Source organism: Paenibacillus sp. NPDC056579, assembly GCF_042793215.1.
Taxonomy (GTDB): Bacteria; Bacillota; Bacilli; order Paenibacillales; family NBRC-103111; genus Paenibacillus_S.
This window is the reverse complement of the sequence record NZ_JBHTVD010000003.1, coordinates 230033-286923: the sequence shown is the minus strand read 5'-3', so window position 1 is coordinate 286923 and position 56891 is coordinate 230033. Positions and strand designations below refer to the sequence as shown.

Genomic DNA, 56891 nt, shown 5'->3' with positions numbered 1-56891 from the left:
TCGTGTTCTCCGGCATTTTGCTGTACAACATATTGGGGAGCTTTCAGCAGAAAGGACAGCTGGTCATTCAATACAACGACACGCTGCTGGTGCAGCCATTCATGGCGGTCTTTTTGATGCTGTCTGTGCTGGCCATGAGTATTGCCGCAATTGCTCTTGGCGAGAAGGAGAGCTTAAAGTCACAGAGGCTGTTCAGCTTCCTGGGCAAGCATTCCTATGGAGCGTATTTGGCCCATGCGCTGATGCTTACCTTCGGGACATGGATCACAGACATGCTGCTCCCGGGCTGGAACGTGACGGTCAAAACGGTGGTCGCGTTCGTGCTTTGTTCCGCTTTTTCCGTGGCGACAGCGTGGCTGCTGGATAAATGGAGCATCGGCCGATTCCTCGTGGGCACCGCAAAACAGCGCAAGCCGGCAGTGCAGCCAAGCAAAGCTATGTAAAACATTCGTATAAGAAGTCGCATTCCTTCGGGGTGCGGCTTTTTTTGTACTCCAATCAAGGCTAGTTCTCAAACATTTCCACTTGAATAAAGAACGTGTGTTCGGTGTATAATGAATTTGAGACAACGGATAACTTCGAGGTGATAGTCATGCAGAAAGAGCTGCTTCGCTATGTAGGTCGTGAAGTTTATTTGATGTATATGGACCGGAACCACCGGATCACCAAACGCCGGATTCGTATCCGCTCGGTAGACGGGCCAAAGCTGAGCGCATACTGCTATGAACGACTTGCGCCTAGAGTTTTTGATGTGAGCCGGGTGCTGGCTGTTTTTCCTGTCCATCTGTCCACAGTCCAAGCATAAAAATATTCATTCGAAAGAGGGGACTGGGCACTCCTGATTCGGTTACAATCAGGCCTCTGTCAACATAGTATACAGCAACCTACGAGTTGAGGTGAGCACTATGAGTGGCAAAAAGGTCAAGAAAAAAACGCAGCCGTCCAACGTGGATAAAAACCGGTACAATATGAAGATGGTTACATCCGATGTGTGCGCTCGATGCCGAAAATGCGAACGAGGTTTGCGCTACTTGGAAAAGATGTCCCAGCCAGGTGCCGTAGGCAAAGGAGTGCCGTGCATCCTGACTAAAGGCAAAGCTTACGTGTAAACACTGGGGTAAAAAGGTCCGCGGGCAGCTTCGGGCCTTTTTTCTATTCCTGCTATTGACACTTTCCGGACGGCTGGATACAATACAGTTATAAATTATAAACGTTTATAATTTCGAATCACGGTTGATTTGGAAATAATATTGTAATTTAAAAAATTATTATCGATAGTTAGTTATTCTCAAAAGTATAAACGTTTTATTTATTAGAACGTTTATGGGGCTAATCCCTTCCCGGGTTCATCTGCAGGTGTTACATGGTATACTACGAATACAATGATTTGAGATCAGGGAGTGCCTGCAGATGAAAAAAATTAGTATTCTCGACGTCGTAGCCAAATCCGGTTTATCGTTAGCTACGGTTTCCAAGGTATTGAACAATTCTCCAACGGTTCGGGAGAGCAACCGCCAAAAGGTGCTGCAAGCGATAAAGGAGCTGGATTACCGGCCGAATCCCGCTGCTCGCAGCCTTGCCCGCGGAGCGACACGCTTGATTGGATTGACGCTGCCGGGATTAAACGATACGTTCTATGACAATATCGTACAATCCGTCAATCGCCACCTGGAGGAGAATGGCTATGTTCTTGCCTTGTCCGTTTTTTCTCAAGTTCAGGCCGCTGAGTCTGATGCGAACAGCAGCTTTTTATTTCAGGAGGATCGGGTGGATGGAGTGATTGTCATATCGCCGCTGGACGAAAACCCGTATTTGCTGGAGCTGAAAAGAAAACGAATTCCTTATGTCGTCGTGGACAATCAGGTCGATCCATTAAACGCTTTGACGGTCAATGTAGACAATTATGCCGGAGGATATGAAGCGACCAAGCATCTGCTTGATCTCGGTCATACCCGAATATCGTACGTCGGCGGCTCGGAGCGGTATCTCAGCGCCAGGGAGCGTAGAAGAGGGTTCGAGAGTGCGATGAGGGATGCCGGGTTGACTCCGGTTGCCGTAACCAACACGGAGTTCAATATCCGCAGCGGCTTTGATGCGGCCAAAGCATGGATCCGTTCGGATAAGGTGCCTACTGCGGTTTTCGCGGGGGAAGACGGCCTGGCGCTTGGGGTAACGCAGGCGTTTCAGGATGAAGGCTATCGCGTTCCCGATGAAGTGTCTATCGTCGGATTTGACGATCAAACCTTCTCGCAGTATATCCACCCGCGGCTTACTACAATCCGGCAGCCGATGGAGCAGATTGGCGAGCATGCGGTTCGATTGCTGCTGCAGATGATCCAAGGTACCGTCAAACGGCAGTCTTCCGTCATGCTGAAGCCTGAATTGATTGTGAGGGAGTCCACGTCATCTTATAACAAACGATAATAAAGTGAGGCTGATAGGATGGCATATTATTTGGGCGTAGACGCCGGAGGGAGCAAGACGTACGCCGTTATAACGGATGAAACCGGGAGATTGATAGCAGCGGGCAAAGGCGGTAACGGCAACCATCAAATCGATGCGTCCGCTGCTCAGCGAAATATCGAGCATGCCGTGATGCAAGCTATGCGAAAGGCCGGCTTGAAGCGGGAGGATATTGCTTTTGCCTGGTTCGGGATGGCTGGCGCGGATCGGGAAGCCGACTTCCTTGTTTTGAGACCGATGATTGCGCAGCTCGGCTTCCCTAGAACAGAAATCGTATGCGATACGATTATCGCTCTGCGGGCGGGCACGAATAAGCCGTATGGCGTCGTCAGTATTTGCGGGACAGGGACCAACTGTGCTGGAATCAGTCCAGGCGGCGACATGTGGCAGTGCGGCGGCTTCGGCTATCATTACGGCGATTACGGCGGAGGAAGCTGGCTGGCGCTCGAGGCATTTCGTGCAGCCGTGCGCGGCTGGGAAGGCCGGGGGGATCCGACATTATTGACGGAAGCGGTTCCCGGGGCACTCGGTTACCCTTCGGTCGAACGTATGTTCCATTCTTACTTGGATTCCAATCAACGGCCTCCGCTCGATGTTGTGAGGACTTTATTCGAAACGGCTGCACAAGGCGATCTTGTATCCTTGGAGCTGCTGCGCCGGCAAGGTGCCGAGCTTGGAATAGCCGCACGTGCGGTGGTGAACAGGCTTGGCCTTCACGACACCGTGTTCGATCTTGTTTTGGCGGGGAGCGTGCTGACTCGGGGAGACGGGCGTTATGTGCATCCGTACATTTTGGAGGAAGCTAGAAAAGCGGCTCCGAATTGTTCCTTGGCGGTGCTAACGGTCGAGCCTGTCGTAGGCGCTGTGCTGCTGGCGATGGAGAAGGACGGATTACAGGTAACGGAGCAAATGAGCAAGAAATTAGCCGAATTATCCAGCCTGGAAGGGGTTGCTGCAGATGAGTGAACATCTGAAGGTTGTCGTTATTGGCGGAGGGTCTTCTTACACGCCGGAGTTAATTGAAGGTCTTATTATGAACTACAATGAATTCCCTGTCACGGAGTTGTGTCTGGTCGATATTCCCGCGGGTGAGGAGAAGCTCACTATTGTCGGCCAGTTGGCTAGAAGAATGGTTGAAAAGGCGAAGCTGCCGATGGCCGTCCATTTGACGACCGACAGGCGCGAGGCGCTTGCAGGGGCGGACTTCGTAACGACGCAAATCCGTGTCGGCTTGCTGCAAGCCCGGATCTGGGACGAAACGATTCCGCTCCAATACGGGGTCATCGGTCAGGAGACGACAGGCCCCGGCGGCATGATGAAGGCACTCCGCACGATCCCGGCCTTGCTGGATATATGTAAGGATATGGAAGAGCTGTGTCCCGATGCATGGATGCTCAATTTCACCAATCCTGCAGGGATGGTCACGGAGGCGATTCTTAAATATACGAACATTAAGACGATCGGCCTGTGCAACTCCCCGATTTCCGTCTACAAATGGCTGCAGAAGCTGTATGATGTGCCGGTTGAGAAAATGTATGCGGAATTCGTTGGCCTTAACCATCTTCATTGGGTCACTCGTATTATCGTTGACGGCCAATCCAGATTGGAGGAGCTGCTGGGAAGCGGGGAAGCGTACACGGCAAGCAATGTGCCGCAGCTAGAATGGCATCCCGGGTTTATTCGTTCGCTCGGAGCGATTCCGTCCTATTACTTGAAATATTTTTATCTGCAAAAGGAAATGCTGAATAACCAGCAGTCCGCCTCTGCTCAGGAAGGAACAAGAGCAGAGGTGGTCAAGCGGCTGGAGGACGAGTTGTTCGAATTGTATAAAGATCCCGAGCTATCCGCTAAGCCTTCACAGCTTGAAAAGCGCGGGGGCGCATACTACTCCGAGGCCGCGGTCCGGCTGATGAAATCGCTGTATAACGATACAAGGGACATCCAGACAGTTAATGTCCGCAACCAGGGTATTCTTGATTTCCTGCCTGCCGAAGCCTGCATTGAAGTTAATTGCGTTGTAACGAAGCAGGGACCGATTCCGCTGCCGGTTTCCGTCATACCTGAGGCTGTCAAAGGCTTGATACATGCTGTGAAGTCGTACGAACGGCTGGCTATCGACGCAGCGGTTACAGGCGACCGGGGGCTGGCTCTACAGGCGTTGGCGCATCATCCGCTTGTTCCCTCCGTCAATGTAGCGGCTCCAATGCTGGATGAAATGCTGGATAAAAACAAGGCGTTCGTTCCCCGTTTTTTTGAAGCCTGAACTCATACGTACATGGAAGACCGTTCCCTTTGAATAGGGGGACGGTCTTTTTTTCTCCACATCACAAAGTTTTGGAGATTAATAGACTGTTAAATATTGACTACGAACAAATGTTTGGTATAATAGAAATAGAACAAGTGTTCCTATTAATGGAGAGGGGTGTATGCTATATGAATTCGACAAAAGTCAGATTTATTGAACGTGACTACTTCCGGGCGATGATGGTGAACAACAGCGACCATCTATCGGAGAGTCAAATCGAGAAAATATTAGACACGGCCGATACTTATTGGGCGGATTTAACCTTTAAATTTTTCGACAACGGATCGTTGCTGATTATCGACAATTATACGGAGCTGCACGTCCCTCTCAGCGACTTGAAGGGAGCTGCTTACGATTTTTATGTGAAACAAAGAATAAGAATGATTCGTTCCTCATTGGAAGCTAAGACGCTTCAGACGGCATAGAACGGGAGCTGCGCCTTTGCTCCGGGATTTATTTTAGGGCCGGAATACGCTATAGTAAATGGATCAAACTCATAGGGAGAACTATGCCAATGAACAATCCGTTTAGCGTAAAACTGAAACAATTGCGGCAGGAGAAGGATCTGTCTTTGCGTAAGCTTGGAGAGAAGGCGGGAGTGAGCTATTCCATCATCAATTCTATTGAGAACGGCCGGTTTCAGCCATCCAAAGACACTATCGTTTCTATTGCGAACGCCTTGCGTTATGACGATATTAACGAACTTCTAGTGCTTGCAGGCTATACATCCGAAAAGTAAATAGTCTTAAAATACTATAAAATTCGACAAAAAATTCCAAAATCTGATATAATGGAATTATAGATAAAGGAGGAGTGTTTTTATGATGATTATTTGGAATGGTATTGGTCTTATACTGTTATGTACAATCCTGTATCTTTCCGTTAAAACACTTCTTCAAAAGGCGGATTAACTGGGGAGAACATATATATGCACAAGATGATGAAGTCAGAAGATAAACTATCCGTCAGATCGCAACGGCTCATGGAAGAAATTAAATCGATTATGACCAAGAAACGGGAACAGAATGTAATGAAACGGCTCTTGCTGAACCGTAAGAAGCCTAAGACCAAGCCGCAGGGGTGGTAACGGCTTGGCTTTTATATTATCATGGCTTGTTGGCTTCGATGAAGGGCGTGGTTTAAGCCATATTTATTCAATGCGGAAGTTGGGTGGATACCATCGGCAGTCCTTGTTTTGTTATGCCTATTTATGACTAACCTTTCTTTGGCGTAGGCTGATCGATGGGTTTCTTGTCCGCAGATGGCTGCATGGAGAGGTTGTTGCGCTTCCAAAGCTCAAATAGTTCTGGTGCGATACTCAACTGAAGAATAATTTGCTCGCATTGTACCGTCCGCTTCATTTGTGTACCTCCTGAAATAGTTGGATTAGCTATAAAAAATAAAAACCACCTCCCGATATGGAAAGTGGTCCGGTTGCACTACTAGCTCCATCGAATCCAAGTGCCCACATACAGATTCGATCTCATTGCTTACCAGTACCAATAATAACAAATACTGTTATCGATTTCTGTTTCGTATCACACATAATGAGAAATTCTTCTTTCCAATAGGGCAACCGCTGGATGGATAAGATTTTTTTATGTCGATAAATGTTATTTTATGGTATAATTGTTATATGTTAATGTGCTGTGTAAGGGTGGACTTCGGCCTTGTACAAATAAGAATTGAAAACGTTTTATGACATCCTTTGTTCTTGGGTACATACCTTAGGGGGTGCTGAGCGTTGAAGGTGATGTTTACGGTTGATGTCGAGGATTGGTTCTGCAGTCCGGATGTACCTCTCTCCGAGTGGGAAGGGTACCCGATAAGAATCGAGGAGCCGATTCATCGAATTCTTGATTTGCTTAGCGAGCATGACTCGTACGGCACGTTTTTTATTCTGGGCTGGATCGCTGAGAAAAGACCCGATTTGGTTAAGGAAATTCATCGCAGAGGCCACGAGATAGCTTCTCACGGATACTCGCACCGTCTCGTGTACCGCCAAACCGCGAAGCAGTTCCGCGAAGACGTCAGGAAATCGAAAGCGATGCTGGAGCAGCTGAAAGGCTCGCAAGTTTACGGCTATAGGGCACCTTGCTTCTCAATTACAAGCTGGGCGTTCGATATATTGGCCGAGGAAGGCTTCATCTATGATTCGAGCATGGTTCCTAACACGTTACATACGGTATATTCCCGATTTAATTTATCCCCTTCGGTTCATTCCCCTTTTACAATAGCAGACGGCTTATGGGAAATACCGCTGCCTGTATATCGGGTAGGCCGGTTGAATATCCCGTGGGGCGGAGGCGGTTATTTTCGCATTTATCCATATCCTGTCTATCAATGGGGCGTCCAGAAAATACTAGAACAACGAGATTCCTTTGTATTCTATATCCATCCCTATGACTTGGACGAAGATCAGCCGCAAATGTATAGTGCCACATTGCCGAGCAGGTTCCGCAAATATTACGGATTAAAGCAATCAGCCGATAATCTCGACCGATTGCTTGCTGATTTTTCATGCACATCGATTCAGCACAATTACTCCCACTTGTTTGAAGGGAATTCTCAACGTGGATTTCAAAATTAGGATCGTTCGGACTCCGCGGCTGCTGCAAGCCGTTGCCGGTATTTTTATGAGGGAGAACGGGATTGACGGCGGACTTGCATCCATGTTGGAAATGGAGCCGGAGGTTAAGAAGCTGCTGATTTCGCACGGCATTATTACAGCAAGCTTGAAGCTGCTCGATCGTCCGTTCGGTTATACCTGCTACGAATATTATAGGCAGCTTTGCACTCCCGATGAATTCGACCAGCTGCTGCTGCAAGCTGCCCGCAACCGTCGAGTGATACTAGATCTATGCTGCGGAGCTGGCGCAACGATTCATGCGCTGCTGCCGCTTCAGCCACAAATCATCTACGGATTTGACAACAATGCTGACCAAATTCATCTTCTGAGATCTCTTATCGCTGAGATAGATGACTACAGAGGTACCCGAGTGGTAACCGAGATTGCGGATGCGCATCAAACCGGTCTGGAGGGCGCTAGTGTAGACTTGGTCGTGTGCAGAGTCTCATTGCATTATTTGAACGAAAAGAGAGCGTTGAAGGAGGCCGCTCGCGTGCTTCGTCCGAATGGCGCTGTATTTCTCTTAGTCCACGGTTCAGGTTATTTGTATGATTACGTCATTTCTCGAAGAGGCTTACTCTCCGGCAGCTTATGGAAATCCATGGTTGTGCATAGCGCTCGCTATAATCAAGAGCAACGTAGGGGACAGCGTTTCGGAGCACATTTTATTACGCAGCGCTTTTTGAGGCGTGCACTAGTGACGTCCGGCTTTCGCAATATTAGAATGGTGACTAGCGGCAAGTGGATGAGATTAGGGATACTGCCTGTATATTATGCCGCTATAGCCGAACGGGGAGAAGGCTAGGCTGCATTTGACTAGGGCTTCGGAGTCTAGTAACCGGCTTGAAAATAGCGTATCATGTTTTACTATACTTATTAATTTGAAATTACTATTCATCAGGAGTACACCTACATAATGAAAAAGATTTCCAGCTTGTTATCGATTGTTATTTTTATCATTTTATCTGTAACGATGTATTTGAACCAGGATGGGCTATTACCCCCAGATGAAGATTCAGCGGCTGCAGTAACGTTGACGTTTCCAACCGATCGTTATCCGGAAACGGCACAGCATATCCGGAATGCGCTTCAGCGAGGGAAATCTGCGATTTGTACCATAGACCGCAAAGGCGCCGAAGACAACCGGAAGGAGTCGCTGAAAGGGACGCCGTCGAAGCCGAATCTGGATCGTGACGAGTTTCCGATGGCGATGTGTGCTGAAGGCGGAGCCGGGGCGGATATTGCCTACATATCTCCTTCCGATAACCGTGGCGCCGGCTCGTGGATAAGCAACCAGCTGGAGAAGTATCCGGATGGGACCAAGGTGAAAATTGTCGTTAAGTAAGAACCGGAGGACGATTTATGTCAAATAATTGGCTAATTAGGGTAGCGAGTTATTCAACCGGCAACTTCTCTATGGTATAATAATCCAATCACAGTATGTGGCTTTACGGACGGCAGGCTGACCTCTCGGAAGGGAGGTGAGGATCCGTTGGAAGTATTTCAGGCAATGACGCTAATGATTTCATTCGCGACTTTGATTGTGTTAATACTTTCTTTCCATAAAAAGAAATAGACCGCCCTGGGCAGGCTACGGTCTATTTCCGGTCTCTAACCTATTCTTGGAGCCAACCGCCGCATAAGCGGCTGCTGTGATAAGAACGCAGATGTTACCAGCATCGGCGTTCTTTTTTTTCATTATACGCATGTGAAAAGATGTTGATACCTTTCTCTTAATGATACATGAGGTATTACGTATTGACAATATAGGAATCTATGATGAAAACCAGTTTCATAGAAAATGTTCAGATTCTATTTAGTACGATAATAAGTAAAACCATCTTATTTTCAATACATCAGTTGCCGATAATAATAATAATTTCAAATTCAAATAGGTGTCGAAAGGAATGGGTTGGTTGTTCAAAAAGTACAGGTATCTAATGTCAGTAAGCTTCATTTTATTAAGTCTATTAAGTTCTAATGCGGTACTAGCCGCTGATGACTCCACGGATCAGTTGAAAGCGCAAATCAAGGAAAGGCTAGAACAAAGAGCGAAAGAGATTGAAGACCAATTAACAGAGTTAGAAGAAAGAGAACGAGTTTTGGAAGAGGAGGCAAAGAATCGAGAGGAGCGGCTTCGTTACTTAGAAGAGAAAAAACGCGAGCTGGAAGAGAATGCGCGGAAAAAAGTTGAACAACAAATGGAAGAGCAGAAATTAGAGGAAAGCAAATTAAATGAGCAATTGAACACATCAGAATATCAGCTAACATTGGAGAAGTTGAGAAATTTTAAACCCATTGAGCAGCAAGTGGAGTATGCCTCTGCTAACGTGAAAGTGTATTATGGAGAGAACACTGTAGTATTTGATCAAGAGCCTGTCATTGTTAATAACAGCACTACGGTAGTTCCACTTAGAGTTATCGTTGAGTTGTTCGGGACGGCTGTAATTTGGGATGACAACGGAAAGATCATTGTATTGGAAAAAGACGGAAAAATTGTTGTGATGCAGATAGGAAACAAAACAACATATGTAAACAATATAGCTGGTAATTTAGAGACAGAACCACTACTTATTAACGGAGTTACTATGATTCCCGTAAGGTTTATTGCCGAAGCATTTGATACCAAAGTTCAATGGGTGGATGAAACTCGGACGATTCATATTACTCCTATAAAGTAACGTGATATGAACAAAAAGAAATAGACCGCCCTGGGCAGGCTACGGTCTATTTCCGGTCTCTAACCTATTCTTGGAGCCAACCGCCGCATAAGCGGCTGCTGTGATAAGAACGCAGATGTTACCAGCATCGGCGTTCTTTTTTTTCATTATACGCATGTGAAAAGATGTTGATACCTTTCTCTTATGACAATATAGGAATCTATGATGAAAACCAGTTTCATAGAGCCCCTTAAATTATTCAACTTCATTACCAGGGTAATTATTTATGAGATGGTGCTGCTTTGTGCTCTTTCTTGAATAAAAAAGACACATGATCCCGTTGATCGATTTGGGCTAATAAAACGTTCTCTAGTTGTATGTTTTTTTGTTTCAATAGATTTTCGAGCCATTGCCGGTTCTTGCGGATTTTATTCAAATTTTCCTCGATGATATTGCTGTCGATAATACAAGCATGAGGAATGCCGCGAGACATGCTTTGGATGTTGACATCTTCACGTAGGACAGATCTGTATTTAGTCTTTTTCAAGACAGATAAGCTTCCATCCGTTTCCAGAAATGCGAACTCTATTTCATCAATATAAAAAACATCCTTTTTCCTTAAAAGCATCTGAAGATCATTGATGGTTAAACGCGCTTTTTTCATGTTATCTAATAAAATCTGGCCGCTGGCAATAATAAGCTGCGGTTCACTGTCTAATATTTTTCTTCCCAGAAAGCTCTTGAGAGAAATGTAATCGGAAAGAAGCACCAGCACAGAAAATATCGTTAAACCTACTGCCCCGACGAGCAGAGAAATGCTTTTATTGAAAATGAGATTGCCACCAATGGATCCATAAGTCACGCCGGCAACAAAATCAAAAAAGGTCATATGAGAAATTAGCTTCTTCCCTAGGATCCGCGCCCAGATTAATAATCCAATAAAGGATATAACCGCGCGAAGTATAATTTCAAGACACGTCATGGCGTCACCTCCATTTTGTGTCATATTATGCCACCGGAATATTTTTTTTATTAATGTAAGGGAAACGGAAGGAAGGGTTTCGAGATAAATAGCATTGGAAATATTCTGGAAATAGGCAATGTGCTGCATCTAGGATCTATGAAGAGACTCTACTGAGCGATTTGGGGGAAAAACAGATCATTTCGGAAGAAGAGCATTTTTTGAGGCAGAACCAGGAAAGGCACTGACTCGAAGAGCGAAATAATCGCGCATACCATCGGGCACCAAATCATTGTGACGAGGGGAAACTACCAAATCTAAACTCCGAAAACAAGAAAAAAGCCCTTGATTCATCAAGGACTTCTTCATGTATGACCTGTGCTGGGTTCGAACCAGCGACCCCTACCTGTCAAGATTCAGGACCGTATCACTAACATTAACCACAAGTCACTTAAAGCCGCTTATTTACTGGAACTCTATATACTAGCTTTCACTCCATTTACCTTCTAAAATTCGCCTTTCTTTTTAATTTGGGCACCAACACGGGCACCAAAATCAAGATTGTTTAAGAATGAAAACAAGCGCCGAATCTGAAGTTTTCTGACGATAAGGATTTCCATATATATGAGAGCTGCAATATAACGACCTTTAAAAAGTAAACCCCAATACTATCCCATTTCGACCCAAACATAACCCAAAACGAGAATTGTTTCGCCCCACATTCCCCAGCAGCCGTGGTAAGATGTAGGAGTGACAATATATACAGCAACGTTATTGGTGTAGGGTGGGATAAGCGGAATAACAAGTGGCGAGTAAGTATGAATCGGACTACGATTGGTCGTTATGACGATTATTTAGATGCAGCGTGTATAGCGAAGGAAATGCGAGCCAATAATATGCCATACTCTCAAGAAGCACTCTTAAAAGAAGAGGCTTCTTTTATTTTCTAAATTGGCCGCGTGCGACGGTATTCGCCCCTCCTGCAGCTTAAAAAGACACTCTCATAACGAGGGTGTCTTTGTCATATATTCGTTTACTCCTCTTCTCCCTAAATGTAGCCTAGTGCATGACCAACCTGCCGGGGCAACGAAGCAACAAATCCGTTAGAGTCCGATAATCTCGCTCATCTGCTCAATGTTAAGCTCGGGCTGATTGCTAAGGTCCGTATCCAGATCGAGGATAGCGAGACGATCCAGTATTACATGAATCCGCTATATTTCTTTAGTGACCGTTATCTGCCGCTGAGCTTGTACCTGCTGTTTCAGGAACAGATCGACAAGCACATTCCGGATTGGGTGAAGCAGAAATACCGGGAGCTGCAGGATGAGACGGAAGACAAGAGCACCGAGGAGATCGAGTCATGAAAGTGTGGGCAAGGCGATTCTATAACTCGAAGGCGTGGCAGCAATGCCGTGACGCTTATTTTGTGATGAAGCATGGACTCTGTGAGCGATGTCCAGCACCGGGAAAGATCGTGCATCATACGGTCTTATCTCACACCTGAGAACATCAATGATCTAGCAGGTCCGGTCGGTCCGGTAGCACCGGTCAGTCCAGTGGCTCCTGTTAACCCGGTAGCGCCGGTAGCTCCAGTCAGCCCAGTTGCTCCTGTTAGACCGGTAGCTCCAGTGAGTCCAGTAACGCCAGGAGGTCCAGGAGGTCCTATCATATCAACCAAAGTCATCACCCCTTATATGAACTAGTTTAGAATATGTCCAAGGATTCAAAGGGTCACGGTACTTGTCTTACTAGATTGCTTGAATAGCACTGAACTTGAAGGTACGAAGACGGATAAAGCATAAAAAACACCCTCTGTCGTCTTGCCCTCCCGAATGAATGGGGGATCGGACTCTCGCAGCTTAACGCTTTTTGGAAAAGAAATTTTTATAGAACCACAATATTCCCATCTTTCGCCGCAAAATCCCTCTCTTTAATTGATCTTAAGGAGGTTTAACGCATTCAGCATTTCGTGTGTTCGTCTTTATTAATACGACAAATCGATGGTTTCAAACAATGTGCTACTAATTAGACAAGTACCGCGACAATAAGAATTCTTGAACATATCTTAAATTAGTTAATATAAAGGGGTGATTTAATTGGCAGATATGATAGGGCCTCCTGGACCTCCGGGGCCAACCGGACCCCCTGGACCGCCTGGCGCTACGGGGCTTACTGGCGCTACGGGACTTACTGGCGCTACGGGACTTACTGGCGCTACGGGACTTACTGGAGCTACGGGACTTACTGGAGCTACGGGGCTTACTGGAGCTACGGGGTTGACCGGCGCTACTGGTGCTACGGGACCGACTGGACCGACTGGACCAACTGGACTCACAGGACTGACAGGACTGACAGGTGCCCCAGGGCCTCAAGGGCCAGCTGAACCGGAGTCTGGGTTCAGGGCATTCAGTGGCAGTGGTCAAACTGTTGGTGTAGGCGCTACTGTTACAGTAAATTTTACTTCGGAAATATTCGATTTAGCGACCCCGGGAGAATATGATAATGTAACATCTACTTTTAGCCCTAATGTTAATGGTGTATACAATATCTCTACTACTGTAGCTGGAACGGGAACCGCGGGGGACAATGTTAACCTAACTATAGTAGTCAGCAGCTCTGCAATTCAGACTTCGACCAAGTCCGAACTGATTCCAGCAAACGGTCTATTTTCTATAGCGCTTAGTACAGTCGTACAATTGACTCCTGCAGATGATGTAACTGTTACAATTTTTATTTTAAATGGCGGATCAATCTTCTCAGGTAGTTCGAACACCCATTTTGAAGGGGCACGTTTCCCGTCTCCGTCAACCTAATAGAACCAGTTGTTATTGGCACCTTGAGCTCTTCAGAGCTTGAGGTGCCTTATTGTAGAAACGCCCAGTCGAACTGGGGGGGTTACTATACAAAAAAGCTAACCAGAACATTCTGACGGCCAAGCTGATAGGCTGAGCCACAACTGGAACACAAGTCGAGCTTGCCAGTCCGGACAAGCTGTTAACCGCTTGACAGGCTACATTCACTTGCTGGTTGATCGTATACGTTGCAAGATAGTTATCACAATAACCATTTAAAACCTCATCCATTTATTTAGGGATGAGGTTTTTGTTTACTCAAGGCTTGTTCATCCGGGCAATAAACGGGGTTACTCGGTCTCCTCCAGCCCGCAGTGCACATATTGCATGATAACGTTTTGTTGAAATGCCATCCTCCACGGTGAAAGGAGATATTTCTTCTTGGAGTTGCCGATAGGTCGCCTTGCTACTGCCATATAGGAAGTAGTGAGGCCTTGCAGCTTTAATGATCTCCCCCAACTGCCGGGGTATCTGCTCCCAACTGTGAAAGAGCCAGCTGTAAATATCGCCGCACCTAAGAAGGTTAAATTAGTAAAAAGAATCATACACGTTCTCTCTTCCTTTGGTGGATATCCTCCTCCTCCTCGACCATTGTAACCATCATCTTTAAAAACCAAACTGCTCAGGATACAAAATGAATATGGAGGAACTTGGTTGTGTGTAGACTTGCGTATCAGGATGAGCATCAATTGGCAATGTAGAGTTAATGAGGAGCGTACACTTTCTTAATTTTTTTAAAAAACCACAAATAGTACCAATACGAAATTAATAGAGTGATTGTTATAGTGATGAAACTCCAATACCATGTCCAATTTAAGTACTTAATCAACTCTGTGTACTTCTCCAGATAGAATTCAATTATTGTGATTATCATTGGAAAACTAAAGATGTATATGGTTTTAATAAACCATGGTTTCTCTTTAGGGAAATGAACATTAAAAATCGCACTTACAGAAGGAAAGACGAAAAACTCAAAAGTAAAGCTTGCTTTGTAAGCAATACTAAGAAACCCTACAGGGTATTCGATAAGTCTACCTTGAACGACTAAGGCACCAAACAACCAAGAAGGGACTTGCATGAATAAAAAACTAACTTGTGCTTTAATCAAGGTCTTCCGATTAACGAATATTACGAGAAGAATAGCAGTAATGAACCAAACTGCATAAAGAATGACTTTTTCCATAATTGTCCGCCCCACATATTAATATTTTAATACTTGAATTATTGTCAGAAGAACTGTGCTTTAATCTTGAGATAATAATTGTTTTTAAAAAAAGCTCTCCCTTACAGTTTAGTAAAGGAGAGTAAGCGATGAAACGTCCGTACAGTAATATATGGGAAGTTATTTGATCTGTGTTAGGCAAAGTACTCATATAGAACTCTTTTAAAAAATACCCCCTCTATGGGAGGGGGAGCCAGAGGAGATGTGTATGGGTTGCCCTATAGAGTACGCAGCGAAACTGTTCTGGGTTTAAGACCAAAACAGAATAGTCAAGAACACCGTGAATAATCAAATACATGGGAGGGCAAGTCATGCCGACATGGGTAAATGCACATCCTTTGCTAGCGGAGACTGTGAAGAAGGCAGGAGGTCAGGTGGTACGAATTAGCTCGAAGCCTTGGGCTCATTTTAACGGACCGGATGCAGCTGAGAGAGCGAAACCAGTTGAAAAGGTGTATGAACAAGTTCATGGGTGCTTTTGCAGGGGCATTCGTCCTTGGAGAGATGATCAAAAATTCGATTATGCTATCCGGTTGGACTAACGCTGTTATAAAGAGGTCTGGGAGAGTAAGTATTAATGAACCTGGAGGGTGTTATGTATGAATCAGAAAAAAATTGATGAGCTGCCGGAAATACTGGATGTCAAGGACATTAAAGATGTAATGAACATCGGGATAAATCAGGCATACGAACTAGTCAATTCCGGAAAGTTTCACGTTGTTAGGGTAGGGCCGCGGAGGATTAAGATTCCAAAGGAAGGGTTTGTAAATTGGTTAAATGGGGCAGTTTCATAGCCCCTCTTTTTCCCAAAACGAATCCCTGGTACTATGTAATCGAGGTAAGAGAGAATGGCAAACGTTCTAGGATAAAAAAACGTGGATTTCGCACACAAAAAGAAGCTAAAGCAGCATATGCGGAAGCGATAAATGCACAAGCAAAAGGGGATCTGCTCAAGCCTTCGAAGTTATTGTATCGTGAATATCTGAAACAATATTTGGAAACCAAAAAGACAACAGTGAAGAGTTCAACACTTAAGACATATGCTTGGCTTATCGAATATCATATCATTCCCTTATTGGGTGATCATGAGATTGGGAAGCTTTCGCCAGCACACATTCAAAAGTTCTACAACGGTCTGATCGAGCAGAATAAGCTTGCGTCCGAGAATGTTCAAAAAATCCATACGTTGATTAATGGTTCACTTAAACGTGCTGAGCGTTGGCAACTGGTCAATAAAAATGTTGCTGCTCTGGTAGACAGACCACGAATGACTAAAAATCAAATACAAGTATGGGATAAAGAGCAAAGTCAAACTTTTTTATGGGCAGCACGTGAAGATCGTTTGTACATCGCCTTTCTTCTAGCCTTAACAACGGGCATGCGCCAATCAGAAATATTGGGTTTACGCTGGGCAGATGTTGACCTTGAGAATAAGACCCTGCATATTGTACAGGCCTTGAGTCATGATGGAAAAGAACTGACTACGGAGCTTAAAACAAGAAATGCTGGAAGGAAAGTTGCAATTCCTGGGGAAGTGGCGACCGCACTAAAAAAGCACAAGTCCCGGCAGCGTGGAGAATTTTTGATCTTGGGACGGTCTGGGAACAATGACGATCTTGTCGTTTCAACGTCTCTCGGAACGCCGGTAATCCCGCGAAACCTAATGAGAACATTTTATAGGTTGATTGAGAAGGCAGATGTACCGAAGATCACATTTCACGAATTACGGCATACTCACGTTACGCTGCTGCTAAAAGAGAACATTCATCCGAAGATTGTTTCTGAGCGTCTAGGCCATGCGGACATGAGAATCACGCTTGAAAGATATTCGCATTTATTACCGGATATGCAGCGTGATGCCACGGATCAATTCGGAAGTGCCTTTTTTGAAGCTGAACCAGTTAGGAAGGCACCGACTCGTAGCGCAAACTAATCTACTAAAATCATCGGGCACCAAATGGGCACCAAATCCTGTCTGACGAGGGGAAACTACCAAATCTAAACTCCGAAAACAAAGAAAAAAGCCCTTGATTCATCAAGGACTTCTTCATGTATGACCTGTGCTGGGTTCGAACCAGCGACCCCTACCCTGTCAAGATAGTGCTCTCCCGCTGAGCTAACAAGTCATATTAATTATTGTTCCGTCGCTAGCGACAAGTAATAATATATCAAGGTTTGGGACAGATGTCAACAATATCTTCAAAAATAATTTACACGGGCTGCGCAGCTAGTCGTTAACTAACATGCATAGCAAAGTTTACAGCACGTATCGTACGGCCGTATGCTATAATACAAGCATACCACGATTGAAAGAGGGTCCATGATGAGGGAGTTTCAACGACCATTTCAACCTATTCAAATGCAATTACAGCAAGAGCCTTATGTCGAGGAGGATGCGATCGATTGGGGCTCTTCAGAATGGGCGACGCCCCGCTACCATATCCGCCAGCTGCTCGAACACTCTATCGAAAGGCTTTCTGTGAAAGATAAAGCCATCATCTTGGGTGCAGGCAATCATGGCGATGTAGATTTGCCAGCCATGGCGAATCGCTTTGTTGAGGTAACTGTCGTTGATTCCGAAGACAATGTCATAGATGAAGTGCTAAGTGCAGGCGGAGGCATGGCTGCAGGGAAAATTCGTTCCTTAACCAATATCGATTATACTTGCCTTAATCAGATCCAATTTTACGAAACATGGGAAGAAATGCTGTTGAATCAAGCACCGGCGGCGGAAGTCGCATCTTATATTAAAGACTGCGCGTTCCAAGTGAAGCGGCGTTCCGCACTTCCACAGTGGCAGCATCAGTGTACCCTGGTTGTATCGTCTTCTGTACATACGCAATTGTTCTATGTTCATGCCTTATCGCAATTTGCGGGCTACGCTTCACAATATAATGAACAAGAGATTCCGCAAATTATCGATGCTTTACGCACGCTTCGCAACAGTCTCATTGGAGATTATAATAGAATGCTTTCCTCCCTATTGAAGCCTGGAGGCCGTATCGTCATGTGGACCGAGATGATTCAAGTCCAGGAGCAAAATCGGCATCTGGTTGAGAAGCTGTATCAGCTGCAAACCGAAGAGGAGCGGGTTCGATTCTTGTTTCGTGCGTTCGGTGAGCATGGTATGGAGGCAGCGGTAGTAGGGCTTAAGGAGCTGCACGACCAGCTTAGTCCTGAGGATTGTTTGTTCAAGAGCTGGGTAGGGATAGCAGGGCAGGAGAAAGAGTATATATCCGCCGGTTTTTCCGGCAGGCTGCGGGGCTAACGACTTGCTCCGAGATGAACTAAGGAGACATTTCAATGACAGCAGGACTGGATTTGCTTATTCAAGAAATTGCAGGGAATTACTTCGACGATGACGAATGGCGCATAGAAGCCCAAGAGAGCGGAGTCAATAACACAACACGGTTTGTGTACCATCCAACCGGTACTTATGTGCTGCGGCTCTATGACAACCACAGGGACATGAGCAAAATTATTTACGAGGTTGCCGTCCTCCAACAGCTGCAGCTGGTGAAATTATCTTTTCAGATTCCGAAGCCGGTTGCTACGCTTAAAGGCGTGCCTTATGTGGAGTCTTCTACAGGTAAAATTGCAGTTATGTTTGAGTATATTGATGGCGAGCGAGCCGATCTTGCGAATGTGGAGCAGGTGAAAGCTATCGGGAAGGCGATGGGTGAGCTTACCGAAGCGCTGGCCGAAGTACAAACGGATGTAGACTCGGCCTACGAGCCGTACTACGAACTGTACGAGGTACACCCGAAGGTGACGAGAGAGAAGCTGGATTCATGGCTTCTGGAGCAGGCAGAAGGGCCGATGTATAAGGAAATACGTCTCGTCCGGGACGCTATAGACGTTTTATTGAACGATATCCCTTCCTTGTGCAGGCTCCCTATGCAGCTTACCCATTCCGACATCGTAGCCGGCAACGTGCTTGTGTCAGGGGATGAAGTGTCCGGAATCCTGGATTTCGAGTTTGTGACTCCGGATCTTCGTGCTATGGATGCGGCTGTATTTTTGTGTGAGCTTATTCGCCATGACCCGGAGGGCTGCTGGAGCCTTGTCGAAGCTTTTACCGAGGGATACAGCCAGACGACTCGCTTGCAAGAGGATGAAATTGCCGCTTTGCCCAAACTGATTTTGTTACGCAGCCTAGTGCTGTGTATTCATTTTCTGGGACGGCAGTGGGATGGCGTTGACCGTGATCATACGATAGATCCTTATTTGAAAAGCTATGCTGAAGTTCACAACTGGCTGGAGAGTCACGAAGAACAACTGGTGGCGGCATGGCTTGGTCAGTGGAGGTGAATACCAAATGAAGAAGCTGTACAGCCAAATGTCGGCAGAAGAACTGGAGACAGAGATGGCTGAGATTGAAGCGGCAATGAAACAAGTTGAGTTCCCGAGTCAAATGGAGCTGCTTCAGCGCAAGCTGTATACGGCCAAAGCATATACTTTGGATGCGGCTGATTTTCCTATTGGAACCTACAAAGTTGAGGGCTTCGACGAGCCTTTCGAAATGAAGTACATCAATGGGATCATGGGATGGGGAATAATGGGAAAAGACCCGGAGGCCAGCTTTCCGCTTTCGATGCTGACCAGGGTCTAAATCCGACACATATCTTTGGGGCAGTTCTCACATTGGCAAATATTTTTCAAATAATCGATATTTTCGATGACGAGATTGTTATTATCCATGGATATAACATTCAGCTTTTTAAATTCGCTTAGCATCCGGTTGACACTTTCGCGGGTTGCACCGATCATGTCGGCCAGCTCGCTGTTTGTCAGCTTTTTTGTAATGTGGATCCGGCTACCCTCTTGAGCCCCATAGGAGTTGCTTAGACGGATCAGGGTAGAGCACAGCGCACCCGGTTTACCGAACATCATCAAATCGCGAAACTTCGTTTGCGTCATCCGATGCATCAGTCCCATCCACTTCATGAACTCAATAGCCAGATCCCCGTGCTGCCATAGAACGGTTTCGAGATCTTTTTGCTGAATGACGCCGATTACGCTATCCTCGATGACTTCCGCGTTAAAATTGTGAAGGGAATTGTGGAACGGGTCAAGCTGACCGAATAAATCGCCTTCTCCGTAGATGTAAAGAATGAAGCTTTTTCCTTCATCACTCGATTTCGTTATTTTGACTCTTCCTTGCTTTATAAAGTACAGCTTATCCGCAGCGTCGCCTTCCCAGAACAAATAAGATCCCGCCGTAACCTTATGATCGTACATAATTTCCTTTAGCTTCAATAAATTCTCTTCCGAGAAGCAATCTGTATTATGAACACCTTCCACGTTTTGTCCGCAGTGCAGCATAGTTATTCCTCCTTAATTCTTGCCCGTTGTTTCTAACTAATACGATACTGGATCTGTAAAAGGTCCGATGTGATAAAAATCACGCTTTCCAGTAAAATAAGCCCGATTCTGTGACATTTCTAACATGAATCCGGACAACAAACCAGTATAGTTAAGTTATTCAAGGGCAGATTGGATGGAAAGGATGTGAGCGGCACATGCTGAGCGGAGTTATATTGGCAGGAGGAGAGCGCGGAATTACCGATTCCTTGCAGCGCATTGGAAGTGAAACCCTGATCGAGAGCCGAATTCGTGAAATGCAGACGGTGTGCCATGAGATTATAGTTGTAACTAATGAGCCTAGAGCTTTGCTGCCGGTTGTTCCTCGTTCGACTCGAATATTGACCGATTATTTACCGGGTTACGGCGTAATAAGCGGATTGCATGCAGCATTTACTTTGAGCAGATACAACCATTTATGGGTTCACTCAAGCTCAGGAGTCCCTCCGGCAGTATCCATCGCGAGGCTGGCATGGAAGCTGTATGAGATCAAGCTCACAAGCCTCAAAGAGGCCGTCATATTAAAAAGGGACAGCGCGCCGATCCCGCTATTCGGGGTGTATAGTCGAGCCTGTCTGAAGGTCATAACCGATTTAATAGAAGAGGGGGACAGCCGAATCACCGAGCTTCTCTCTCGAATAGCATGGGAAGGGGTGGACGGTGAAGCGATTGCAGACGAACTCCGGCTGCCGGCCTCCTCACCGATTCCATTATGGCAGCATAACCAGGCATTCTAAAATTCATTCAAGCAAGCGGCATTAGCGGCACTACATTCGGCAAATATCCGGAGGGCAGTTCGGGCACTGTACAATCGATCGCAGGTAATCCAGATCGGTGATAACCAGGTAACCATTCTCGTAGGTGATGGCACCGTTTGCCTGGTAAGCGCTCAGCATTCTGCTGACTCCCTCCCGTGTAGTGCCGCTCAAGTGAGCCAGCTCGGTTTTGGTCAGCTTTATATCGATAAGAATGCCATTCTCGGATGGTTTGCCGTACGTATTGCTCATCCGAATCAAAGTCGAAGCGATGGCACCGTTCTTGCCGAACATCATCAAATCACGAAATTTGGATTGCGTTGTCCGATGGAGCAGGCCCATCCATTTCATAAACTCGATGGCAAAATCGCCGCGGCTTGCAATCAGTTGCTCTAGTGCAGCGGTGGAGAACATTCCAATTACGCTGTCCTTCATCATTTCCGCACTGCAGCTGAATGGGGTATCTCCACTCCCCAGCTCCGCATAAAAATCACCGGGCTGCAGCAAATGCAGGATCAACTCCTGACCGTCCTCGGTTATTCTATAAATCTTGACAAGACCTTGCTCGATAAAAAAACACGTATGGGCCGGTTCCGACTCCCAAAACAAATGAGAGCCTGCCGCTTTGGCTTCAAAGGCCATTTGCTGCCGCATCAATGCAAAATTATCTGCAGACAAATAGGATGCAAGCTGAGTGCCTTGTGAAGGCTCCTTGGTCATGGGGATCCCGCCCTTCTAATCGAAGTGATACTTTCATTGTAATCGATAATTCTGGAAATATCATATAAAAACTTCATACTCCAATCGTACCTTTTTATGCTATGATAGTCCATAAGAACTATTGAAAGCGTTGTCATAAATGAATGAACAGAGGCAGGTGCTGCGATGGGAAAATGGGGAGCGATTATGGTCATGGTGATCGGAGCAGGGCTTCTTTGGTCCAGTCTAAGTAAGGCAGTCGATAGGGAACCGTCCGTCTATGTAAGCCCGGAAGGAATACGATTTGTCAGCTACAGCACGGAATGGAAGGAAGACAGGCTGAGCAGGCTTTATAATCTGTTGACGAGCTGCGAGCATGGCGAAGAGTTGAATAAGCTGAAGCAGGTGCTGCTGTATCCGGAGAGGAGCATTGGCAAAAGCGGCTTTCGCGTCGGTCACTACGATGCGGAAACTGCGACCATTCGTCTGTATGAAGTGGACGCGACACCGGTTGAGCGTACGTTTATTCATGAGTATGGACATCATTTTACATATTACTGGCTGCATCGAACGGAAGGCATTTACCCGGATGACATTAAACCGGCTTCAGCCTGGGCCGAGCTGAGGCAGCTGGACGGGTTCCCGGTCCGATGGGCGGGGAGTCCGCTCCCTTTTATCCATAAATGGGATCCAGGAGAAATTATGGCGGAGGATTATGTTCTCCTGTTCGGTGTAGGCTCTCGCCCCATGCCGGAAGAGCCGCAGCAGACGGTATATTTCCTGAGGCACGAGAATGATTACATCCCTGCAGTACAAACGCTTCCCGAGATACGAAGATATTGGGAGAAAGCCGCGGGCTTGACACCGAAGCAGCCTCTTCGGCAGCCGGTTATTCGTCAGTGGTCTGTCGATGGTGACAAAGAATCCGCAGATGCGCTGCATTTATCGTTCACTTCGTCAGCAACGGACAGCAATCAATCGATACAATATGGGATTCGTATTATCGGGTTCAGTGATCAAGGAGGCTTGCCAACAACCTCGACAACAGGAATGACAGCGGTGGGGCAAGAGGAGATTGAAGCGAGCCTGGATATTCGTTCCATACAGAGAGAGCTGAATTCGTTCTATGCTCAGATTCAAATTTGGGCATTGGACCAGGAAAGCAAACAATTAACCTACACGCCGTATTATATGAACTGGTTCTCCTACGATGCCGATACCGATGCACTAAAACCGATCCCGCTGCCTTTAGAAAAGCAGGGAGTTCCGCGCATGCTGAAGCATGAAGGAATGGATCGGTGGCCCATCGTTGTTATGTTTATGAACGGGATGCCGGTTACCGCGGTGCGTAAGTATGATGACAACGGTACGGTATACGTACCGCTCCGGCTGTTCACGGAAGGTACGCCAGGCAGCGAAACTATGGACGATGCGAATTTGGTCCGATTTCAGTTTTCCAACCATCTGGTTCAGGTTCAGCTCAATCAAGAGCAGGCATTTGTAGACGGTCAAAGCGTGAGGCTGAGACACGCGATCAAAAAGATCGGCAAGGAGCCGGTTGTGCCGGTCAGTGAGCTGCCTACGCTTCTTGGAGCCGCCGTTCAGCTCGATGAAGAAGGAGGCGGAATGTTCGTCAATACAGGAGCGCCTTGACATGTATAGAATGCCGGCATAGTAAGGATGCTATACGTTGAGGTGAGGTGATACGAATGAACCGTGCTTTTCTTACTGCGGTTACAACCATTGGCATAGCGCAATTGGCCAAAGTGCCTCTTGCCTGGCAACAGACCGGGCGTTGGGATTGGTCGAACGTGATCAGAACCGGCGGCATGCCGAGCTCCCACTCTGCAGGGGTTACATCGCTCGCTACTTATGTGGGGCTTAAGCGGGGGATCACGTCCTTGCATTTTGCGACAGCGAGCATGCTAAGTCTGATCGTCATGTTCGACGCTATGGGCATTCGCAGACAAGCGGGAATTATTGCTACGGAAGTGAACGATTTGGACGAAACGGTGGCGAAGCTCGCGGAGAGCCATCCTCCGATTGTCCATGAGAAGCGGGAGAAGGAGCTGGAGGAACGACTCGGTCATCTGCCGGAAGAGGTTTTGGGCGGCGCCCTGCTCGGCATCTTTGCCGGAGCCTTCAGCTATGCATTGGAGAAGCCAACACCGGGCCGCGGACTTTTATCATGGTTTCGTTAATGCCAACAACCCTGTGCAGGCAGCCGCACAGGGTTGTTTATTTTTACATGAGTTAGATTGACATTCGTTTGCGTTCAGCAACCATTTGTGAAGAAGCGCCTTCCACTTGTGCGGCAGGTACGGTTATCGTGAATTTGGTGCCGATCCCCATTTCGCTCTCCACCTCCATCGTTCCCTCGTGATCCTGAACAATTTTATGGCAGATAGACAAGCCTAAGCCGGTTCCTGAATCTTTCGTTGTGTAGAATGGCAAGAAGATCTTGTCCAGCTCGGCTTCCGGAATGCCCTTGCCCGTGTCCGAGATTTCAATGACCGCTTGATCCTCGTTCAGGTAAAGACGAATATGTACGGTTCCCTGCTCCGTCATTGCTTCGAATGCGTTCTTGATTAGATTCAGCAGAAGCTGGAGCATTTTATCCTGATCCATCAGCATGTGGATGGGTTCTGCCGCCTCGTCAAATACAATGGTATGTCCCAACCGCTGAGCTTCGGAATCGAGCAGCGAGATGACCCTGTGGATGCAGTCTTTGATGGACTGAATCCGGAATTGGGTAGCATGCGGCTTGGAAAATTGCAGAAACTCCGCGGTCAGCATGCTCATCCTTGTAATTTCATCCATGATTAGATCATACCAAGGACGGATATTATAGTTGTCGGCTTTGGAAATTTGCAGAAAGCCCTTAATCGTAGTCAGCGGATTCCTGATTTCGTGAGCCATGCCGGAGGCGAGCTCGCCGACGACGCGAAGCTTCTCCGATCGGAGCATATGCTCCTCCCGCTTAAGCCAAGATTCCCGTTTCATCGTGTACAGATTGCGCTCGGCGATGAAAAACAAATCGTCCTTGGACAATCCGTCGTTCGGGTAAAAAGCCATTCCGTAGTTAATCTCAATGCCTGTAAGCTTGGGGAACTCCGACGCCAGAAGCTGGGATATCGTATTCATTGCATGCTGGGAGTCGGTGTTCTCCAGTACGATTGCAAACTCATCGCCTCCGTAGCGGCAAATGATTAAAGCTTCGGGAAACATAATGCGCAGCAGCTGCGCCGCCTGCTTCAGGATCCGGTTAACCCCGTGAAAGCCGTTGATCGTGTTCAACGATTTCAAATCTTTGCAGTCGATCAGCACAAGAACTATCGATTGGCCGGATTGTACGAGCTGTTCCAGCTGACGGTGGCATTCCTCGTAATTGTACAGACCCGTCAAGGAGTCGTGAGTGCTCAGATGCTTCTTTTCATTATCAAGCTGCTGATTCTGATGCTCCATAGCGTGGATGTAGCGATTGAACAGCATAGCCAGCGTCAGGCAGCTAAGAGAGCTGAAGATCAGCGTAAAGACGGAGTACGGGGTAAACACGATATATGTACTTGTTACAAAAACAAAGGCGATGGTATACGAAGTGCTGATGACCAATGCGGTTTGAGGCTTTTGAATTTTGTAAAGCGGCTTGCACATTTGGGCTAAATACAATGGCAGGCAAAGATCCGATTGGCTGGCCAAATGAAAAGCAACAAGCAAACAAAATTGAAGCAGCGGTACTCCGTTCATTTTCTTTTTTTCGATAAGGTAGGTACTGATGTAAGCTAACCCCAATATGATGAGCAGTAATGGACTGGAAGTTACCTCGAAGAAAAGGGAAGATAGGCTGATAATAATTACATAGACGGACAAGATCCAATTATAGCTCATGCTTTCATACTCCTTATCACAATGTGGGAATGAAAGGTTATTAATGGAATTCTATATTAACCTAACAATTCCTTCTGCAATAGATGGAAAAGTGGAGATCTTGCATAAAATCTTTTTTATTAACTCAAAATAGGTTCGTAAGCCTTTACCCGAATCGGGGGGCTGCAATTAAACATCCGGGAGGGAATTGTCCATGCAGCGTGAGAGCTTTGTAGCTGTGCAAAAAAACGGGGACGGCGACATTACAGCCTTCAAGACGTCAAGTGGCCGCGTCCTGCAGTATGAGCAGGCTCTTCAGGAGGTACAGGGCGGAAATATTCAAGGAGTCAATGCATTCAAAGGAAGAGACGGGGATTTGTACATTCGCGGAGATGCCGATGGCGATCCAAGCAACAATTTGGATCAGCTGCCTTCGTTCTGACATGATGAAACCTGACCTTAATGGTCAGGTTTTTTGTTGTTTCTATATAAAATCATACCGTTTATGCTGCTCCATAAAAGTCATCAAGCCGCTCTTTCCGATATATTGCTCCATCGTATCTTCATAATGCATCAGATAGACGGATTTTTGCACCGATTCCGGGAGCGTCAGCAGCTCATCCAGACAGGTATGGACGATGCCGGGCGGCTTCAGCTGGCAATCATGCAGGATGTACCTGCAGTTCCTGTTCTGATGCAAATCGATGAGCAGTGAGTAATCGAAGGTAGCATCTGCACTGTAAAACAGATATTCATTTAATAAAATCGAGAAGCTCGGTTTGTCGGGGATATGCCGCGTCCGTATCAGCTCGAGCGTCAAGCCGGGGAAGAGCTCCGCTGGAGAGGCTTCATCAAGCACAACGACATCAAAATAATCGCTTAGGCTTGTAATGCCTTCAGCCGCATTCTCAAGACCGCCGCGCAGCGAATGGTGCCAAAGTTCATATTCAATGGCAGATGGCACAAACAGCTTGATTTTTTTGTTATAAGCATATTTTAAGCGAAAGGCGAATTCCTCCAGGCCACCGACATGATCCGCATGGATATGGCTGATAACAATACCGTCAATCTGATCCAACGGAAAGTCCAGGGAATACAGGGCGCGTGGAGCTGTCGCTCCGCAATCGATCAGCAGCGTGCAGCCGTTGCAGAATACCAAGGCGTTATTATTGAAATATTTTTTGGAAAAAGCACTTCCCGTGCCGATCATCTGGATTTGCAGGCTCACTCATGGTCCTCCACTCGTTGTCTGTAATACTCGGATCACTTTATATAAAATAAATCTATCATGCGGCGGAACCGGTGCACAAGGATAAATTTCACACACTTTTGCAGGGTGGACTTCCAGCGAAGAGGGCTATTGGTCATTTCCCGGGCAAGCGCAACATGCGCCACAAACCGTCATAATACGCGATAATACTGGAGACAAGTCTGTATTTTGTATGTATATTACACAAATTAGAGATTCTTTTACTAGATATAGACAGATAGACAAAAAAATTTAGGATTATTTAAGAAACGTGCGCAACTCTTTCCAATGTCGGGAGTATAAGCATATAGAACAAAGTACAAGACAACGATGGAGGTTGCAGTGATGTTTAAAGTGCCGCGGATGCTAACGCTGGTACTCTCTCTTTCGCTATTTGGAGCTACGGGCGCAATGGCTAACTCATTATGGGGAGAGTACGAAGGCTTCAGTAAGATTAAAATGACGATCAACGATGTAGAGAAGCAATTCACGGAAAGTGAAGCGCCTGCATTTTTAGTAAAGGGGAATGCCGTATTCCCTGTTCGAGCGTTATCCGAATCGCTTCAATCGCTTGTCCGCTGGGACAACGCAAACAAGACGGTATCGGTTTACAAGCCTAACGTGCATATGTTTGTCGCGGAGAAGGTTAATGACGATTATTCCGTCAAATCGCCGTTCGGAAGAGTGCCAAAGGGCAAGAAGATCGATTTTGCGGTTTTCGCACAGGTGGACAGCCTGAAGACGCCGTTCTATTCTTTCAAAATTTCTATTGAAACGCCAAGCGGCAAACAAGCCGTAGAGCCTCATGAGAAAATCGTGAACGGGCAAAAAGAAAACTTCTGGTATCCTTGGCCGTTCAGCGTTTCGTTCAGTGAAGCGGGAGATTACGTTATCAAGTTCTCGATTAAGCTGGATGAGGGCGGAGATTATACGACCGTATCCGAGAAAGTAATCGTCTCCGAATAAGGCTGACGCGGACAAGGGAATGCCTGTTTACATTGACCTGTATGCATGAAACGTGATACGATACGAGGGATGACTACTTTATATGAAATGAGGTTTTCCCATGAGCGATCACATCCACGATGAGAATTGCAATCATGATCACGACCACGAAGACGATATTTTTATCGTAACAGATAAAGACGGCGTTGAGCACGAAATGGTTATGGTGTATACATTTGAAGCAGGCGAGCAGCCTTATGCGGTATTGCTCGATCGTAACGATCCTGAAGCGGACGGCGTGATCTTCCGTATCGAGGAAGAGGGCGAAGAAGCTTTCCTCGCGAGCATCGAAGACGAGGAAGAATGGGACCGCGTCGTTCAAATCTACAACCAAATCGTAGAAGAACAAGAGCAAGACTAATGATACTAAAAAACCCTTTCTGCCTTGGCAGAAAGGGTTTTTTACTGTCGAGTTCGATGCCATAGCTCCACTTGGCGGCTCGAAAATGATTTATTTGCGAGGGTTGAAATACATAGTGCGGCCGTTGAAAAGATGAAGCTCCGCTTTCCACAGCTTGGCCAAATACTTGCAAAATTCGTTGCCCTTGGCCTTGTCGCCATGCGTACTGTCGTCAGGAAGCACGACCTGCACATAATGCTGCTCGGTTTCGCCGTTTTGATCCTTGCCTGGACCCATGACAATATATTTGTACAGCGAGTTTTTGCCTTTGAGATAAAACCATTTGCCTTCGGCTTCAGGTTTCGTTTCGATTGTGTAAGGGAAGCCGGCGTCGTCATAATCCCAGCCCAGCTGCTTGCCTGTAAGCTGTAATTGCTCCTTGTAATGAAGCAGCTGCTCTTTCAATTCATCTAGAGATAAGGACGAGAGGGCGGAGCCTTCTACAAACTTGATATATGCGCTTTGAGCCATAACCGATACACCTGCCTGTATTTGGACTGGAAAGGTTTTCATATACAACAAGAACATCATAGCACTTCGGGGATGGATTGACAATACAAGGAACCGCTGTATCATTAGGTTGAGCGGAGCTTCATCATAATGGAAGTGGAGAGGGGTATCCAAGTGAAAAGATTTGCAGGCTATATGCTCGTTACGGATATGGACGGTACTTTACTCGACAGCGGCAAGACGATCAGCCGCGAAAATAGGGAAGCAATCCATCGGTTCGTGGATGAAGGCGGTATTTTTACATTAGCGACAGGGAGAATTGCCAGCTCGGTGCAGAGGTTTGCGGATACGCTTCCGCTTGGGGCGCCGGCGATTTTATATAACGGGGCGATGATCTACGATTTTGCCGAGGGGCATGTCGTATGGCAGAGAACGCTTCATGACGCAGTGCAGCCGGTATTGCGGCAGGTCATGGACAAGTTCCCGGAGCTTGGGGTCGAAATCTATTGCGGAGAAGAGCCGTACTTCATTCAGGAAAACCGGATAACGGAAAAACATCGCAGCCTGGAGCATTTCAACCGTCCGCGAACCGAGGATTGGTTGCAATTAACCGATCCCTGGATCAAAGTACTGCTCGCCTGGGAGCCGGAACGGATGAATGAAGTGGAAGCTTTCGTTACGCAGTTCAAGGAACCGCTCACCTGGGTTCGTTCCGACGATAAATACTTGGAAATATTGGCCGAGCATACGACGAAAGGTCATGCTCTGGAGGAGCTAATGCGGATGACGGGGATAGACGTATCGCGGTGCATCGCTATGGGAGATCATCTCAACGATCTGGAGATGCTCCGCAGAGCAGGAGTCGGCGTTGCGGTAGCCAATGCGCACGCTTCGTTGATGGACGTATGCAATCGCACGTGCAAGCATCATAATGAGCATGCGGTAGCCGATGTCATCGAATGGCTGGAGAAGGAAGTATAAGGAATTCTTGCAAAGCGGAACATTAGGATTTGAAGAGAATCAGAACCTATTCGGGGACACACACCAATGTGGACAATTGTATATAGTAAAAAGGAGCTTTGACCGCGCGTTGTTCGTGCGGCAAGGCTCCTTTTTTTGCGTTAAAATATAGCCGGTGTTTCAACGATCACCTTGACATTCTCGATGCTGCGATCTTCCGGTCCCTTCACAGGGAGGCCGACTTCCACATGCTCGGTAATGTAGTCGATCAAATCCTGCGAAATGACTTCTCCCGGCAGCAAAATCGGGATTCCCGGAGGATACACGTAAATAAATTCGGCAATAATTCTATCTGCGGATTCCTTGAATGGAATAATTTCCGTATCTCCATAGAAAGCATCTCGCGGTGTAAGAGTGAGCTGCGGAATTTTCGGTATTTTAATGACCAGCTCGTTGACTTCGCGTACATTGTAGTTTTCGCTGGCCAGCTCGCGCATCGCTTTGAGCAAAATATCGATATTTTCCTTCGTGTCGCCCGGAGTTACAAGGCATAAAATGTTATACAGATCGCTGAGCTCGACCTCGATATTGTAATGGTCGCGCAGCCAGTTCTCTACATCATAGCCGGTCAGGCCCAAATGGCGAACGTGAATGTTCACTTTGGTCGGATCGTAATCGTAGGTTGCTTCGGTTCCCAAAATATCTTTGCCAAAGCAGCTCAAGCCCGGAATCTCATTGATCTCTCTGCGGGCATATTCCGCGAGCTCGATGGCGTGCTCCGCCATTTGCGCTCCGTTGATAGCTAAATTACGTCTCGCTGTATCCAAAGACGCCAGCAAAATATAAGAAGTGGACGTCGTTGTAAGCATACTGATGATCGTTTTGACGCGGCTGGCATTGATGCGGCCCTCTCTTACGTTCAGCACGGAGCTTTGAGTCATCGAGCCGCCAAGCTTGTGAACGCTGGTTGCCGCCATATCGGCACCCGCTTCCATCGCGGATATCGGCAGCTTATCGCTGAAATGAATGAGCACGCCGTGAGCCTCGTCGACTAGAACCGGGATATTGTAGCTGTGCACAATATCGACGATTTCTTTAAGGTTCGCGCAGACGCCGTAGTAGGTCGGGTTAATGACCAGTACCGCCTTGGCGTCGGGATGGCGCTCCAGCGCGCGCTTCACGGAGCGAGTCGTAATGCCGTGATCGATCCCGAGATTTTCGTCGCGGACCGGAGAGATGAACACCGGCTTCGCGCCTGCGAAAATAATCGCGGCCATAATGGACTTGTGCACGTTGCGAGGAACGATGATTTTATCGCCCTGGGAGCATACGGTCAAAATCATCGTCATGATCGCGCCGCTCGTTCCTTGCACGGAGAAGAACGTATGATCCGCTCCGAAGGCGTCCGCCGCAAGCTGCTGCGCTTCCTCAATGACTCCCGTCGGCTGATGGAGGTCATCGAGCGGTGCTATATTGATAAGGTCGATGGACAGGGCGTTGTCTCCGATGAAATGCCGGAACTCCGGGTCCATCCCGACTCCTTTTTTATGGCCTGGAATATGGAATTGAACGGGGTTGCGCTCTGCGTGCTGCTTCAATGCAGAGAAAAGAGGAGTGCGTTGATGATCCACTGTCATGCCTACCTTTCCTAAGTAAAATTAAAGGGATTGGCAGTCTCCGAGAGACCCCAATCTACGTTATATTAACCATAATGGAATCAGGATGCAAGCTGATTTTTTTTCTGTTAACGAATTGTGCGGTTTTGTCCATTTTGTTAATCTTCATGTGATTTATTTCCTTGTGGAAAAAAGATATGATACGATAAGCAATATACATTACATTGGGAGGCTTTGGATTCACTATGAAAAAACAGCTGGCCGTTATTATGGTACTGCTGATGACGATATTTATCGGCTTCGGCATCATCATTCCAGTGCTTCCCGACGCGATTTCAGGCTCCGGCGCTAGCAGCTTTCACTTGGGAATGCTGCTGTCCATTTATTCCTTGGCTTCGTTTCTGATGTCGCCCGTTTGGGGAAGCATATCGGACCGGATCGGACGCAGACCGCTGATCATGATCGGAGCGCTTGGCTTCAGCGCGAGCTTCTTCCTGTTCGGCATCGCCGGCGATAATCTGCTGCTGATGTACGCATCGCGGATTTTGGGCGGCTTGTTCTCGGGAGCGGCTACCGCATGCGCTGTAGCCTACGTGGCTGACATAACGACGGAAGAGAACCGCACGAAAGGAATGGGGCTAGTCGGCATGTCGATTGGTCTAGGATTCATCTTCGGACCGGCGGTCGGCGGAATATTGAGCCAGTGGGGCTATCAAATTCCGTTCTTCGCATCGTCTATTCTAGCATTGGCTACGTTCTTCTTCGCCATGTTCATGCTGCCGGAATCGCTCTCTGAGGAGAAGCGCCGCAAGCCGCAGGCGGAGAAACAATCGCGTTGGACGGCTTTCGTCGGTTCCTTAAAGTACTTGTACGTGCTATCGTTCTTCGTCTCGTTCACACTGGCTGGCCTGGAAGCCACACTGCTGCTGTTCGAGAAAGACAAGATCGGCGCAAGCTCGTTGGATCTCGGCATTATGTTCGCTGTAAGCGGTGTAGTCGGAGCATTAATTCAAGGCGGCGTTGTCCGCAGATTTATCAAGCGCGGCGATGAATCCCGCGTGATCGGTATCGGACTGGTCCTGTCGGCGCTTGGATTCGTGCTCATCCTGTTCTCCACGAGCCTGTTGACGGCTTCCATTTATTTGTCCGTGTTCGGGGCGGGCAATGCGCTGATCCGTCCATGCGTCACCTCGCTGATCTCGCAGAAAACGAAGGTGGGACAAGGCGTTGCCTCCGGACTGAGCTCCTCGATGGACAGTCTGGGGAGGATTACAGGCCCGCTGCTGGGAGCGGGAATCTATCAATACAGTATGCAGCTTCCTTTCTATACGGGAGCGATCTTGTCGCTGGCCGCGCTGTATCTGCTGTACAAATATATGATTGCCGACCGTGAGAGCGCCAATTTGGCGCAACGGGTTTAGGCATCCCGCAGCCGGGACAGCAGGCTGTAGCATGAAAAAGCCGCAAAGCTCTGCAGAAGAGCTTCGCGGCTTTTTTTGGCATCTGTATCCGATACGAGTGTCGGACAGAGGGACTTCTACGCTTGAGGCTGGCTGACGAGCCGGTAAATGACGCTGATGGCTTCCGCCCTCGTCATCCTTTGATCGGGTCGGAACGTGCCGTCCTCATATCCGTTGAACAGGCCGGCTTCCTGTACGGCGCGGATCGCATCACCCGCCCAATAGTCGGACGCAATATCGTGGAACGTTGGTTGGGCCGAAGCCTTCAGCATCTCGCTTCTCGACAGAATTGCGGCAATTTCCGCGCGGGTGATCGTGTTGTTGGGCCGGAATGTTTGATCGGGATACCCGTTAACAAGCCCGTACTCGACGGCCGTAATAATATAGATCCGTTCCTCCTTGTTCTTCCCGATATCCGTAAATTCGGATTCGGTATTGTTGGAGAGGAACAGCTCCTTCGCCTTGACCAGGTAGCGGACGAATTCCGCTCGGGTAATAAACTGATCGGGCTTGAACTGCATCGTGCCCGTCTCTTTATTCACGTAACCGTCAATGTATTGCTTATCGAATAACACCGCTATTTCTTTCTGCGCCCAGTGCTTCTCGATATCGTTAAAGCCGGTTGGAACCCCATTTAAGGACAAAATGTATCGGGTTACGGCTTTATATTCTTCGTCGGTTAATGTACCGGGAGCATTGTCCGGCATATTGCGGCTTATAAACTCATAGGCCTTGTCGTAGGTACCGAGCTTCTTCTTCACATGATCGCTGGCAACGGCCGGATAATTGCCGGAGCCCATTCCGTCGGCTGCGTGGCATGAGAGGCAGTGCTGCCGGTATATCGCTTCTCCTTCCGCCTGATCGGCGGGTATAGCCGCTGAAGGGGCGGCTTCGGCAGAATACGAGGTCGATGCAGAGCCCGTATATAATACGATGCCTGCTATGAGAGCGGTACCGAGCAAAAGTAAGGATGTATATGGGAACCTGGAAGGAAATCGCATCGGACAGACACCCCTGACTGAATTCGTTTCATTCATTATAACCGATAAATATGACGGAAGTGTGAAAAAATTCATATTTTCCGTCGAGCCTTGTAGAAGAAAAGCCGTCCCCAGCCAACGAAGTGGGGGGACGGCTTTTAAGTATCCGAGCTAACAGCTACTTCGCTTCCTTATGTTTGGCTGAAGACGGATCCCGCTTATGCTCGACCATCTTCTCAATCCATGGTGTCAGCTCTTCCTTGATTTTGCCGACGAGCTGATCCTTGCTCATTCCTTGCGCCGCGGCGATGTCGGCCAGCGACTTGCCTTCCTTGAGCTGCGCCTTCAGCTGGTCTTCCGAAATGCCGAGAATGGAAGCCAGTTTGTCCGGAGCAGGCAGCATCCGATGCTTCATCTTGTGATGCCCGTCGAAGCCTCCCTTATGGTTAACCATAAAGGCGAGATGCTTTTCCATGCCGGCCTTGATCTTATCGGCTTTTTCCGCCGGCAGCTTGCCGTCTTTTACAGCTGCGTCGATTTTTTTGATGCGCTCGGCCTTCAGCTTCGCGATCAAATCGGCTTCGCGGATGCCTTTTTCCTTGGCGATCTCGACGAGTGTTTTCTGCTTCCATGCCTCGGTTAAAGCGGCTTTGTCCATCCCGAGGATGGCGGCGGCCTCCTCCAGAATCGGCATGCGATGCTGATCGGAATGCTTGAAATCTTTCCCTTTCTCGGAACGGTCCTGCTTTGCTTCGCGAGGGGCTTGCTGCTGTTTGGCCGCTTGATCTGAATTATCGGCAAAGACATTGTTGTTCGCCGTATAGAGAGCCGAGCCGCTCAGAAGCATGGCCAAAGCAAGTCCGGTAACGATGACCTTATTGGTTCTAGAGCTTCGCATGAAATCTCCTCCTTTCCGTCAAAGGATAGGCCTCTTGTACCTGGTTGATCCGGGGAATGGTACAAGTAACCAATGATAGCATGAGCCAAATTGCTTAAGTTTAGTTTAAAGAAACCTTAGAATTACATAAAATTTTCTAATTTTGCCCCGAAGCAGAGCGGAAGCCCGTTTGAATACGGCTAGCATAGCCCTCCGGCTGTCAAGCGGCGGAAGCGCTGCGTGCCATCAAATAAAGCGGCATCAGCGTTTGGATCGTACTGCGGACAAGCTCAATGAATTGCGGACCGTTCTGCAGTACGGGAGACGACGAGGGCAGGTTTTGCCCGATTAGCAGCTCCACCTTTTTCACATCACGGAAGCGCTGCAGAGCTGCCTTCCATTCTTTATCTCCCAGGTCGGCAACGGCTGCCGCGTCTTTTTTCATATGGTCGAAGGAAACGACATAATCCTCGGGAATCAGGCTGCGCACCTGATCGACCTGCTTCAGGAACGACTCCGCTATGGCTTGCTTATGCGGCAGCTCGTATATTAGCGCCAGCCAGATGAAGAGACGGTCGTCGAACAGACCGACTTGAAAGTGCGGGTACTGCTTATAGCCGCGTTTGTTATGGCAAATCGCCATCCACGTATCAACAGGAGCATTGACTGTCCGCCGGGCGTGCTTCGCAATATGCAGGAACATTTCGTCCCCGGCAAGCACAGCCGTTTCCTCGACTAATGCATCGCCGAGCTCTTTGAACTTCGGCTGAATACGTCCTTGAATGCCTTCCATGCGGCCCTCGAGTCCCGGAATGTGGAATACGTCAAAATCTGCTTGGGTAAAGCCTTGGAATGTCATGAAGCTAGCCTCCTAAACCTATTAACACCTATGTATATGCTTACTATATCACACGTCGGGGATCGAGGCGAACGAGAGCGAACCGTGTCGATCGCACCTAAAAAAAACACAATCCCGATCAAAGGGATTCCCTTGTTGCAGCCGCCTCATCCGGGTAGGATGTAACTGTCCGAACTTGCATCACGGATACAACGACGACCTTAAGGGGGGGCCATTATGGCAAGCAAACTACAAGCGGCGGACGAAATCGGCTATCGCGCAATGACGAACAAGAGCTTGATCGGCTATATGTGGAAATATAAAGCGCTTTATTTCATTACGCTGCCGGCTATCGCCTACTTTATTATTTTCAAGTACATTCCTTTGTTCGGGTCTGTAATCGCATTTCAGAACTATAATATTTTTCAGGGCATAGCCGGAAGCAAGTGGGTCGGGCTGGCTCATTTCAAGCGAATGTTCGAGCATTACGACTTCCTTAACATTCTGAAGAATACGCTGTTGATCGGCATTTACGACCTGGTCCTGGCGTTTCCCGCCCCAATCGTTCTCGCTTTGCTGCTCAATGAGCTCAGGCTCGTCATGTATAAGCGCATTTTGCAAACCGTGGTGTATATGCCGCATTTTTTGTCCTGGGTCATCGTCAGCGGAATCGCGATAGGAGTGCTGTCACCTTCGACCGGCATCGTCAATCAATTCATATCCTGGCTCGGAATGGAGCCGATTTATTTTCTCGGGGAAGAATCGTATATCCGCTCCGTTCTCGTAGGCTCGGGCATTTGGCGGGACACGGGCTACGGGACAATAATTTATTTGGCGGCGCTGGCGGGAATTAATCCGGATTTGTACGAAGCGGCGGAAGTGGACGGAGCGAACCGCTGGAGGCAGACCTGGTCGATTACACTGCCGTCGTTGATGCCTACCATCATGATTTTGTTCCTGCTGCATATCGGCAAATTTCTGGATTTCGGCTTCGAGCGGGTCTACGTCTTTCTGAATCCGCTGAATATTAACAACGGCGAAATTTTGGACACGTACATTTACAAGCAGGGGCTGCAAAGCCAGCAATACAGCTATACGACGGCTATAGGCTTGTTCAAGTCGGTGGTCGGGCTCGTGCTCATCGTTATAGGGAACGTGATCAGCAAGAAGACGACAGGGGAGAGTCTGTATTAGATGGCTCCCTGCATGGATTAGCTTACGGAATGAAGGAGATGACACATATGAAAAAATACGGTATCGGCTACCGGCTGTTCAGCGGGGTGAACCTGCTGTTTTTGACGGTATTGGCACTGATGATGTTTCTGCCTTTTCTTAATGTACTGGCTCAATCGTTCAGCAGCTCGGAGGCGATTGTTAGCGGCAAGGTCGTCTTTATGCCGGTCGAGTTTACGTGGATTAACTATCAGTACGTGTTCAGCGATGCTTCCATCTGGAGATCGTTCGGTATTACGGTATACATTACCGTCGCAGGGACGCTGATCAACCTAATTGCCACCGCTTCCCTCGCGTACCCGTTGTCCAGGCAGGAGTATGTCGGGCGCAAATATCTCGTGCTATTCGTGCTCATTACGATGGTTTTTACGGCTCCGCTCATTCCCAACTTTATATTGATGAAAGCTTTGAGTCTTACCAACTCATTGTGGGCCTTGCTATTGCCGGGAGCGATCAGCGCGTTTAACTTTTTCGTGATGCGAGCCTTTTTCATGCAAATTCCGGGGGAAATCATCGATTCGGGCCGTATGGACGGCTGCTCGGAGCTAGGGATGATCTGGAGCATCGTCTTGCCGTTGTCCAAGCCGGTTATGGCTTCGCTCGGTATTTTCTATGCAGTCAATCATTGGAACACCTACATGGCTGCGTTATACTATGTCAACAAGCCGTCCTTGTGGCCGCTGCAGGTGAAGCTTCGCCAGCTGATCGAAGCCGACGATATCAATATCGATCCGTCCGTTTCCCAGTTCAGCTCGCTGGCGCATTCGAATCCGGAAGGGATCAAGATGGCGACGATTATTATCGCTACGCTGCCGATCGTGCTGATATATCCGTTCTTGCAAAAGCATTTTGTCAAAGGAATGATGATCGGTTCGGTCAAGTCGTAAATAGGGGAAACTTCAGGTTCATTGCCGCATGTTCTAAAAAAATGACAATAGAAGCCAAAATCATTCCATTGTTCCATAGCGGCACACCTTCTACAATGAAGCTAATTTGAAAGCGCTTATTCAGGACCGAAAGCAATAGGCATCTTACTGGAGAAAAGGGGTAGAACAATGAAAAAGTGGATGAAGATCGGGATGGTATCGGTACTTGCCACAAGTGCGCTGGCCGGGTGCTCCAAGCCTGACGCAGCGCCTCAAGCGCAAGGAAGCCAATCCGGAGAAAAGACGAAATTTTCGATATCCATGCGTACGCTGGCTTTCAATCACGTCGAGAAATCGCCGAATATTAATGAAGACAAATGGGTGAAAAGGCTGGAGGGGAAGACGAATACGGACCTGAATATCGTCTTGGTGCCGCACAAGGAATTCGAGCAAAAAATGGCGCAAATGTTCGCGACCAACGATATTCCCGACGTAGTCCAAGGGAGCGGGGGCGTATCGGGCAAGGAAATGGCCGGCTCCGTTCAGGCCGGAGTGTTCATGCCGCTCGACGATTTGTTGAAAAAGCACGGCCCTAACCTGCTGAAGAAAATTCCGAAGGAAGCATGGCAGAAGGAAACGTACCAGGGCAAAATTTATGCCATTCCTGAGTTTTTGTCCAATCCTTCCCGGAGGGCGACGGCGATTCGCAAAGACCTGCTCGATAAAGCCGGCTTGCCGATTCCGAAGACGGTGGACGACTATTTGAACGTCTTGAGGAAGTTCAAGGAAATGGGAGTGGAGAATCCGTATCAGGGCCGGGAAAACTTCAAATATGCGGATACGTTCTTCGGTCCGTTCGATGCTTATCCTTACTTATCGATGATGGAACAGAAGGGCAACCAGATCGTGCCGAAGTTTTTCAACACCGAGAACATGACGAAGGCGCTGCAAACGTACAAAACGATGTACGATGAAGGGCTGATCCACAAGGAGTTTGCAACGATTAACCCAACCACGTATAAAAACTCCATTTTGGCGGGCAAATCGGGCATCTGGACGATGAATGCGAACGAGGTGCTTCAATGGGAGCAGCAGTTGAAGGCGAACGTGCCGACGGCCAAAATCGAGCTGATCCCGTCTCCGGTCGGACCGGACGGCAAAGGCGGCTACTATTTATACAACTCCGTAACGCGAGCGTGGTTCATCAATAAAAATGCGAAAAATGCGGAAGGCATAATCAAGTTCTTCGACTGGATGCTGTCGGATGAAGCCGAGCAATTTTTCACCTTCGGCGTCGAGGGCGAGAATTACACGATGGAGAGCGGCAAGATCAACTATAAAATGCCGACGGATCCGCAAGCGGTCGATGAAGAACGGTATCGTCAAGCCTTCTTGTGGATGGTGCAGGATACTACCTATAATAAAGGAACTCTAAGTTTGACCGAAGACGGTAAAAAATTGATGAACATTTATGATACAATGTTATCCAAGGAAGGCCGCGACGGCATTCAATTCGAGCCCCGCCTCGATGCCTACGTCGCCAATCCGGACATTTCGCCGGAATCCGATTTTGCGGCTCCCGTCGTGCTTCAGCATATGGTCAAGATGGTTTACGGCAAGGAACCGATTTCGGATTGGCCGAAAGTGATTGAAGAGTGGAAAGCCAAAGGCGGCAATGACGTGATTAAGGAAGCAACCGACAAATTCAATAAGAAGGATCCGAGCGTAACGATCAGCATGCCGCGCCGATAGATAAATAGGCTGTTAGGCGGTCCGGGCGCCGGCCATCCTTGTCTATGGCGACAATATGGTTCGGGCGCGATTCCTGTCTCACCGCACATAAGGCTCCTCACGCTAACCGGCGTGGGGAGTATCCTTTTCTCGTTAAGGGGGTGGCCTCATGTACAAAGTACTGATAGCGGACGATGAACCGATGATCCGTAAGGGACTGCAAAAGCTGATAGAGCAATCCGGTCAGCCGCTGGCGGGTATCAGGCTTGCCGAGAACGGCTTGGATGCGCTGCGTCTGATCGGCGAGGAGCGTCCCGATTTCCTGTTCACCGATATCCGGATGCCCAAGCTCGACGGGCTGGAGCTATGCAGGCAGGTGTCCGAGATGGACTCCGACATTCAGATTGTAATTGTATCCGGTTACAATGACTTCGAATATGCACAAAAATGCGTATCCTACGGCGTGAAGGAGTATTTGCTCAAGCCGATCAGCAAGAAAAGCGTCGATGCCGCTCTCAACAAGCTGGTACAATTGCAGGCTAGGCAAAAATATAAGGCGTTTGTCTCCATCTACAAGCTGGAGAAATGGATCGGAGAAGCCGAGGAAGCGGTTTGGACGCTACAGCAATCCGATTTATTGGAAATAATCCATAAAGTCAGGCAGGAACTGTATGCCTCCCGGTTGAAATTATATCAGGTGTTGGATGTGATGGCGGAATTTTCATCGCTGCTTATTAAAAGGCTCAATGTGAGAGACGTGTTTGCATTTAGCGATACGCTGGATCTTCGCGACGTTGCTGCGGATGATGAAGCATGGATCCGCTTTCAGGCAAGTCTTGTACAATTGCTGCTGGATTTGAAAGCCAAGCGCAAAGGGAAGCTGAAGGATCCCGTGGAGGAAGCCAAGCTTTATATCGAGAATCATTTGAACGAAGAAGTGTCGCTTGAGGAGGTGGCGGATCGCATCGGCTTGAATCCTTCGTATTTCAGCCAGTTGTTCAAGCAGTCGACGCAGGAAACGTTCGTGCAGTACCGCACCCGGCGCCGCATGGAAAAAGCGAAGAAGCTGCTTGCCCAGCCCCAATATCGAATCACGGACATATCCGGTGAGGTCGGTTATGCCGATCATCCCCATTTTACGAAGACGTTCAAGAAGTATATAGGTGTTCTGCCTTCCGAATACCGGAGCAAGCTGGGGATCGAATAAATGAACAAACGAACGCTTTCCGGTCAAATGTACGGGTATTTCTCCATCATCATTATTATGTCTCTGGCAACGCTCGGCATCGTCTCGTACTTGCAGTCATCCCGTGCGCTGGACCGTCAGGTAGAGCAGTATATGGAGCAAATGATCGAGAGCGCGTCTTATCAGACCGATATTTATCTGCAAACCTATGAGCTGCTTAATAATGCATTTTCCTCCAACTCGGATGTAAGGGCATTCTTCGAAATCGGCAGCAATGACTCTTACGAATATTACTATTACTCGGACCGGATCAAAAAGTTCGCTTCGAGCTCGGTTCAATCGATCGTGACGTTATACAAGCAGCTGAATTCCATCTATGTCGTCGGTCTGCAAGGGAGAACCGTTATTTATGACAACCAGAATTTTTTGATCCAGGAGACCGGCTTGAGCAGCGCGACGTATCGGACGCTGATCGATTCGATTCCAAATGACGGCAAAATCACGCTCCTGAACATGAGCATTCGCCCGGAGGATCAGGGCACAGTAATTACATTGGCCCGGAAAGTCAGGGGGGCCGCTTACGGTCCGGAATTTAAAGGCATCGTGGCGATAGAGTTCAAGCTGCAGGAGCTGGCGAAAATCTGGGACAGGGTCAATATCGGCAAGGACGGCTATTTCTTCATTATTGATGAAAAAGGGACTCCGATTTATCATTCGCCGAGGGTTGAACCCGATGCACAGATGCTGGATAAGATATCCCGGCGTATCGAGGATAGCGGGAATAAGGTGTTCAGCGCGCAATACAATGGTCAAAATCGCATGTTCGTCGCCCGGAAATCCGACTATTCGAACTGGACCCTCGTCGTGTCGATGCCGGTCCATGAGCTTCGCAAGCCGATTTCGACGATTCGGACGACAACGATGGCCGTCGGACTGATCACGCTTCTCATCGCTCTGTTTCTTGCCTTCCGGTTCGGGCAATCGATTCTCGCCCCCATCCGGCAATTGAAGGACAGCATGCGCGAGACGGAAAAAGGCAACTGGCGCCATATTGCGGAAATTAACCGTTCGGACGAAATCGGCGGCTTGATTCACAGCTACAATCTGATGGTGACGCGATTGTCCGAAATGATCGATAAGGTGTATGCCGCCGAGTTGCAGCAGCAAAAGGACGCTTTACAAATCCAGGAAGCGGAGCTGGAACGGCACCGCGTTGAATTTCAGGCACTGCAGCTGCAGATTAATCCGCACTTTCTGTACAACACGCTGGAGACGATCAATTGTTACGCCATCGTACAAGACTCGCATGAGATTACCGAAATGGTGGAGGCAATGGCTTTCATGCTGCGGTATTCGATCCAGACGAATTTGGAGGAAATTACGGTTGCCAACGAGCTGAATCATGTTCGTAATTATATGATCATTCTGCGGCATCGGATTGCCCGGGAATTCGAGATTGACGTGGCGATTTCGCCGTCGCTGCTGCTGGAGAAGATGGTGCGCCTGACATTACAGCCGGTAGTGGAAAATTGCTTCCAGCATGCGTTCGTCAATGGAATCGAGCCGCATCATTTCATCCGTATCGACGCCAAAAAAGAAAACGATTTCTTTCGAATTATCGTCGAAGATAATGGCGTTGGCATTCCACCGGAAAGGCTTCGTGAGCTGCAGAGCAGGCTTAATGAGAACCGGCTGGCCGACGAACCGCCTGCCGCTGCAGGGAAACGTCGTCATGGCGGGATAGGCTTGCTGAATGTGCACCGGCGCATTCAGATGGTATTCGGCGAACAGTTCGGCTTGCAGCTGGAAAGCGAATACGGGCACGGATGCCGCATCATTCTTTCGATGCCCGAATTGCCTCATAAAATTCATTTATAACGGAGGTTATAAAGCATGAATACGCAATTACATGGGAAAATCGCACTGGTAACTGGATCCAATACGGGAATCGGACGGGCCATCGCTGTTCTGTTGGCTGCCAACGGCGCGAAAGTCGGTGTAACCTACCTGAACGGTAAGGCGCAAGGGGAAGAGACGGTAGAGATCATCCGGCAGGCGGGAGGTCAAGCCGTTCTGTTCCAAGCGGACGTAACGGATTTGGAGCAAATCGATAAGCTGGTCAGCGGTGTGGAAGAAGCGTTCGGCGGCACGGTCGATATACTGGTGAACAATGCGGGCCATCTGGTTCAACGCTGCCCGAACAGCGAAATGACCGAAGAATTGTACGACAAAGTCATGAATGTCAACCTGAAAAGCACCGTGTTCATGTGCAAACGGGTGCTTCCCGGCATGAAGGCCACAGGAGCCGGCCGCATCGTGAACATGTCTTCGGTAGCCGCTCATCACGGCGGAGGACCGGGCTCGAGCATTTATGCCGCGAGTAAAGCCGCTGTCGGCAGCTATTCCAAAGGATTGGCGAAGGAAGTGGCAGGCGACGGAATTACCGTCAATGTCGTAGCTCCCGGCTTTATCGGCCAGACGGCTTTTCATGATACGTTCACGTCGGATGAAGCCAGAAAGGCTACCGTGAGCGGGATTCCGTTGAAGCGGGAAGGCACTCCGGAGGATGTTGCCGGTGCCGTATTGTATCTTGTATCGGATCTGGCATCGTACTTGACCGGAGAGACGATCGAAATCAACGGCGGCATGCTGATGAGATAGATTTAATGAATGTTATGGTACACCAATTACAGAACAGATAGTAATCAACGCACAGAGATGATGGAGGGAAAACAACTTGAGTCAGCCATTATATGAACCGCAAAGCGGCGTTTTGACCGTTCAATATGAGCCTAGCGAGCAGACGCAATTAATCGAGAATCCGCCCCGGTTTACATGGATTCCTGCTCAGCTGGAGAAGGATACGTACATTTTGCAATATTCCCGGTCGCAGGAATTCGATGGCGAGACGACCGTTACCGTACAGCCTATACCCTACAATTTATACACGCCTGATCACGCGTTTGAGCCGGGCGATTACTATTGGCGTTACGCCTTGCTACTGAACGGCGAGACGAACGACAGCAAAGAGGACACGCAAACGGAGTGGAGCACCGTTCGGCGCTTCACGGTACCTGCAGGGCTGCCGGAAACGCCGCTTGAGGGAAGAGGGCGCCGGTTTGAGCAAACCAAGGCGAGCCACCCTCGCTTATGGCTCCAGGCGGACGAGCTGCCCGAATTTCGTTCCCGGATTCGGGAGGATGCATCGTACTGCGGCTGGGACATCTTCTTCGAACGGTCGGTGAAGCCTTGGAGCGAGAAGGAGCTTATCGCCGAACCGCAGCCGTATCCGGGCAATAAGAGAGTCGCCAAGCTATGGCGGCAAATGTATATGGACTGTCAGGAAGCGCTGTATGCCATTCGTCATCTCAGCGTAGCCGGAGTTGTGCTGGAGGACGAACAGCTGATTGATCGGGCGAAGCAATGGCTTCTGCATGTAGCCGCATGGGATCCTCAAGGACCGACGAGCCGCGATTATAACGATGAAGCGGCTTTCCGCGTCGCCGGCGCGCTTGCTTGGGGCTATGATTGGCTGTTTGACCGTTTGTCCCAAGCGGAGCGGGAGGACGTTCGCGGCAAGCTGCTGCAGCGTACGGGCCAGGTTGCTTTTCATGTCATAGAGCGCTCCAAGATTCATCAGGTTCCGTTCGACAGTCATGCCGTTCGTTCCTTATCGTCTGTTCTTGTGCCGTGCGGTATTGTGATGCTCGGCGAAGAGGAGAAGGCGCGCGAATGGCTGGATTACACGCTGGAGTACTATGCCTGCTTGTACTCCCCGTGGGGCGGCATCGACGGAGGCTGGGCGGAAGGACCGATGTATTGGACGACGGGCATGGCGTTCGTGACCGAAGCGATGAATCTGCTGAAGAAATTTACGGCCATCGATTTCTACCGCAGGCCGTTCTTCCAGCGCACGGGCGACTATCCGCTTTACTGCTTTAGTCCGGACACGCTTCGCGCAAGCTTCGGCGACCAGTCTACGTTAGGCGATCCCGTCAGCCTCAAGACCGGCTTCAATATTAGGCAATTCGCAGGTATTACGGGGAACGGACATTATCAGTGGTATTATGAACAGACCCGCATTATCGATACGGATTCCGAAATGAAATTCTACAATTACGGCTGGTGGGACTTCCGCTTCGACGAGATGATGTACCGTCACGATTATCCGAAAGTGACGGCGCAAGCCCCTGTGGATATCGAACCGGTCAAATGGTTCCGCGATATCGGATGGGTGGCGTTTCACGCGAGGATGGATCAGCCGGACGATCATATTATGCTGCTGACCAAGAGCAGCCGTTATGGTTCGATCAGTCACAGCCACGGCGATCAGAACGGGTTCCTGCTGCACGCATACGGCGAGCCGCTTGCGATTGAAAGCGGCTATTACATCGCCTTCGGCAGCACAATGCATATGAACTGGAGAAGGCAGACCCGTTCCACCAACACGATCCTGATCGACGGTCTGGGACAATATGCGGGGACGAACAAGGTGCTCAATATGGCGGCTTCAGGAGCCGTGGAAGCGGTCGAGCGGCACCAGGGTTATACCTATTCCCGATGCAACGCTACGGCGGCTTACAAGGAAAATGTGCCGTATTTGGAGCGCTATGTTAGAGAGCTGTATTTCATTAATGAATCCTATGTCGTAGTAGTCGACCATGTGGATCTTACTCAGCCGGCGAGCATTGACTGGCTGTTTCATACGATGAACGAGATGAAGCTCGGAAATCAGTCGTTCCAAGTCCAAGGCCGCAAAGCGGATATGGACGGACGGTTCGTGTACTGCTCATCTGGAGATATGCAGCTGTCGCAGACAGATGAATTCGCGGATGTCGATCCTGCGGAAATGGAAGGATTGGATCGCCAGTGGCATTTGACGGCGAAAACGTCGGAGGCCCGCAGCCATCGCATTGCTACCTTGCTTGTGCCGCTGCGCAAAGGGCAGCCGAAGTACGTTTCGTACTTCATGGATGATCAAGGGCAAAATGGCGTCCACCTATACTTTACCGAGGACGGCAAGACGACCATGGTTGAGGTGGCGAAAGCATTTTAATGCGATCCGTTTAGGCAGAATAAGAAAAACGTCTATCGACGTCCTTTCACAGAGGAGCGACCGCGTTAAGAGGTTGTTTTTATCGCCAAATAGAATTTTTACATCCGATGACCTCGGAATCTTATAAATTCTATTGTGGTAAGAAAACCCCCTATCTCTTCAAGTTCTGAGGAGATAGGGGGTTGCTTATTCATATTGGCCGGGATAAGCTTACTTACCCGCTTTGACTTCTTCCAGCAAGCTCAGGTCGACGAACTTGCTGAGGTCGAGCTGCTCTTTTTTAACCTCTTTAATATAGCCGGCGTCAATCGAAACCTTCGCCATTTCTTCAATTGCTTCCTTGCTTACGTCAGTCGTCAGGTTCAAACGGGACAGCGCGGCTTTAATCAGCGCCAGATCCATCCCTTTGCCGCTCAACGCTTTCAGGCGGTTGTTGATCAGCTCGTAAGATTGATCCGGGTTTTTCTTGATGAAATCGATCGCTTCCGCATTGGCTTTGATCGCTTGCTTAGCCATATCGCGATGCTCTGTAAGGAATTTGTCGCTCGCAACAAGGATGGTCAACGGATAGTTTCCGTTATTTGGCGGAATTTTGTTCCAGTCCACGATGATTTTGCCGATGCCTTCTTGCTCCATTTGCGTGCCCCATGGTTCCGGGATCAATGTAGCGTCGATTTCTTTTTGACGCATAGCGATCAGCGTGTCGGCCGGAGCGCGGGCAATAATATTAACGCCGGATTTATCCGTCGTTACGTTTAGATTGTTCTCTTTCAGCAGCAGGCGCAGCGAAATTTCATTCGTGCTGCCTTTGGTAGGAATCGCTACCGCTTTGCCTTGCAAATCCTTGACGCTTGTAATTCCCGAATCTTTGCCGGCTACCAATACGGCACCGCCGTTGTTGGAACCGGAAATTACTTTGAAGTTTTTACTTTTGATGTATTGATTGGTGGAAGGACCCGGTCCGACGAAGCCGAGATCGATCTCACCCGTAGCCAGCGCAGTGGAGAAGTCGGAGCCGTTGTCGAACGCTACGACGTCGATTTTTACGTTCTCGCCCCAATATTTTTGGAACAAGCCTTTTTCCAATGCGATGTAGCCTGGGGCATGCGTTACGTTTTTAAAAATCCCCAGCTTAACTGTCGATGCGGCAGCAGACTTGCCTCCTCCAGCCGCAGCTCCTTCTTTGGGCGCTTCTTCTTTCTTGCCGCAAGCCGAGAGCACCAGTACGGTAACCATCAAAATGGCGATTAGAACAGATACATGTTTTCTCATCGAAATACTCCCCTTTTTAGTCTTTTTGAACACTCACTCATAGTTGAATGCCGTTATTTCTGTTTGCCGGCCAATCCATAACGAAGCAAAATTTTATCCTCCAGCCGCTTGAAGCAGAAATGGTCGGAAAGTGTGCCTAACACAGCGATAATAATGACGATACAAAGCATAAGTGCGGTATCCGCCAAATTCCGTCCATCCTGCAGCAGCTGTCCAAGACCGATGCCCTTGGCGATCAATTCTCCGGCTACGAGCGCGCGCCATGCAAATGCCCATGCAACCCGAACGCCGGTAATCATATGCGGGAATGCCGCAGGAACCATAATCTGATAAAACATCTTGAACCCGTTGCCCGTGCCCATCGTTTGAGCTGCCTTAAGGTAAATGGGAGGGATGTTCATGATTCCCGTCCTGCTGGACATCGCCATGGTCCATGTTGCGCCCAGCGTCGTAATGAAGATTACGGAGAAGTCGTTCATGCCGAACCAGATGATGGCGAACGGCAGCCAAGCAATACTTGGCACGGTCTGCAAAGCGACGACCAGAAAACCGAGCGTGTCATCCAGGAAGCGGTATCTGGCGAACAGAAAGCCGAGCGTCGTACCGATAAGAATAGAAAGAATGAAGGCGGTCAGGAGCCTGCGGATACTTTCCAGCGTAGCCCCCAGCAACTGCCCGTGGACGAATCCGTCGTAGAACGCCTGGAACGTCTGAGTAACGGAAGGGAATTTCCAGCCCCAGTCGAAAATTCTAAATCCCGCTTCCCATGCTATCAGCAGCAGAACCAGAAAGATGGTTCTTCTTAATGCTGTACTCATCGCCCATTTCCTCCTTTACCACTTTTTCCAGCTCATCGGCCAGCGCATCCATAATGCTGCTCTCTACGTGGTGGAGAACGGGGTCCGCCAAATCGCGGGGCCTCGCCGCACGAACGGCGAATTCCTTCTTGATCGTTCCCGGGCGGGTGGACATGACCAGTACCCGGTCTGACAAAATGACGGCTTCGCGTATGTTGTGCGTGATGAATAGAATCGTTTTCCGCGTCCGCATCCATATTTCCTCAAGCTCCTTGTGGAGTATGAGACGCGTTTGTTCGTCCAGTGCGGCGAAAGGCTCATCCATCAGCAAAATTTCCGGATCCATCGCGAGCGCCCTGGCAATCGCCGCTCTCTGCTTCATACCCCCGGATAATTCATGCGGATAGCGGTCGGCAAACTTGCTTAGATGAACGGATTTGATCTGCTCCATCGCCATCGCTTCCCGTTCTTTCTTGCCGATTCCCTTTTGCTTCAAGCCGAACGCCACGTTGTCGAGTACGGTCAGCCATGGAAATAATGCATGCTCCTGGAACACGACGACCCGGTCGGGTCCCGGCGTGCTGGTAGGCTTCCCGTTGACGGCGATAACGCCTTGCTCCGCCTGCTCCAGTCCGGCTACGAGGTTCAGCAGCGTAGATTTACCGCATCCGGATGGACCTAACAGGGAGACGAACTCGCCCTTCTGAATGGTCAGCGAAACATTATCGATGGCGGTAAAGGAACCGCCGGTACGCTGATGAAACGTCTTGCTCACTTCTTTAATCTCGATCAATGATGCTCACTCCCCCGAGTGTGTCTATTTTTCTTCATGTAAGATCAAATAGCCATTGCGTGCAAGGCAATTCCCAAATCCTATAACATTTGAAGGCACATTGGCCGATATACACTATAGGGTCATGTTCAAAATGAGGGATTAACCCGCTGGCAAAACAAGGTTTTTCTTTATACCAACCTATTTTATCGGAATTAAAATGTTTGTCAATATAAAGTTTCGGCCGACGGAACAATGTCAAATAGGGATAAAGGAAGGCTGCTTACCGGCAAGCTTTTGCCGTTTATCGATTATAAGAACAGAAAGGTTTGAGAGTTGCAATGAAGCGTTGGAAACGAGTGCTGATCCTAGGCGCCTTGATGGGCGGAACTTTTACCGCGGGCGTATTCGCCGAAGACATTTTGCAGAAGGTGGAAGCTTATTTGCGTCCCGATTTCAATATTGTTCTTGACGGCAAACCCGTCGCATTGGAGAATCCGCCGCTGGTGTATAACGATAAAAGCTATTTGCCGCTCAAGGAGCTGGCGAATATGCTGGGCGCGAATATTATTTGGAAGGGCGACAACAAGACCATTTACATCAACAGCAGAATCAATCCCGAGCAGCCTGCTGAGGATAAAGAAGCGATATATGAAGAATTCACGCTTCGTTCTCCCCAGTCGCAAATGGTCACTTATTTAGGTGTGGAATACCCACTGCTGTCGGTGTATGCGGAAGGAGGCACGAGCGGCGTATTTTACCGCTTATCCGATCTTCGCCGAATGGGAGTGGATACCGAAGGGTTGAAAAAGTCGAGGGAGAAGCTGACCGGTGTGCTCTATGTCAGCGACTCGGAGGCTAAGAAGCGGTGGACGAAGGCACCTGCGCCAAGCCGCACGAACCGCGACGGCTATGTCATCGCCGATGAACCCAATTCCGATAAGATCGAACAGCTTAAGGATTATGTCAAACGTACGGCAAGCTATAAGATAAAGGATTTCAACTATAATACAAAGCCGATCATGATCGAGAAAATACCGGGAATGGAAGGCGAAGACCGTTACAGCTACTTGTTCTACCAATCGTTATACGGAAGAGGCAACGGGGGCAGCATCACCCAAAGCCATTATTTCATGGGGACGATCCGCTTGGAGAGGACAGGGTTCGGCGACAGCATTACTTATACCGTGAACGTGATCGAGCGGGTCGACCTGAACGAAGAGCTGGAGAAGAAAGAAAACAAAAAAGCGGAAGAGAAAGCGGAGCAATAGGCCGGAGACGTATTGCGCAGGGCGGTAAAAAGGGTACGTTGCTATCCGGCAGCCGCCAGCCGCGCACTCCTTCTGTACAGCAGCTGTTGCTTTGTTGCAAAGGTCGTCCTTTAGGGGCGATCTTTTTTGTATTGCGAAGCGCCGGTCAAGCATTGGTTCCATGCGGAGGAACGAGCATTTGAGACGCAGCCTGCTTGTAGGTACTTGCTCCGGCAGAAAAAAATGGATTAATTTAAGCGAAAAAAAGTCAATAATCCAAGTTGCTAAATCATATGATTCATAATAAGATAGAATTAAGTAACTGAATTGTCTGAAAATTCTATCAAAAGATGGGCTGTCCGATGAATGGCAAAAAAGCATAAAGAAAATGGATGGCTATGGCGGGGTTACGTACCATTTGGGAGGGGATTGCCGTGAGTAAAAGTCATGAAGTGGAATATTGCAACCTTGAGTTACGATTTGACCGTCGGCTAATCCGTAACTTCATTAAGGCATTGATTCAGGAAGGCTACTCGTTATATTGGAACGAGAGCGAACAGCAGTTCATTGTATCGATCCGAACCGGAAGAAAGCTCGTGAAGCTGAAGTTTCAGCGGATCGGCGAACGGTATAAGATTGTCGGCAACTATTCCTTCAAGGATGAGAAGCTGGCGGAACTGATGGAGAAAATGATCGGCGATACGCGCGGCCACGCGGTTGTCAAACGGTTTAAGGATCGGCAAATATTAATTGAAAACATTATGTTCGGAGAAATTATCCGAATGGTGGAAATTTCGGGCGTGGAGCACAAAGTACTGTTTCAGAAGGAGCCGGTGGTTACCGTGGAGGAAATGATGCAGGCGTTTCGGTCGAAGCGGCCCGACGATCGGATTCCCGTACTTCGACTGGAGCTGGATTATGAATTGTCGACTTTGTCTGATGCGATAAAAGCGGGAGATTCCGCACAAATTAAGACATCGAAGGAAAGGTTGCTGGAACTAAGGCATGAAATGCTTCAACTGGAAATGTAATAACGACGGCTGACATGGTCTGTGTTGACGGCACAGGCCATTTTTCATGTCGCAAAATCGCAAAACAGATCAATCCATCGCAAAAATTGTCCGTTGTTAACGTGTGCAGCTGTGTGATATGATAAACTTTAGAGGTGGTAGGATTGAGCGTTACGATCAAAGACATCGCCAAGCTGGCCAACGTCTCGCATACGACGGTCTCCAGAGCGTTAAATGACAGCCCGCTCATCAATCAGGAGACGAAAGAGCGGATCCAGCAGCTGGCGGCAAGCTTGAATTACACCCCGAATTACAGTGCCAAAAGTCTGGTCCTTGATCGATCATACAACTTGGGTCTGTTTTTTTCAACACTCCATACCGGTACCTCGGCGGGCTTCTTGTACGAGGCGGTCAAAGGTGTTAACGACGTCATAAAAGATCAGTACAATTTGATTGTCCGCGGGATTGATGATTACAAGAATTTCCAGAAAATCAACCGCAAAAGCTACGACGGGATCATCGTCATGAGCCAGAGCTCCATAGACCAGCCGTTCATCGAATATGTGGCCGAGAGGGAAATTCCGCTTGTCGTACTGAACCGTCAGATCGACAGCATGCCGGTCATGAACCTGATTCCGGACGACCAGCGGGGAGCATACCGTATCGTCGAGTATTTGATTACCCAAGGGCACCGCAATATCGCCATCATTGAGGGGAAAGAAGATTTCAAATCGACCCAGGCGCGGCGCGACGGTTATTTGGAAGCAATGCACCGGTACAGGGTAACCGTAAGAGATCAGTACAAGGAACACGGGAATTACGACGTCGAGAGCGGCTATTCCGCCATGGCCCGACTGTTGAAGCTGGAGCCTGCGCCTACGGCTGTTTTTTGCTGTAACGACGAAATGGCGCTAGGAGCAATCAAAGCGATTCACGAGAAGCAGCTGTCCGTTCCGGGAGATATATCGGTTGTCGGCTTCGACGATCAGTTGTTTTCCGGCTTCGTATCGCCAGCACTGACGACGGTTCGGAGACCCATTGAGGAAATCAGCCGGGAAGGTGCGGTCAAGCTGCTGTCTCTTATTGAAAATAAACAAGTGAAAAAAGAAACGATCTTCATCCATACGGAGCTCGTGATCCGGGATTCCGTCAAAACGATTGCAGGAGGCGCTTGAGATGAGTATTTTAAGACAGGTACTTGAAGATATTCCGATTCCGCAAATGGTCAAAATCCGTCAAAAGTTTGACGGCACCAAGATCGAGAATTTGTCCGAAGTGCTGGAGCAGGAGCTGAAAAAGCCGGGTACCGTCGACCGCATTAAGCCGGGCCAGCAGGTAGCCGTAGCGGTTGGCAGCCGCGGTGTAGCCAATATCGCTCTGTTCACGAAGGTAACGATCGATGCGATCAAGCAAGCCGGTGGCCATCCGTTCATCGTCCCTTGCATGGGAAGCCATGGCGGAGCAACAGCCGAAGGTCAAAAAGAAGTGCTGCATCATCTTGGCGTTACCGAAGAAGCCATGGGCGCGCCTATCCGTTCCTCCATGGAAGTCGTCAAGCTCGACGAGCTTCCGAACGGTCTTCCGGTCTATGTAGATAAAATCGCTTCGACGGCGGACGCCATCGTGGTCATTAACCGCGTGAAGCCGCACACCGCCTTCCGCGGACGCATCGAGAGCGGAATCATGAAGATGATCTCCATCGGTCTCGGCAAGCAAAAGGGTGCGGAAGCCTGCCATCAGCTCGGCTTCAAATATATGGCCGAGAACGTGCCTGCGATGGCCAATATTATGCTGAAGAAGCTTCCGATTCTATTCGGCGTAGCGCTGGTAGAGAATGCATACGACCAAACCTGCCGCATCGAGGTGCTTCCTGCCGACCAGATCGAAGCTCGTGAAATGGAGCTGCTGGAAGAGGCGAAAGCCCGTTTGCCGAAAATTTTGTTCGATCAAATCGATGTGCTTGTTATTGACTACATCGGTAAGAACATCAGCGGCGATGGCATGGATCCTAACGTCACCGGACGTTATCCGACTCCGTACGCACATGGCGGACCGGATGTATCGAAGATGATCGTGCTGGATTTGACTCCGGAAACGAAAGGCAATGCGAACGGCGTAGGTACGGCGGATTTCACGACGCAGCGGCTGGTGGATCAAATGGACCGTGCGGCAACGTTCGTCAACGGATTGACCTCCACCGTGTGCGCGCCGACCAAAATTTCCACGACGCTGGATAACGACTACTACGCTATTAAAGCGGGCGTGAAAACGTGCAATATTTTAGATTACACGAAATGTAAGCTTGTCCGTATCCAGGATACACTTCATTTGGGTGAAATCGAAATTTCGGTCAACCTGCTTGAGGAAGCGAAGAATCATCCGGATATCGAAATTTTGACGGAACCGTATGATTTGCAATTTGACAGTGAAGGGAATTTGCAGAAATGAGCTTGACTTCACAGAAGCCGTATATTATTGCGGCCGACCTCGGGACGACCAGCGCCAAGACGCTGGTTATCGACAAGGAAGGCCGCGTACTCGCATCAAACTCGATCGAGTATCCGCTTTATACGCCTAGACCGGACATGGCGGAACAAAATCCGGATGAAATTTTTCATGCGGTGGTTCAAGGCATTCAAGCGGTCATTGCCAAAGCGCGCATCCTGCCGAGCCAGGTGCTGTGCGTCTCGTTCAGCTCCGCTATGCACAGCTTGATTGCCGTTGACCGCGATCTGAATTTGCTGACGCAATCCATAACGTTCGCCGACAACCGGAGCGTAGGCTATGTCAAGAAGCTGAAGGAAGAGCTGGACGGCCATCAAATTTATATGAACACCGGGACGCCTTTGCACCCGATGTCGCCGCTGCTCAAGCTGATGTGGTTCCGTGACAACCAGCCGGATATTTTCGAGAAGGCCTATAAATTTATCGGCATCAAGGAATATGTATTCGCCAAGCTGTTCGGTAAATTCGTTATCGACTACTCGCTGGCAAGCGCTACGGGCTTGTTCAACCTGCGCAATTTAAAGTGGGACGAGCTGGCCTTGAAGGCATGCGGCGTTCGTGAAGAGCAGCTGTCCGAGCCGGTATCCACCGTGCATTATCTTACCGGATTGAAGGAACAATACGCCCAGGCTATGGGACTTCCAACCGATGTTCCGTTTGTTGTCGGCGCGTCGGACGGCGTGCTTGCCAATCTCGGCGTAGGAGCCTTCGAGGAAGGCGTATACGCCGTTACGATCGGGACGAGCGGAGCCGTGCGCGGCGTCGTGCGGGAGCCTGTAACCGATCCGAAGGGAAGATTGTTCTGCTATGCCCTGAAGGAAGATTTCTGGGTAGTCGGCGGGGCTATCAACAACGGCGGCATTATGTTCCGCTGGGTGCGCGACCAGCTGGCGACGGCGGAAGCGGAGGAAGGAAGACGCAGAGGGCTCGACCCTTACGATTACTTGACTTCGCTCGCTGAAGAGGTTGCAGCCGGTTCCGATGGACTGATCTTCCTGCCGCTTCTCACCGGCGAACGCGCTCCTTACTGGAATGCCAACGCACGCGGCGTGTTCTTCGGCTTGTCGCTGTACCATCAGAAGAAGCATATGATTCGCGCCGTATTGGAAGGCGTCGTATACCGGATCAACTCCGTTCTTGGCGCTTTGGAAGAGCTGTCCGGACCGACCAAAGAAATTCGCGCCTCCGGCGGGTTCGCCCGTTCGAAGTTTTGGCTGCAATGTATGGCCGATGTCACAGGAAGCTCCGTTGCCGTACCGAACTCTATCGAAAGCTCCGGCTTGGGTGCCGCTCAGCTCGGCATGCTGGCCATGGGCGAAATTCAAGATTTCTCTTCGGTGCATAATTGGATGCAGATTCAGCACAGCCATTTGCCTAACTCGGAGAACCACCAGCTGTACCAACAGTTGACAAATATTTATCAACGTGTGTACCATCAGTTGAAGGATGAATTCGATGCGATAGCTGCTTATCAGAAGGAGCATACGAAGTAATCTTACTCCAACGAGAGGTACATAAGCCTTACCAACTTTGAGGAGGATATTCCATGAACTTATTTGATTTGTCTGGGAAAACAGCAGTTATTATCGGGGGTAACAGTACGCTGGGCGGCGCAATGGCAGTTGCGCTGGGAGGCCATGGAGCCAATGTGGCCGTAGTCGGCCGGAATCAGGAGAAATCCGAAGCCGTTGTGAAAAAGATCGAGGAAGTCGGCGGCAAAGCCAAAGCCTTCTCCGCCGATGCAACGAGCGTGGAAGATTTGAAAAAGGTGCTTGAGGATGTATTGGCTTGGACAGGCCGCGTCGATGTTTTGATGAACTGTCCGGGAATGAACAGCGCAACTCCATTTTTTGAGTTGAAAATGGAAGAATGGGACGCTATTATGGACGTGAACCTGAAAAGCGTTGTGTTAGCTTGCCAAGTGTTTGGGAAACATATGGTGGATAAAGGAGAAGGCGGCAGCATCATCAACATCTCGTCCGTATCCTCCGAGCCTCCGTTGTCGAGAGTATTCACTTACTCCGCTTCCAAAGCGGCGGTTAACAACGTGACCAAGTTCTTGGCTCGTGAGTTTGCGCCTGCGCGCGTACGCGTCAATGCTATCATTCCGGGCTTTTTCCCGGCTGAGCAAAACCGCAAGATTCTTTCTCCGGAGCGCACGGAATCCATTCTGCGCCATACTCCGATGAACCGTTTCGGTGAAGCGGAAGAGCTGCAAGGTGCAGCGGTATATCTTGCATCGGACAAAGCGTCCAGCTTTGTTACCGGCTCGCTTCTTCGCGTCGACGGCGGTTACGGAGCCATGACGATCTAAAACGCTGTCGATCTGCTATCGATAAGTGCGGAAGTGCGGCATCAGAGCCGGCCGGCTTTCTTGCTGCGTTGCAGTAACCGGGCTGCACTAAAGAAGTTTACTGTTAGTCAACCCGGTTTCCTTCACGGGCAAGCGGCCGATTGTACTGTCAAGCAGCTGGCGGAAAAGACTGAAGTGGGAAACATGCATTTCCAATCGTTCATAACTACAAATAAGGAAGGATGAGAAACCATATGTCAAAACAACAAGTTGGCGTCATCGGATTGGCGGTAATGGGTAAAAACCTGGCATTGAACATCGAAAGCAGAGGCTTCACCGTATCGGTTTATAACCGTTCCCGTGAGAAAACGGACGCTTTGATCGAAGAAGCAAAAGGGAAAAACCTGGTAGGTACATACAGCATCGAGGAGTTCGTTGCTTCTCTGGAGAAGCCTCGCAAAGTATTGATCATGGTACAAGCCGGTGCGGGCACCGACGCTACGATCGAATCCTTGATCCCGCATCTCGAAGAGGGCGACATCATCATCGACGGAGGTAACGCCTATTTCCCTGATACGCAGCGCAGAAACAAAGAGTTGTCCGCGCACGGTTTGCGCTTCATCGGCACAGGCGTATCCGGCGGTGAAGAAGGCGCGCTGAAAGGTCCTTCCATCATGCCGGGCGGACAAAGAGACGCTTATGAGCTGGTTGAGCCGATTTTGACAGCTATCTCCGCTAAAGTAAACGGTGATCCTTGCTGCACATACATCGGACCGGACGGTGCCGGCCATTACGTAAAAATGGTGCATAACGGTATCGAGTACGGCGACATGCAGCTGATTTGTGAAGCGTACCAGCTGTTGAAGGACGTACTGAACGTCAGCACCGAAGAGCTTCATGAGATTTTCGCCGACTGGAACAAAGGGGAGCTGGACAGCTACCTGATCGAAATTACGACGGATATCTTTACGAAGAAGGATCCTGAAACAGGCAAGCCTATGGTTGACGTGATCCTGGACTCCGCAGGTCAAAAAGGTACCGGCAAATGGACTAGCCAAAGCTCCCTTGATTTGGGCGTTCCATTGTCCATCATCACGGAATCGGTATTCTCGCGTTTCCTTTCCGCAATGAAAGAAGAGCGTATTGCCGCAAGCAAAGTGTTGAACGGTCCTACAGCACCTGCGTTCGAAGGCGATCGCAAAGAATTCATCGAAGCGGTTCGCAAAGCATTGTACGCGAGCAAAATTTGCTCTTACGCTCAAGGCTTCGCTCAAATGAGAGCGGCATCCGAAGAATATAACTGGGGAC

57 protein-coding genes, 1 tRNA gene and 1 riboswitch (2 of these 59 running past the window's edge) are annotated in these 56891 nt (G+C 48.8%); of the genes, 42 read left to right on the top strand and 16 right to left on the bottom strand.

Annotated features, from left to right (window positions below):
- From ACFQ88_RS13870 to ACFQ88_RS13830, 9 genes are all read left to right on the top strand, one after another.
- On the top strand, window positions 1–443 hold the 3' end of the coding sequence (locus ACFQ88_RS13870; protein ID WP_379454501.1) for an acyltransferase. The gene continues 724 nt to the left of window position 1, outside the view; only the last 443 of its 1167 coding nucleotides appear in the window; its start codon lies off the left edge, out of view; it ends in the stop codon at window positions 441–443.
- A 149-nt stretch (window positions 444–592) separates the two neighbouring features.
- Window positions 593–805, top strand: a complete 213-nt coding sequence (locus tag ACFQ88_RS13865) for a hypothetical protein (protein WP_239626780.1) — start codon at window positions 593–595, stop codon at window positions 803–805.
- Between the two features lie 100 nt (window positions 806–905).
- Window positions 906–1109, top strand: coding sequence for a hypothetical protein (locus ACFQ88_RS13860; protein WP_239626778.1), 204 nt, complete (start codon window positions 906–908; stop codon window positions 1107–1109).
- A gap of 301 nt (window positions 1110–1410) precedes the next feature.
- Complete coding sequence (locus tag ACFQ88_RS13855; protein ID WP_379454500.1) at window positions 1411–2424, top strand: LacI family DNA-binding transcriptional regulator; 1014 nt, start codon at window positions 1411–1413, stop codon at window positions 2422–2424.
- Between the two features lie 18 nt (window positions 2425–2442).
- Window positions 2443–3429, top strand: a complete 987-nt coding sequence (locus ACFQ88_RS13850; RefSeq protein ID WP_379454499.1) for an N-acetylglucosamine kinase — start codon at window positions 2443–2445, stop codon at window positions 3427–3429.
- The gene (locus ACFQ88_RS13845; RefSeq protein WP_379454498.1) at window positions 3422–4726 is read left to right on the top strand and encodes a 6-phospho-beta-glucosidase; all 1305 of its coding nucleotides are present in this window, start codon (window positions 3422–3424) and stop codon (window positions 4724–4726) included. Before ACFQ88_RS13850 ends, ACFQ88_RS13845 begins: the two co-directional genes overlap by 8 nt.
- Window positions 4727–4896: 170 nt before the next feature.
- Window positions 4897–5193, top strand: a complete 297-nt coding sequence (locus ACFQ88_RS13840; protein WP_239626768.1) for a hypothetical protein — start codon at window positions 4897–4899, stop codon at window positions 5191–5193.
- An 89-nt stretch (window positions 5194–5282) separates the two neighbouring features.
- On the top strand, window positions 5283–5507 hold the full coding sequence (locus ACFQ88_RS13835) for a helix-turn-helix domain-containing protein (protein ID WP_239626766.1): 225 nt from the start codon (window positions 5283–5285) through the stop codon (window positions 5505–5507).
- A 189-nt stretch (window positions 5508–5696) separates the two neighbouring features.
- The gene (locus ACFQ88_RS13830; RefSeq protein WP_239626763.1) at window positions 5697–5855 is read left to right on the top strand and encodes a hypothetical protein; all 159 of its coding nucleotides are present in this window, start codon (window positions 5697–5699) and stop codon (window positions 5853–5855) included.
- 127 nt (window positions 5856–5982) lie between these two features.
- Here the strand turns inward: ACFQ88_RS13830 and ACFQ88_RS13825 are convergent, their stop codons facing one another.
- On the bottom strand, window positions 5983–6129 hold the full coding sequence (locus tag ACFQ88_RS13825) for a hypothetical protein (RefSeq protein WP_379454497.1): 147 nt from the start codon (window positions 6127–6129) through the stop codon (window positions 5983–5985).
- 58 nt (window positions 6130–6187) lie between these two features.
- A riboswitch (cyclic di-GMP riboswitch) is annotated at window positions 6188–6271 on the bottom strand.
- A 250-nt stretch (window positions 6272–6521) separates the two neighbouring features.
- Here ACFQ88_RS13825 and ACFQ88_RS13820 point away from each other — a divergent pair.
- From ACFQ88_RS13820 to ACFQ88_RS13800, 5 genes are all read left to right on the top strand, one after another.
- Window positions 6522–7358: an XrtA system polysaccharide deacetylase gene (locus ACFQ88_RS13820; protein ID WP_239635483.1), complete on the top strand. Its 837-nt coding sequence runs from the start codon at window positions 6522–6524 to the stop codon at window positions 7356–7358.
- Window positions 7342–8202 carry a class I SAM-dependent methyltransferase gene (locus ACFQ88_RS13815; protein ID WP_379454496.1) on the top strand — a complete coding sequence of 287 codons (861 nt, stop codon included), beginning with the start codon at window positions 7342–7344 and terminating at the stop codon, window positions 8200–8202. The genes ACFQ88_RS13820 and ACFQ88_RS13815 overlap by 17 nt, the downstream gene beginning before the upstream one ends.
- A 168-nt stretch (window positions 8203–8370) precedes the next feature.
- A complete protein-coding gene (locus ACFQ88_RS13810; protein ID WP_379454903.1) occupies window positions 8371–8742 on the top strand; it encodes a NucA/NucB deoxyribonuclease domain-containing protein in 372 nt (123 codons plus the stop codon).
- A gap of 147 nt (window positions 8743–8889) precedes the next feature.
- Window positions 8890–8973, top strand: coding sequence for a putative holin-like toxin (locus ACFQ88_RS13805; protein WP_379454902.1), 84 nt, complete (start codon window positions 8890–8892; stop codon window positions 8971–8973).
- Between the two features lie 331 nt (window positions 8974–9304).
- A complete protein-coding gene (locus ACFQ88_RS13800; RefSeq protein ID WP_379454495.1) occupies window positions 9305–10078 on the top strand; it encodes a copper amine oxidase N-terminal domain-containing protein in 774 nt (257 codons plus the stop codon).
- 259 nt (window positions 10079–10337) lie between these two features.
- On the opposite strand, the gene ACFQ88_RS13795 is transcribed toward ACFQ88_RS13800, so the two are convergent.
- A complete protein-coding gene (locus ACFQ88_RS13795; protein ID WP_239626756.1) occupies window positions 10338–11063 on the bottom strand; it encodes a DUF421 domain-containing protein in 726 nt (241 codons plus the stop codon).
- A 1157-nt stretch (window positions 11064–12220) separates the two neighbouring features.
- Between ACFQ88_RS13795 and ACFQ88_RS13790 the strand changes: the two genes are divergently transcribed.
- On the top strand, window positions 12221–12382 hold the full coding sequence (locus ACFQ88_RS13790) for a hypothetical protein (protein WP_379454494.1): 162 nt from the start codon (window positions 12221–12223) through the stop codon (window positions 12380–12382).
- A gap of 2191 nt (window positions 12383–14573) precedes the next feature.
- Here the strand turns inward: ACFQ88_RS13790 and ACFQ88_RS13785 are convergent.
- A complete protein-coding gene (locus ACFQ88_RS13785) occupies window positions 14574–15053 on the bottom strand; it encodes a CBO0543 family protein (RefSeq protein WP_239626752.1) in 480 nt (159 codons plus the stop codon).
- Between the two features lie 638 nt (window positions 15054–15691).
- Here ACFQ88_RS13785 and ACFQ88_RS13780 point away from each other — a divergent pair.
- Both ACFQ88_RS13780 and ACFQ88_RS13775 read left to right on the top strand, forming a co-directional pair.
- On the top strand, window positions 15692–15886 hold the full coding sequence (locus tag ACFQ88_RS13780; RefSeq protein ID WP_379454493.1) for a helix-turn-helix domain-containing protein: 195 nt from the start codon (window positions 15692–15694) through the stop codon (window positions 15884–15886).
- Window positions 15862–17025 carry a tyrosine-type recombinase/integrase gene (locus ACFQ88_RS13775; protein WP_379454492.1) on the top strand — a complete coding sequence of 388 codons (1164 nt, stop codon included), beginning with the start codon at window positions 15862–15864 and terminating at the stop codon, window positions 17023–17025. Before ACFQ88_RS13780 ends, ACFQ88_RS13775 begins: the two co-directional genes overlap by 25 nt.
- Window positions 17026–17146: 121 nt before the next feature.
- On the opposite strand, the gene ACFQ88_RS13770 is transcribed toward ACFQ88_RS13775, so the two are convergent.
- A tRNA-Val gene (locus ACFQ88_RS13770) sits at window positions 17147–17218 on the bottom strand.
- 197 nt (window positions 17219–17415) lie between these two features.
- On the opposite strand from ACFQ88_RS13770, the gene ACFQ88_RS13765 reads away from it, so the two are divergent.
- Genes ACFQ88_RS13765 through ACFQ88_RS13755 form a run of 3 tightly spaced genes read left to right on the top strand, consistent with a single transcriptional unit; the run spans window position 17416 to window position 19704 of the window.
- Window positions 17416–18360, top strand: coding sequence for a hypothetical protein (locus ACFQ88_RS13765; RefSeq protein ID WP_379454491.1), 945 nt, complete (start codon window positions 17416–17418; stop codon window positions 18358–18360).
- Window positions 18361–18395: 35 nt separating this feature from the next.
- A complete protein-coding gene (locus ACFQ88_RS13760) occupies window positions 18396–19403 on the top strand; it encodes a phosphotransferase (protein ID WP_379454490.1) in 1008 nt (335 codons plus the stop codon).
- Window positions 19404–19410: 7 nt separating this feature from the next.
- Window positions 19411–19704 (top strand): DUF1811 family protein, encoded by a 294-nt coding sequence (locus ACFQ88_RS13755; protein ID WP_239626738.1) that lies wholly within the window; start codon window positions 19411–19413, stop codon window positions 19702–19704.
- Here ACFQ88_RS13755 and ACFQ88_RS13750 read toward each other — a convergent pair.
- Window positions 19701–20417 carry a Crp/Fnr family transcriptional regulator gene (locus ACFQ88_RS13750; protein ID WP_379454489.1) on the bottom strand — a complete coding sequence of 239 codons (717 nt, stop codon included), beginning with the start codon at window positions 20415–20417 and terminating at the stop codon, window positions 19701–19703. The genes ACFQ88_RS13755 and ACFQ88_RS13750 overlap by 4 nt on opposite strands.
- Before the next feature lie 197 nt (window positions 20418–20614).
- Here ACFQ88_RS13750 and mobA point away from each other — a divergent pair, with 197 nt between their 5' ends.
- On the top strand, window positions 20615–21193 hold the full coding sequence (gene mobA / locus ACFQ88_RS13745) for a molybdenum cofactor guanylyltransferase (protein ID WP_239626734.1): 579 nt from the start codon (window positions 20615–20617) through the stop codon (window positions 21191–21193).
- 30 nt (window positions 21194–21223) lie between these two features.
- Here the strand turns inward: mobA and ACFQ88_RS13740 are convergent, their stop codons facing one another.
- Window positions 21224–21931, bottom strand: coding sequence for a Crp/Fnr family transcriptional regulator (locus tag ACFQ88_RS13740; protein WP_379454488.1), 708 nt, complete (start codon window positions 21929–21931; stop codon window positions 21224–21226).
- 165 nt (window positions 21932–22096) lie between these two features.
- Here ACFQ88_RS13740 and ACFQ88_RS13735 point away from each other — a divergent pair, with 165 nt between their 5' ends.
- Together ACFQ88_RS13735 and ACFQ88_RS13730 are read left to right on the top strand one after the other, a co-directional pair.
- Window positions 22097–23563, top strand: a complete 1467-nt coding sequence (locus ACFQ88_RS13735) for a stalk domain-containing protein (RefSeq protein WP_379454487.1) — start codon at window positions 22097–22099, stop codon at window positions 23561–23563.
- Window positions 23564–23619: 56 nt separating this feature from the next.
- Entirely contained in the window at window positions 23620–24111 is a 492-nt protein-coding gene (locus ACFQ88_RS13730) for a divergent PAP2 family protein (RefSeq protein WP_239626728.1), read from the top strand.
- Window positions 24112–24163: 52 nt separating this feature from the next.
- Here the strand turns inward: ACFQ88_RS13730 and ACFQ88_RS13725 are convergent, their stop codons facing one another.
- On the bottom strand, window positions 24164–25798 hold the full coding sequence (locus ACFQ88_RS13725) for an ATP-binding protein (protein WP_379454486.1): 1635 nt from the start codon (window positions 25796–25798) through the stop codon (window positions 24164–24166).
- Window positions 25799–25991: 193 nt separating this feature from the next.
- Here ACFQ88_RS13725 and ACFQ88_RS13720 point away from each other — a divergent pair, with 193 nt between their 5' ends.
- A complete protein-coding gene (locus tag ACFQ88_RS13720) occupies window positions 25992–26219 on the top strand; it encodes a DUF3892 domain-containing protein (protein WP_379454485.1) in 228 nt (75 codons plus the stop codon).
- 42 nt (window positions 26220–26261) lie between these two features.
- On the opposite strand, the gene ACFQ88_RS13715 is transcribed toward ACFQ88_RS13720, so the two are convergent.
- A complete protein-coding gene (locus ACFQ88_RS13715) occupies window positions 26262–27005 on the bottom strand; it encodes an MBL fold metallo-hydrolase (RefSeq protein WP_379454484.1) in 744 nt (247 codons plus the stop codon).
- Between the two features lie 366 nt (window positions 27006–27371).
- Between ACFQ88_RS13715 and ACFQ88_RS13710 the strand changes: the two genes are divergently transcribed.
- Both ACFQ88_RS13710 and ACFQ88_RS13705 read left to right on the top strand, forming a co-directional pair.
- Window positions 27372–27992, top strand: a complete 621-nt coding sequence (locus tag ACFQ88_RS13710; RefSeq protein ID WP_239626718.1) for a stalk domain-containing protein — start codon at window positions 27372–27374, stop codon at window positions 27990–27992.
- Between the two features lie 100 nt (window positions 27993–28092).
- Complete coding sequence (locus tag ACFQ88_RS13705) at window positions 28093–28392, top strand: DUF1292 domain-containing protein (RefSeq protein WP_239626717.1); 300 nt, start codon at window positions 28093–28095, stop codon at window positions 28390–28392.
- 90 nt (window positions 28393–28482) lie between these two features.
- Here ACFQ88_RS13705 and ACFQ88_RS13700 read toward each other — a convergent pair whose 3' ends face one another.
- On the bottom strand, window positions 28483–28902 hold the full coding sequence (locus tag ACFQ88_RS13700; RefSeq protein ID WP_239626716.1) for a DUF1885 family protein: 420 nt from the start codon (window positions 28900–28902) through the stop codon (window positions 28483–28485).
- A 153-nt stretch (window positions 28903–29055) separates the two neighbouring features.
- Here ACFQ88_RS13700 and ACFQ88_RS13695 point away from each other — a divergent pair, with 153 nt between their 5' ends.
- Window positions 29056–29862: a Cof-type HAD-IIB family hydrolase gene (locus tag ACFQ88_RS13695; protein ID WP_379454483.1), complete on the top strand. Its 807-nt coding sequence runs from the start codon at window positions 29056–29058 to the stop codon at window positions 29860–29862.
- Between the two features lie 140 nt (window positions 29863–30002).
- Here ACFQ88_RS13695 and ACFQ88_RS13690 read toward each other — a convergent pair whose 3' ends face one another.
- Window positions 30003–31478 (bottom strand): aminotransferase class I/II-fold pyridoxal phosphate-dependent enzyme, encoded by a 1476-nt coding sequence (locus ACFQ88_RS13690; RefSeq protein ID WP_239626714.1) that lies wholly within the window; start codon window positions 31476–31478, stop codon window positions 30003–30005.
- Between the two features lie 224 nt (window positions 31479–31702).
- Between ACFQ88_RS13690 and ACFQ88_RS13685 the strand changes: the two genes are divergently transcribed.
- Window positions 31703–32878 carry an MFS transporter gene (locus ACFQ88_RS13685; protein WP_239626713.1) on the top strand — a complete coding sequence of 392 codons (1176 nt, stop codon included), beginning with the start codon at window positions 31703–31705 and terminating at the stop codon, window positions 32876–32878.
- A 116-nt stretch (window positions 32879–32994) separates the two neighbouring features.
- On the opposite strand, the gene ACFQ88_RS13680 is transcribed toward ACFQ88_RS13685, so the two are convergent.
- The 3 genes from ACFQ88_RS13680 to ACFQ88_RS13670 form a co-directional block, all read right to left on the bottom strand.
- Complete coding sequence (locus ACFQ88_RS13680; protein ID WP_379454482.1) at window positions 32995–33918, bottom strand: S-layer homology domain-containing protein; 924 nt, start codon at window positions 33916–33918, stop codon at window positions 32995–32997.
- 157 nt (window positions 33919–34075) lie between these two features.
- Window positions 34076–34795, bottom strand: a complete 720-nt coding sequence (locus ACFQ88_RS13675; protein WP_379454481.1) for a hypothetical protein — start codon at window positions 34793–34795, stop codon at window positions 34076–34078.
- 199 nt (window positions 34796–34994) lie between these two features.
- Window positions 34995–35633, bottom strand: a complete 639-nt coding sequence (locus tag ACFQ88_RS13670) for a DUF1054 domain-containing protein (RefSeq protein ID WP_379454480.1) — start codon at window positions 35631–35633, stop codon at window positions 34995–34997.
- 216 nt (window positions 35634–35849) lie between these two features.
- Here ACFQ88_RS13670 and ACFQ88_RS13665 point away from each other — a divergent pair, with 216 nt between their 5' ends.
- The 7 genes from ACFQ88_RS13665 to ACFQ88_RS13635 all read left to right on the top strand — a co-directional run bounded on the left by ACFQ88_RS13665 (window position 35850) and on the right by ACFQ88_RS13635 (window position 45684).
- Window positions 35850–36806 carry an ABC transporter permease gene (locus ACFQ88_RS13665; protein ID WP_239626707.1) on the top strand — a complete coding sequence of 319 codons (957 nt, stop codon included), beginning with the start codon at window positions 35850–35852 and terminating at the stop codon, window positions 36804–36806.
- 47 nt (window positions 36807–36853) lie between these two features.
- Window positions 36854–37732, top strand: a complete 879-nt coding sequence (locus tag ACFQ88_RS13660) for a carbohydrate ABC transporter permease (protein WP_379454479.1) — start codon at window positions 36854–36856, stop codon at window positions 37730–37732.
- Between the two features lie 168 nt (window positions 37733–37900).
- Window positions 37901–39463 (top strand): extracellular solute-binding protein, encoded by a 1563-nt coding sequence (locus tag ACFQ88_RS13655; RefSeq protein ID WP_379454478.1) that lies wholly within the window; start codon window positions 37901–37903, stop codon window positions 39461–39463.
- A 148-nt stretch (window positions 39464–39611) separates the two neighbouring features.
- Window positions 39612–40649, top strand: coding sequence for a response regulator transcription factor (locus ACFQ88_RS13650; RefSeq protein ID WP_379454477.1), 1038 nt, complete (start codon window positions 39612–39614; stop codon window positions 40647–40649).
- Window positions 40650–42506: a cache domain-containing sensor histidine kinase gene (locus ACFQ88_RS13645; protein WP_379454476.1), complete on the top strand. Its 1857-nt coding sequence runs from the start codon at window positions 40650–40652 to the stop codon at window positions 42504–42506.
- A gap of 15 nt (window positions 42507–42521) precedes the next feature.
- Entirely contained in the window at window positions 42522–43289 is a 768-nt protein-coding gene (locus ACFQ88_RS13640) for an SDR family NAD(P)-dependent oxidoreductase (RefSeq protein ID WP_379454475.1), read from the top strand.
- A gap of 76 nt (window positions 43290–43365) precedes the next feature.
- Complete coding sequence (locus ACFQ88_RS13635) at window positions 43366–45684, top strand: DUF4962 domain-containing protein (RefSeq protein WP_379454474.1); 2319 nt, start codon at window positions 43366–43368, stop codon at window positions 45682–45684.
- Between the two features lie 210 nt (window positions 45685–45894).
- Here ACFQ88_RS13635 and ACFQ88_RS13630 read toward each other — a convergent pair whose 3' ends face one another.
- The 3 genes from ACFQ88_RS13630 to ACFQ88_RS13620 are packed head-to-tail and all read right to left on the bottom strand — an operon-like array spanning window position 45895 to window position 48546.
- A complete protein-coding gene (locus ACFQ88_RS13630; protein ID WP_379454473.1) occupies window positions 45895–46956 on the bottom strand; it encodes an ABC transporter substrate-binding protein in 1062 nt (353 codons plus the stop codon).
- A gap of 53 nt (window positions 46957–47009) precedes the next feature.
- Window positions 47010–47774 (bottom strand): ABC transporter permease, encoded by a 765-nt coding sequence (locus ACFQ88_RS13625; RefSeq protein ID WP_239626693.1) that lies wholly within the window; start codon window positions 47772–47774, stop codon window positions 47010–47012.
- Window positions 47707–48546, bottom strand: a complete 840-nt coding sequence (locus tag ACFQ88_RS13620; protein WP_239626691.1) for an ABC transporter ATP-binding protein — start codon at window positions 48544–48546, stop codon at window positions 47707–47709. The genes ACFQ88_RS13625 and ACFQ88_RS13620 overlap by 68 nt, the downstream gene beginning before the upstream one ends.
- A 320-nt stretch (window positions 48547–48866) precedes the next feature.
- On the opposite strand from ACFQ88_RS13620, the gene ACFQ88_RS13615 reads away from it, so the two are divergent.
- From ACFQ88_RS13615 to gndA, 7 genes are all read left to right on the top strand, one after another.
- On the top strand, window positions 48867–49796 hold the full coding sequence (locus ACFQ88_RS13615; protein ID WP_379454472.1) for a stalk domain-containing protein: 930 nt from the start codon (window positions 48867–48869) through the stop codon (window positions 49794–49796).
- A gap of 413 nt (window positions 49797–50209) precedes the next feature.
- On the top strand, window positions 50210–50806 hold the full coding sequence (locus ACFQ88_RS13610; protein ID WP_239626686.1) for a hypothetical protein: 597 nt from the start codon (window positions 50210–50212) through the stop codon (window positions 50804–50806).
- A 143-nt stretch (window positions 50807–50949) separates the two neighbouring features.
- Window positions 50950–51960 carry a LacI family DNA-binding transcriptional regulator gene (locus ACFQ88_RS13605; protein WP_239626684.1) on the top strand — a complete coding sequence of 337 codons (1011 nt, stop codon included), beginning with the start codon at window positions 50950–50952 and terminating at the stop codon, window positions 51958–51960.
- Between the two features lies 1 nt (window position 51961).
- Window positions 51962–53233 (top strand): nickel pincer cofactor-dependent isomerase, group 22, encoded by a 1272-nt coding sequence (locus tag ACFQ88_RS13600; RefSeq protein WP_239626682.1) that lies wholly within the window; start codon window positions 51962–51964, stop codon window positions 53231–53233.
- Entirely contained in the window at window positions 53230–54783 is a 1554-nt protein-coding gene (locus ACFQ88_RS13595; RefSeq protein ID WP_379454471.1) for a gluconokinase, read from the top strand. Before ACFQ88_RS13600 ends, ACFQ88_RS13595 begins: the two co-directional genes overlap by 4 nt.
- Before the next feature lie 53 nt (window positions 54784–54836).
- On the top strand, window positions 54837–55604 hold the full coding sequence (locus ACFQ88_RS13590; protein WP_239626677.1) for an SDR family oxidoreductase: 768 nt from the start codon (window positions 54837–54839) through the stop codon (window positions 55602–55604).
- A 233-nt stretch (window positions 55605–55837) separates the two neighbouring features.
- Window positions 55838–56891, top strand: the 5' portion of a protein-coding gene (gndA, locus tag ACFQ88_RS13585; protein ID WP_239626674.1) for an NADP-dependent phosphogluconate dehydrogenase. The gene runs 359 nt beyond the window's last position; only the first 1054 of its 1413 coding nucleotides appear in the window; the start codon lies at window positions 55838–55840; its stop codon lies beyond the right edge, outside the window.

What these genes read in the sequence shown, in the direction of transcription:
- ACFQ88_RS13865 (WP_239626780.1), top strand. Translation starts at nt 593, where the DNA reads ATGCAGAAAGAGCTGCTTCGCTATGTAGGTCGTGAAGTTTATTTGATG.
- ACFQ88_RS13860 (WP_239626778.1), top strand. Translation starts at nt 906, where the DNA reads ATGAGTGGCAAAAAGGTCAAGAAAAAAACGCAGCCGTCCAACGTGGAT.
- ACFQ88_RS13855 (WP_379454500.1), top strand. Translation starts at nt 1,411, where the DNA reads ATGAAAAAAATTAGTATTCTCGACGTCGTAGCCAAATCCGGTTTATCG.
- ACFQ88_RS13850 (WP_379454499.1), top strand. Translation starts at nt 2,443, where the DNA reads ATGGCATATTATTTGGGCGTAGACGCCGGAGGGAGCAAGACGTACGCC.
- ACFQ88_RS13845 (WP_379454498.1), top strand. Translation starts at nt 3,422, where the DNA reads ATGAGTGAACATCTGAAGGTTGTCGTTATTGGCGGAGGGTCTTCTTAC.
- ACFQ88_RS13840 (WP_239626768.1), top strand. Translation starts at nt 4,897, where the DNA reads ATGAATTCGACAAAAGTCAGATTTATTGAACGTGACTACTTCCGGGCG.
- ACFQ88_RS13835 (WP_239626766.1), top strand. Translation starts at nt 5,283, where the DNA reads ATGAACAATCCGTTTAGCGTAAAACTGAAACAATTGCGGCAGGAGAAG.
- ACFQ88_RS13830 (WP_239626763.1), top strand. Translation starts at nt 5,697, where the DNA reads ATGCACAAGATGATGAAGTCAGAAGATAAACTATCCGTCAGATCGCAA.
- ACFQ88_RS13825 (WP_379454497.1), bottom strand. Translation starts at nt 6,129, where the DNA reads ATGAAGCGGACGGTACAATGCGAGCAAATTATTCTTCAGTTGAGTATC.
- ACFQ88_RS13820 (WP_239635483.1), top strand. Translation starts at nt 6,522, where the DNA reads ATGTTTACGGTTGATGTCGAGGATTGGTTCTGCAGTCCGGATGTACCT.
- ACFQ88_RS13810 (WP_379454903.1), top strand. Translation starts at nt 8,371, where the DNA reads ATGTATTTGAACCAGGATGGGCTATTACCCCCAGATGAAGATTCAGCG.
- ACFQ88_RS13800 (WP_379454495.1), top strand. Translation starts at nt 9,305, where the DNA reads ATGGGTTGGTTGTTCAAAAAGTACAGGTATCTAATGTCAGTAAGCTTC.
- ACFQ88_RS13795 (WP_239626756.1), bottom strand. Translation starts at nt 11,063, where the DNA reads ATGACACAAAATGGAGGTGACGCCATGACGTGTCTTGAAATTATACTT.
- ACFQ88_RS13790 (WP_379454494.1), top strand. Translation starts at nt 12,221, where the DNA reads ATGAATCCGCTATATTTCTTTAGTGACCGTTATCTGCCGCTGAGCTTG.
- ACFQ88_RS13785 (WP_239626752.1), bottom strand. Translation starts at nt 15,053, where the DNA reads ATGGAAAAAGTCATTCTTTATGCAGTTTGGTTCATTACTGCTATTCTT.
- ACFQ88_RS13780 (WP_379454493.1), top strand. Translation starts at nt 15,692, where the DNA reads ATGAATCAGAAAAAAATTGATGAGCTGCCGGAAATACTGGATGTCAAG.
- ACFQ88_RS13765 (WP_379454491.1), top strand. Translation starts at nt 17,416, where the DNA reads ATGAGGGAGTTTCAACGACCATTTCAACCTATTCAAATGCAATTACAG.
- ACFQ88_RS13760 (WP_379454490.1), top strand. Translation starts at nt 18,396, where the DNA reads ATGACAGCAGGACTGGATTTGCTTATTCAAGAAATTGCAGGGAATTAC.
- ACFQ88_RS13755 (WP_239626738.1), top strand. Translation starts at nt 19,411, where the DNA reads ATGAAGAAGCTGTACAGCCAAATGTCGGCAGAAGAACTGGAGACAGAG.
- ACFQ88_RS13750 (WP_379454489.1), bottom strand. Translation starts at nt 20,417, where the DNA reads ATGCTGCACTGCGGACAAAACGTGGAAGGTGTTCATAATACAGATTGC.
- mobA (WP_239626734.1), top strand. Translation starts at nt 20,615, where the DNA reads ATGCTGAGCGGAGTTATATTGGCAGGAGGAGAGCGCGGAATTACCGAT.
- ACFQ88_RS13740 (WP_379454488.1), bottom strand. Translation starts at nt 21,931, where the DNA reads ATGACCAAGGAGCCTTCACAAGGCACTCAGCTTGCATCCTATTTGTCT.
- ACFQ88_RS13735 (WP_379454487.1), top strand. Translation starts at nt 22,097, where the DNA reads ATGGGAAAATGGGGAGCGATTATGGTCATGGTGATCGGAGCAGGGCTT.
- ACFQ88_RS13730 (WP_239626728.1), top strand. Translation starts at nt 23,620, where the DNA reads ATGAACCGTGCTTTTCTTACTGCGGTTACAACCATTGGCATAGCGCAA.
- ACFQ88_RS13725 (WP_379454486.1), bottom strand. Translation starts at nt 25,798, where the DNA reads ATGAGCTATAATTGGATCTTGTCCGTCTATGTAATTATTATCAGCCTA.
- ACFQ88_RS13720 (WP_379454485.1), top strand. Translation starts at nt 25,992, where the DNA reads ATGCAGCGTGAGAGCTTTGTAGCTGTGCAAAAAAACGGGGACGGCGAC.
- ACFQ88_RS13710 (WP_239626718.1), top strand. Translation starts at nt 27,372, where the DNA reads ATGTTTAAAGTGCCGCGGATGCTAACGCTGGTACTCTCTCTTTCGCTA.
- ACFQ88_RS13705 (WP_239626717.1), top strand. Translation starts at nt 28,093, where the DNA reads ATGAGCGATCACATCCACGATGAGAATTGCAATCATGATCACGACCAC.
- ACFQ88_RS13700 (WP_239626716.1), bottom strand. Translation starts at nt 28,902, where the DNA reads ATGGCTCAAAGCGCATATATCAAGTTTGTAGAAGGCTCCGCCCTCTCG.
- ACFQ88_RS13690 (WP_239626714.1), bottom strand. Translation starts at nt 31,478, where the DNA reads ATGACAGTGGATCATCAACGCACTCCTCTTTTCTCTGCATTGAAGCAG.
- ACFQ88_RS13685 (WP_239626713.1), top strand. Translation starts at nt 31,703, where the DNA reads ATGAAAAAACAGCTGGCCGTTATTATGGTACTGCTGATGACGATATTT.
- ACFQ88_RS13680 (WP_379454482.1), bottom strand. Translation starts at nt 33,918, where the DNA reads ATGCGATTTCCTTCCAGGTTCCCATATACATCCTTACTTTTGCTCGGT.
- ACFQ88_RS13675 (WP_379454481.1), bottom strand. Translation starts at nt 34,795, where the DNA reads ATGCGAAGCTCTAGAACCAATAAGGTCATCGTTACCGGACTTGCTTTG.
- ACFQ88_RS13670 (WP_379454480.1), bottom strand. Translation starts at nt 35,633, where the DNA reads ATGACATTCCAAGGCTTTACCCAAGCAGATTTTGACGTATTCCACATT.
- ACFQ88_RS13665 (WP_239626707.1), top strand. Translation starts at nt 35,850, where the DNA reads ATGGCAAGCAAACTACAAGCGGCGGACGAAATCGGCTATCGCGCAATG.
- ACFQ88_RS13660 (WP_379454479.1), top strand. Translation starts at nt 36,854, where the DNA reads ATGAAAAAATACGGTATCGGCTACCGGCTGTTCAGCGGGGTGAACCTG.
- ACFQ88_RS13655 (WP_379454478.1), top strand. Translation starts at nt 37,901, where the DNA reads ATGAAAAAGTGGATGAAGATCGGGATGGTATCGGTACTTGCCACAAGT.
- ACFQ88_RS13650 (WP_379454477.1), top strand. Translation starts at nt 39,612, where the DNA reads ATGTACAAAGTACTGATAGCGGACGATGAACCGATGATCCGTAAGGGA.
- ACFQ88_RS13645 (WP_379454476.1), top strand. Translation starts at nt 40,650, where the DNA reads ATGAACAAACGAACGCTTTCCGGTCAAATGTACGGGTATTTCTCCATC.
- ACFQ88_RS13640 (WP_379454475.1), top strand. Translation starts at nt 42,522, where the DNA reads ATGAATACGCAATTACATGGGAAAATCGCACTGGTAACTGGATCCAAT.
- ACFQ88_RS13630 (WP_379454473.1), bottom strand. Translation starts at nt 46,956, where the DNA reads ATGAGAAAACATGTATCTGTTCTAATCGCCATTTTGATGGTTACCGTA.
- ACFQ88_RS13625 (WP_239626693.1), bottom strand. Translation starts at nt 47,774, where the DNA reads ATGAGTACAGCATTAAGAAGAACCATCTTTCTGGTTCTGCTGCTGATA.
- ACFQ88_RS13615 (WP_379454472.1), top strand. Translation starts at nt 48,867, where the DNA reads ATGAAGCGTTGGAAACGAGTGCTGATCCTAGGCGCCTTGATGGGCGGA.
- ACFQ88_RS13600 (WP_239626682.1), top strand. Translation starts at nt 51,962, where the DNA reads ATGAGTATTTTAAGACAGGTACTTGAAGATATTCCGATTCCGCAAATG.
- ACFQ88_RS13595 (WP_379454471.1), top strand. Translation starts at nt 53,230, where the DNA reads ATGAGCTTGACTTCACAGAAGCCGTATATTATTGCGGCCGACCTCGGG.
- ACFQ88_RS13590 (WP_239626677.1), top strand. Translation starts at nt 54,837, where the DNA reads ATGAACTTATTTGATTTGTCTGGGAAAACAGCAGTTATTATCGGGGGT.